At 45.2% G+C, this 57411-nt stretch carries 46 protein-coding genes, 1 tRNA gene and 3 pseudogenes; 31 read left to right on the top strand and 19 right to left on the bottom strand.

What is annotated here, in order from left to right; all coding sequences use genetic code 11:
• Positions 1-205: 205 nt before the first annotated feature.
• The 8 genes and pseudogenes from PSI22_RS13920 to PSI22_RS13885 all read right to left on the bottom strand — a co-directional run bounded on the left by PSI22_RS13920 (position 206) and on the right by PSI22_RS13885 (position 11244).
• Complete coding sequence (locus tag PSI22_RS13920) at positions 206-613, bottom strand: hypothetical protein (RefSeq protein ID WP_273580263.1); 408 nt, start codon at positions 611-613, stop codon at positions 206-208.
• Complete coding sequence (locus PSI22_RS13915; RefSeq protein WP_273580262.1) at positions 610-5274, bottom strand: RHS repeat-associated core domain-containing protein; 4665 nt, start codon at positions 5272-5274, stop codon at positions 610-612. The genes PSI22_RS13920 and PSI22_RS13915 overlap by 4 nt, the downstream gene beginning before the upstream one ends.
• A gap of 12 nt (positions 5275-5286) precedes the next feature.
• Positions 5287-5643, bottom strand: a complete 357-nt coding sequence (locus PSI22_RS13910; RefSeq protein ID WP_273580261.1) for a DUF4150 domain-containing protein — start codon at positions 5641-5643, stop codon at positions 5287-5289.
• Positions 5633-6859, bottom strand: a complete 1227-nt coding sequence (locus PSI22_RS13905) for a DUF2169 family type VI secretion system accessory protein (protein ID WP_273580260.1) — start codon at positions 6857-6859, stop codon at positions 5633-5635. Before PSI22_RS13905 ends, PSI22_RS13910 begins: the two co-directional genes overlap by 11 nt.
• A gap of 15 nt (positions 6860-6874) precedes the next feature.
• Positions 6875-9076 (bottom strand): type VI secretion system Vgr family protein, encoded by a 2202-nt coding sequence (locus PSI22_RS13900; protein WP_370689032.1) that lies wholly within the window; start codon positions 9074-9076, stop codon positions 6875-6877.
• Between the two features lie 736 nt (positions 9077-9812).
• A complete protein-coding gene (locus tag PSI22_RS13895) occupies positions 9813-10853 on the bottom strand; it encodes a tyrosine-type recombinase/integrase (RefSeq protein ID WP_273580259.1) in 1041 nt (346 codons plus the stop codon).
• Positions 10838-10978: pseudogene (locus tag PSI22_RS13890) on the bottom strand (tyrosine-type recombinase/integrase); the annotation flags it as partial. The gene PSI22_RS13895 and the pseudogene PSI22_RS13890, both read right to left, overlap by 16 nt.
• Positions 10979-11088: 110 nt before the next feature.
• Positions 11089-11244: a NinB/YbcN family protein gene (locus PSI22_RS13885; RefSeq protein ID WP_273580258.1), complete on the bottom strand. Its 156-nt coding sequence runs from the start codon at positions 11242-11244 to the stop codon at positions 11089-11091.
• A gap of 301 nt (positions 11245-11545) precedes the next feature.
• On the opposite strand from PSI22_RS13885, the gene PSI22_RS13880 reads away from it, so the two are divergent.
• The 4 genes and pseudogenes from PSI22_RS13880 to PSI22_RS13865 all read left to right on the top strand — a co-directional run bounded on the left by PSI22_RS13880 (position 11546) and on the right by PSI22_RS13865 (position 14106).
• Positions 11546-12103, top strand: coding sequence for a hypothetical protein (locus PSI22_RS13880; protein WP_273580257.1), 558 nt, complete (start codon positions 11546-11548; stop codon positions 12101-12103).
• A gap of 64 nt (positions 12104-12167) precedes the next feature.
• A pseudogene (locus PSI22_RS13875) lies at positions 12168-12317 on the top strand (primase-helicase zinc-binding domain-containing protein); the annotation flags it as partial.
• 949 nt (positions 12318-13266) lie between these two features.
• Positions 13267-13776 carry a DUF2867 domain-containing protein gene (locus PSI22_RS13870; RefSeq protein ID WP_273580256.1) on the top strand — a complete coding sequence of 170 codons (510 nt, stop codon included), beginning with the start codon at positions 13267-13269 and terminating at the stop codon, positions 13774-13776.
• Positions 13777-13809: 33 nt separating this feature from the next.
• Complete coding sequence (locus PSI22_RS13865) at positions 13810-14106, top strand: hypothetical protein (RefSeq protein WP_273580255.1); 297 nt, start codon at positions 13810-13812, stop codon at positions 14104-14106.
• 555 nt (positions 14107-14661) lie between these two features.
• Here the strand turns inward: PSI22_RS13865 and PSI22_RS13860 are convergent.
• Positions 14662-14997: a hypothetical protein gene (locus tag PSI22_RS13860; protein WP_273580254.1), complete on the bottom strand. Its 336-nt coding sequence runs from the start codon at positions 14995-14997 to the stop codon at positions 14662-14664.
• A 638-nt stretch (positions 14998-15635) separates the two neighbouring features.
• On the opposite strand from PSI22_RS13860, the gene PSI22_RS13855 reads away from it, so the two are divergent.
• The 13 genes from PSI22_RS13855 (at position 15636) to PSI22_RS13795 (ending at position 33258) form a co-directional block, all read left to right on the top strand.
• Positions 15636-15833 (top strand): helix-turn-helix transcriptional regulator, encoded by a 198-nt coding sequence (locus PSI22_RS13855; protein ID WP_273580253.1) that lies wholly within the window; start codon positions 15636-15638, stop codon positions 15831-15833.
• 348 nt (positions 15834-16181) lie between these two features.
• On the top strand, positions 16182-17582 hold the full coding sequence (locus tag PSI22_RS13850; protein WP_273580252.1) for a VWA domain-containing protein: 1401 nt from the start codon (positions 16182-16184) through the stop codon (positions 17580-17582).
• A gap of 173 nt (positions 17583-17755) precedes the next feature.
• The gene (locus PSI22_RS13845; protein WP_273580251.1) at positions 17756-19189 is read left to right on the top strand and encodes an SrfA family protein; all 1434 of its coding nucleotides are present in this window, start codon (positions 17756-17758) and stop codon (positions 19187-19189) included.
• Between the two features lie 4 nt (positions 19190-19193).
• On the top strand, positions 19194-22214 hold the full coding sequence (locus PSI22_RS13840; RefSeq protein ID WP_273580250.1) for a virulence factor SrfB: 3021 nt from the start codon (positions 19194-19196) through the stop codon (positions 22212-22214).
• Complete coding sequence (locus PSI22_RS13835; protein ID WP_273580249.1) at positions 22214-24895, top strand: putative virulence factor; 2682 nt, start codon at positions 22214-22216, stop codon at positions 24893-24895. Before PSI22_RS13840 ends, PSI22_RS13835 begins: the two co-directional genes overlap by 1 nt.
• 6 nt (positions 24896-24901) lie before the next feature.
• Complete coding sequence (locus tag PSI22_RS13830) at positions 24902-25912, top strand: hypothetical protein (protein ID WP_273580248.1); 1011 nt, start codon at positions 24902-24904, stop codon at positions 25910-25912.
• Positions 25913-25921: 9 nt separating this feature from the next.
• Positions 25922-27913 carry a vWA domain-containing protein gene (locus PSI22_RS13825; RefSeq protein ID WP_273580247.1) on the top strand — a complete coding sequence of 664 codons (1992 nt, stop codon included), beginning with the start codon at positions 25922-25924 and terminating at the stop codon, positions 27911-27913.
• Positions 27913-28608, top strand: coding sequence for an ABC transporter ATP-binding protein (locus PSI22_RS13820; RefSeq protein WP_273580246.1), 696 nt, complete (start codon positions 27913-27915; stop codon positions 28606-28608). Before PSI22_RS13825 ends, PSI22_RS13820 begins: the two co-directional genes overlap by 1 nt.
• Positions 28589-29827: an ABC transporter permease gene (locus PSI22_RS13815; protein WP_273580245.1), complete on the top strand. Its 1239-nt coding sequence runs from the start codon at positions 28589-28591 to the stop codon at positions 29825-29827. Before PSI22_RS13820 ends, PSI22_RS13815 begins: the two co-directional genes overlap by 20 nt.
• Before the next feature lie 40 nt (positions 29828-29867).
• Positions 29868-31367 carry an SUMF1/EgtB/PvdO family nonheme iron enzyme gene (locus PSI22_RS13810; protein WP_306310590.1) on the top strand — a complete coding sequence of 500 codons (1500 nt, stop codon included), beginning with the start codon at positions 29868-29870 and terminating at the stop codon, positions 31365-31367.
• 36 nt (positions 31368-31403) lie between these two features.
• Complete coding sequence (locus tag PSI22_RS13805) at positions 31404-32111, top strand: hypothetical protein (RefSeq protein ID WP_273580243.1); 708 nt, start codon at positions 31404-31406, stop codon at positions 32109-32111.
• Positions 32112-32123: 12 nt separating this feature from the next.
• On the top strand, positions 32124-32606 hold the full coding sequence (locus PSI22_RS13800; RefSeq protein ID WP_273580242.1) for a hypothetical protein: 483 nt from the start codon (positions 32124-32126) through the stop codon (positions 32604-32606).
• A gap of 370 nt (positions 32607-32976) precedes the next feature.
• Entirely contained in the window at positions 32977-33258 is a 282-nt protein-coding gene (locus tag PSI22_RS13795; protein ID WP_038202456.1) for a DUF6694 family lipoprotein, read from the top strand.
• A 344-nt stretch (positions 33259-33602) separates the two neighbouring features.
• Here the strand turns inward: PSI22_RS13795 and PSI22_RS13790 are convergent, their stop codons facing one another.
• The 4 genes from PSI22_RS13790 to gloB all read right to left on the bottom strand — a co-directional run bounded on the left by PSI22_RS13790 (position 33603) and on the right by gloB (position 37322).
• Entirely contained in the window at positions 33603-33980 is a 378-nt protein-coding gene (locus PSI22_RS13790) for a RidA family protein (RefSeq protein WP_273580241.1), read from the bottom strand.
• Positions 33981-34171: 191 nt separating this feature from the next.
• Positions 34172-34732, bottom strand: a complete 561-nt coding sequence (locus PSI22_RS13785) for a MepB family protein (RefSeq protein WP_273580240.1) — start codon at positions 34730-34732, stop codon at positions 34172-34174.
• 430 nt (positions 34733-35162) lie between these two features.
• Positions 35163-36494, bottom strand: coding sequence for a murein transglycosylase D (gene mltD / locus PSI22_RS13780; RefSeq protein WP_273580239.1), 1332 nt, complete (start codon positions 36492-36494; stop codon positions 35163-35165).
• A gap of 72 nt (positions 36495-36566) precedes the next feature.
• Positions 36567-37322, bottom strand: coding sequence for a hydroxyacylglutathione hydrolase (gloB, locus tag PSI22_RS13775; protein WP_273580264.1), 756 nt, complete (start codon positions 37320-37322; stop codon positions 36567-36569).
• A gap of 40 nt (positions 37323-37362) precedes the next feature.
• Between gloB and PSI22_RS13770 the strand changes: the two genes are divergently transcribed.
• Positions 37363-38079: a class I SAM-dependent methyltransferase gene (locus tag PSI22_RS13770; protein WP_273580238.1), complete on the top strand. Its 717-nt coding sequence runs from the start codon at positions 37363-37365 to the stop codon at positions 38077-38079.
• 10 nt (positions 38080-38089) lie between these two features.
• On the opposite strand, the gene rnhA is transcribed toward PSI22_RS13770, so the two are convergent.
• Positions 38090-38560, bottom strand: coding sequence for a ribonuclease HI (gene rnhA / locus PSI22_RS13765; RefSeq protein ID WP_273580237.1), 471 nt, complete (start codon positions 38558-38560; stop codon positions 38090-38092).
• Between the two features lie 63 nt (positions 38561-38623).
• Between rnhA and dnaQ the strand changes: the two genes are divergently transcribed.
• From dnaQ to fbaA, 8 genes are all read left to right on the top strand, one after another.
• Positions 38624-39373, top strand: coding sequence for a DNA polymerase III subunit epsilon (dnaQ, locus tag PSI22_RS13760; RefSeq protein ID WP_273580236.1), 750 nt, complete (start codon positions 38624-38626; stop codon positions 39371-39373).
• Between the two features lie 138 nt (positions 39374-39511).
• Positions 39512-39588: transfer RNA gene (locus PSI22_RS13755), tRNA-Asp, on the top strand.
• 228 nt (positions 39589-39816) lie between these two features.
• Positions 39817-40071: a YoeB-YefM toxin-antitoxin system antitoxin YefM gene (gene yefM / locus PSI22_RS13750; RefSeq protein ID WP_038194114.1), complete on the top strand. Its 255-nt coding sequence runs from the start codon at positions 39817-39819 to the stop codon at positions 40069-40071.
• Complete coding sequence (locus PSI22_RS13745; RefSeq protein WP_038186072.1) at positions 40071-40325, top strand: Txe/YoeB family addiction module toxin; 255 nt, start codon at positions 40071-40073, stop codon at positions 40323-40325. Before yefM ends, PSI22_RS13745 begins: the two co-directional genes overlap by 1 nt.
• 532 nt (positions 40326-40857) lie before the next feature.
• Positions 40858-42852, top strand: coding sequence for a transketolase (tkt, locus tag PSI22_RS13740; RefSeq protein WP_273580235.1), 1995 nt, complete (start codon positions 40858-40860; stop codon positions 42850-42852).
• 275 nt (positions 42853-43127) lie between these two features.
• The gene (epd, locus tag PSI22_RS13735; RefSeq protein ID WP_273580234.1) at positions 43128-44147 is read left to right on the top strand and encodes an erythrose-4-phosphate dehydrogenase; all 1020 of its coding nucleotides are present in this window, start codon (positions 43128-43130) and stop codon (positions 44145-44147) included.
• An 87-nt stretch (positions 44148-44234) separates the two neighbouring features.
• Positions 44235-45401 carry a phosphoglycerate kinase gene (pgk, locus tag PSI22_RS13730; protein WP_273580233.1) on the top strand — a complete coding sequence of 389 codons (1167 nt, stop codon included), beginning with the start codon at positions 44235-44237 and terminating at the stop codon, positions 45399-45401.
• 57 nt (positions 45402-45458) lie between these two features.
• Positions 45459-46535, top strand: coding sequence for a class II fructose-bisphosphate aldolase (fbaA, locus tag PSI22_RS13725; protein WP_038194125.1), 1077 nt, complete (start codon positions 45459-45461; stop codon positions 46533-46535).
• 273 nt (positions 46536-46808) lie between these two features.
• On the opposite strand, the gene PSI22_RS13720 is transcribed toward fbaA, so the two are convergent.
• Positions 46809-49574, bottom strand: coding sequence for an RHS repeat protein (locus tag PSI22_RS13720; protein ID WP_273580232.1), 2766 nt, complete (start codon positions 49572-49574; stop codon positions 46809-46811).
• A gap of 162 nt (positions 49575-49736) precedes the next feature.
• On the opposite strand from PSI22_RS13720, the gene PSI22_RS13715 reads away from it, so the two are divergent.
• From PSI22_RS13715 to uhpA, 3 genes are all read left to right on the top strand, one after another.
• Complete coding sequence (locus PSI22_RS13715; RefSeq protein ID WP_273580231.1) at positions 49737-50801, top strand: serine hydrolase domain-containing protein; 1065 nt, start codon at positions 49737-49739, stop codon at positions 50799-50801.
• Positions 50802-51134: 333 nt separating this feature from the next.
• The gene (gene uhpT / locus PSI22_RS13710; RefSeq protein ID WP_273580230.1) at positions 51135-52514 is read left to right on the top strand and encodes a hexose-6-phosphate:phosphate antiporter UhpT; all 1380 of its coding nucleotides are present in this window, start codon (positions 51135-51137) and stop codon (positions 52512-52514) included.
• 139 nt (positions 52515-52653) lie between these two features.
• Positions 52654-53262 carry a response regulator transcription factor UhpA gene (gene uhpA / locus PSI22_RS13705; protein WP_273580229.1) on the top strand — a complete coding sequence of 203 codons (609 nt, stop codon included), beginning with the start codon at positions 52654-52656 and terminating at the stop codon, positions 53260-53262.
• 118 nt (positions 53263-53380) lie between these two features.
• Here the strand turns inward: uhpA and PSI22_RS13700 are convergent, their stop codons facing one another.
• Positions 53381-53845, bottom strand: a complete 465-nt coding sequence (locus PSI22_RS13700) for a pyocin activator PrtN family protein (protein WP_273580228.1) — start codon at positions 53843-53845, stop codon at positions 53381-53383.
• A gap of 340 nt (positions 53846-54185) precedes the next feature.
• Here PSI22_RS13700 and PSI22_RS13695 point away from each other — a divergent pair, with 340 nt between their 5' ends.
• The gene (locus tag PSI22_RS13695; protein ID WP_273580227.1) at positions 54186-54725 is read left to right on the top strand and encodes a hypothetical protein; all 540 of its coding nucleotides are present in this window, start codon (positions 54186-54188) and stop codon (positions 54723-54725) included.
• Positions 54726-54823: 98 nt separating this feature from the next.
• On the top strand, positions 54824-55054 hold the full coding sequence (locus PSI22_RS13690; RefSeq protein ID WP_306310589.1) for a phage tail fiber protein: 231 nt from the start codon (positions 54824-54826) through the stop codon (positions 55052-55054).
• Positions 55055-55242: 188 nt separating this feature from the next.
• Here PSI22_RS13690 and PSI22_RS13685 read toward each other — a convergent pair whose 3' ends face one another.
• The 3 genes and pseudogenes from PSI22_RS13685 to PSI22_RS13675 form a co-directional block, all read right to left on the bottom strand.
• Positions 55243-55884 carry a hypothetical protein gene (locus PSI22_RS13685; RefSeq protein WP_273580226.1) on the bottom strand — a complete coding sequence of 214 codons (642 nt, stop codon included), beginning with the start codon at positions 55882-55884 and terminating at the stop codon, positions 55243-55245.
• A gap of 89 nt (positions 55885-55973) precedes the next feature.
• Positions 55974-56570, bottom strand: a complete 597-nt coding sequence (locus tag PSI22_RS13680; RefSeq protein WP_273580225.1) for a hypothetical protein — start codon at positions 56568-56570, stop codon at positions 55974-55976.
• Positions 56571-57164: 594 nt separating this feature from the next.
• A pseudogene (locus tag PSI22_RS13675) lies at positions 57165-57411 on the bottom strand (hypothetical protein); the annotation flags it as partial.

The following is a 57411-nucleotide window of genomic DNA, read 5'->3' as shown; positions in this document are numbered from 1 at the left end:
ATTCCTGACAGTGACGACACCCGGGCCATTAAGCAACAGTACCAGCGCCAGCAAGATCAGCTCAGCGAAATTAAGCTGCGAATGCGGGAACTGATTGGTGACTACAAAAGCCGCTAAGGGCAGGGAATGAGCGGCTCTTAAAAAAACAAGGCCGGAAGATCATGGGGATCTTTCCGGCTTAATCTACGCTAAAAAATCAGTTATTTTATTGTAGTGATTCAAACCATTGATAATGAAATCTTGCTTGCTCTTCTGGGGTAACACCAACATCTTTATCATCAAAATCAAATATATGAACAATATCTTCAGGTAAACCATGTTGACCCAACGTAGTCTCATAAGCCACTTTACCTAAACCCATATCTCTCTGCATTGCAGAAGGAAACACATTTTTTTTTGCCCCTTTGCAAAGAAAAACTATATCTTTTAATTGGTTTCTTAAATCTATAAAGCATGAAAAATAATCAGTGTCATTTGATTCTGCCAACTGATTGTTATTATGAAATATTCTTAAACAACAATGCCTATCAGGAGAAGTAATCAAATGTAATTCAGCTTCTTCTTTTTTCCCATTTATTATTATGTTGATTTTTCTTTTATCAGCGCCTGTCATTTTCCATACCTCTTTGGATTTAAAATAGTATAATCCCACATCTCACCATCTGCATTAACTGCTCTTGCACCTAATATATTTTCAGATTTAACCCCACCAGGCATTGCAATTTCTACTTCCCCAGGATACGGCGATTTTGAACCTAGCACCTTGTTTACATCTATACCATGATTAGTTTTCATGGTGTACATATAGCCGCTTTTGCTTCCATAATCTGTTGCAAAACCAATAGTTTTACTCGGATCAATAGTGGTACTTATAAAATTGCTTGGAGGATTTTTATTATCTAATGCGTGCAGATACAAATCATTGCTTGGACCTCGTGTTTCAAATCCTTTATCAAAAATTTCAGTGAAGCTTCGTGTATCTCCGCGATACGTTATAAGGTAATCACCTTTATTTCCAACCCCGCCTGCCAGCCCATACGGATCTACCCACTTCGATGGATTATGCACATACGAATACGGGTTAACCCCGCCCAGCAACCCGATGGGGTCGGGCGAGATGTACTGCCCGGTCTCCGGCGAGTAATACCGAAAGCGGTTGTAGGATAACCCGCTTTCCTCATCCGCATACTGGCCCAGGAACAGAAGGTTACAATTTACATGATAATCCGGGTTATTGGAGGCGATGACCTGAAAACGTTCTGCTTTGCCCCATGTCGTCAGCCGCTGTGCCCAGACCAGTACCCCTTCCTCGGACAACATCTCGCGCACTGTGCCCTGATGGTCACTGACAATATAGTGTAGCTTGCCTTTTTCAAAGCGTGCTGACGGCGTTAATGAACCGGGTTCATATAACCAACGCATACGTTGACCTTCTGCTGGCGTACCATCGGCGTAAATCAGTGTTTCTTCGATAAGCTGATCGCCACTCCACAGGTAATCCTGCCCCATGATGGCATCGGCTCTGGGTGCTAAATCCGGTTTGCCTGCCAGCCACAACTGTAAATTAACCGCGGCCAGTTTACCATCGTGAACTTTCAGTTTACGAATTCGGCGCCCAAAAGCATCGTAGCGATAATGCCAACGCGATCCATCCGGGGTTTCACTGTGGGTAAGCTGATTTTGGGTGTCCCAGCGGTAGCGCCAGATTTGGGGGCGGAAGCCGTCACGCTGTTCAGTTTTTTCGACCAAACGGCCATTGTCATCGTAAGCGTAGCGGATATCCCCTTGCTGCACCACCCGCCCGGCTTTCTGACGCTGCGTAATTTGTTCCACCGCTCCCCGTGCATCGGTCGGTAAATGTTGGCTCAGGTTACCGCTAGTATCATAGCTGAATTGCTCTTCATGCGGACGTGCACCTTCGAACAGAGTATGCAGTATTTGGTCGTTGGCATTGTAACGGTAACGGGTTTGCCCCCAGCGGCTGTCGTCAATCACTCGCACATTATGAGCTCGGTCATATTGCCAGCTCCGGTTGACCGCAGAGGCTTGCGGAGGAAAGTGTGGGTCATTCTGTGCCAGCGTTTCCCTGAAAAATTGGGTGGCCTGTCCCGCTGACTGATGCGTCAGCAATCCGGTCGCGGTGTAGCGGCTGGCGAGAATAAAGCCATTGGCACTTTCCCGCACCATTTCCCGTCCCAGTGCATCATGCTGGAATGTCAGTGGTGCATGTTGGTTGAGCTGAAAGTGATTTAAACTTCCCGACAGGTTATAACCGAAGTGCAGGGTATTGCCATCCACACTTTCACTGATTGGACGCCCGGTCAGATTATCCCATTTGCGAGTGATTTCCCGTCCATTGATACGTTCACAGATCGGCTGGCCGGTGGTTTTGTCATACTCGTACTCAACGATAGCATCGGCATTAGTGGCTTTCACCAATTGATACCGTTTGTTGTATTCGTAAGTCGTGATGTCTTTCAGCACCCGTTGGTTTTCTTCCGGCTGCCAGCTTTCCTGTTTGACCAGCAAGCCCGCAGTGGAATAGTACCAGCGAAGTTGCTGACCATCGGGATAGCTAGTCTGTATGCGGCGCCCCAGTTTATCGTACTGATAGTCGAGGGTACGTCCGGTAAAATCGGTTTCCCGGATGATCTGGCCAGCGGCATCACGCTCATAGCGATAAGTTTCACCCGTGGAGGTGGTGACCGAATTCAGACGGGTCAGACGGTCATAGCCAAAGCGCAAGATAGTGCCATCAGGTCGGGTAACCTGATTGAGCAGGTCAAACGCGCCGTAAGTGTAGCGAGTGGTACGGCCTTCGCCGTCGGTGACCGCCACCACGCGCCGCTCGCTGTCATAGTCCAGTTTTTGGGTGATGCCATCGGCAAGGGTGATTTCACTCAGGCTGCCATGAATGAGGCTGGCATGGTCGGGGCGGTACCGGTAGCGGGTTTCCTGTTTCAGTGCATCGGTGAAACGGCGCAGGCGGCCCAGTGAATCCAGCTCCAGTCCCGTGGTTTCGCCGTTCGGCATCATCACGGCGGCAAGGCGCTGGTGTTCGTCATAGGCATAGTGCCACGTCTGGCCGTCCGGCAGCAAGCGCTGGCGCAATTCACCGTGGAGACCATACTGGTATTCTTCCCGATGGCCGAGCGGGTTAGTCAGCGCGGTCAGGTTGCCCTGTTCGTCATAATGCCACTGCCAGCGTTCGCCAGTAGGGAGGTGGCTTTCGGTCAGTTGTCCGTGTTCGTCATAAGCATAGACAAAGGTCTCTCCCGTCGGCAATACCACCTCGGTCAATGCTCCGTCCGCATTGTAATCAAAGGTGGTCATCTGCCCTGATGGATCGCTTTCCCACATCAGCAGGCTGTGTCGCCACTGGCGGCGGGTGACGCGCCCCAGTGGGTCAACTTCCCGTATCACCAGCCCGTTCGAGTCGTAATGGTAACGGGTTTCGCCTCCTTCACCGTCCAGATAGGTGGTGATGCGGGAGTTGTCATCGTAGCGGAAGCGGTCATGCCAGTAGCCGCTGGGTGAGGTGGTACTGAGTACCCGGCCGCGGTCGTCGTAGCTAATCATCAGGTCGGTCTGGTCGGTGTCATGCCAGCGGATCATCCGCCCTTGAATGTCGTACTCATGCCACAGGTGGTTATGCTGGAAGGCGTCACACTCATTCAAATACCCCTGTGGGTCATAATGGCAGGTCAGCAGGAGTTGTTTGATGGACTGGTCATCGCGGGTTTCATGCATATTGAGCGTGTGGAGCTGCCTGTCCCGATAATGCAGGCTTAACCGCAGGCCGTCATTGCGGGTGACTTCAATCAGCCGGGCGTGTTTATCGTAGCTGAAATCAATCCGGTTCTGGCGGCGGTCCGTGATGGCGGACAATTTCTGCGCGCTGCCTGAACTCGGGCTGAAATGGTACGTCAACTGGGCGCGGCGGTCGGTCAGGCACAGCGCGCCCGTCAGGTCGCCCGTCAGCAGGCAGTGGGGAAGATGGCGGTTACGGGACAAGACCCGGTTGTCCGGGGTGGCAAAGTCGTAGACCACACCATCTGCATGGGTATAGTGCACTTCCCCGTGACCGATAACCAATTGTCGTGACCAGTCATCCGCCCATTTGGGACCGAACAGCCCGTGTAAATCCGCGGTGGAGCGGTAGGTCCGGTTGAGGCTTATCGGCAATAACCCTGGTATGGCCAGCACCGGCCAGACTTGCAGGAAGTCGCCGGTGGCCATGTCGACCGGGTCGCCCTCTTTGGTCGATAGCCCATTGTCATTGCCGTCTTTTTTGTTGGACGGTGTGGCGTCATCTTTGGGCGGCACTTTCTGGGGTTTCGCGTCCGGCGCGTCCTGGGGTTTTTCTTTGACTTTGGCACCGGGTGCAGGTTTAGTGGCTTTAGCCGTCGCTTTCGCGCCTTGTTTGGCCGCACCTTTGACCAGCCCGCCCACGCCCGTAGCCAGGCTGACGCCATCAAAAATCAGCGCCCCCCCTTGTTCCGCCTTATCCGTGATGTCGAACCGGATGGCATCCACATGGCTCAACTCAACGGCCTTATCGACAACCTGCTTATTCCATGCATCGGCGGAGGCAAGAGCCGTATCGCCTATAGCGTCAGCGCCCGCGTATTTTAATACCGTACCAGAAGTGGACATCATGGCAGCAGGCATACCTGCTGTCGTTCGAAAGAGGAATTCACCCACATCAGGCACCGTATTCCACACCCCTTTTGCGGCACCGATGGCGGCTTTTCCCGGATTATCCCAAGCGGCCCCCAGTTTTTCTCCGGCTTCTTTCCCCCATTTTGTTACGCCTTCTTTGGTCTCATCCCACCATTCTCCGGCCTTGTCCAAAAATCCTTTTTCTTGCTCGGTTTCCGGTGTGACGGCCGTATTCGCCTCCTGCGGCGGCTGCGCGGCCTGTGGGGCCTGACCGACAATTTTACCTATCGTGTTGCCCGTACCGCTCGGACTGTCATCGCGGGATTTGGCGGGCAGAGGCTCATTGGGTTCAGGGGGAGTATGCTTCCATTCTTCTAACGGAAATTCCCCGCTTTTGAATTTATCAATGACCTTGACGGCAAGCCGGCCCTCAGCTTCTGTAATATATTCAATATCCCCGGCGGTGAGCAAACTATTACCCATAGTTTCTTGTTGGATGAGGGCGGGTATGTGTTTTTGGATCGCTTCCGCCTCAGCCAAGGTCCGGATATTGTAAGCTTCACAAAATACTTTTTCATCACGGCCACCGGTAATGCTAATCGTTTCTCCCATTGCGATTCTTCCTTATGCTCCATTCATCCAGAATTCATCCCCATAGCGCAGCACCAGTTTGTTATCGGCCCGGACGGTTTGGGTATGCGCTTTCGGGTGGCATTTTGCGCCCACGGTGCCGCTTTTCACGCCGTTGGCCACCCCGGGCTGGTCGCCGAGGGTTTGCGGCACAAAACTCTGGGCGAAGACCACCACTGGCTGTCCATTGGCCCGCACCGATTTAACCGGTACATCGCTGCCCGCCAGTTTGGCGATGACCGGGTACGGAATGGGCGGGGTTGACGCGCCCATCGGGGTTTTGCAGACATCCGGCAAGATGCCGACTATCAGCCATTCGCCCGCAGTGCGGGCAATGTAGTTATCCGCCATGGGCGGTCTCCTTTTCAGGTTCAGGGGGGGCGAGTTTGAGTAACGGAGCATCCGGATCGATTTCAAACCGCGCCTCCGCCACCCGAACCGGCAGGCTGGTTTTAAAATTCAACCGACAGGTGATATGCAGGGTCAGGGCATCGCTGTCGAGGATCAGCGTATCGAGGCGCATCGGCACGGGGAGCAACCCTCCTTCGTGCATCCGCAACAGAATAAACGGCCGATGCCCCGGCAGGGTGACGTGCAGGTTGCCGCTGGGTGTCATACCCTGCAGGCTCAGCGAGGTATCAGTGTCAGGCCAGTCAATTTGCTGATCGGCGGGGGCACCGTTCCAGTATCTGAAGTCGAAGTCTTTGGGCAGATAAGGGTGACGGTGGGCAAGCCAGTCGGCATCGTAAGTACCAGCAAGCTGACGGCGGGGCAGCCACGGACGCCCGATAAATCCCATGCCCTGTGGTTGGCAGGCTGGGGTATCGGCAGACAGTGTTCCCCCTAGTTGAGCTGCAAAATGTTGGGCAGTGAACTCAGCATCTGGCCGGATAATACGCGGCGCAGGGTAACGGGTGAGCTGCTTCGCGTTGGCGTACCACGGAGTGATAAACCCCGTTCCCAGCGGATTGGTTTCACAGGTGGCGTGAGCAACCGGTGCGTTTTCTCCGTCCGGGTGCTGCTGGCGTTGTTCGGGAGTGAGCCGGTCACGTTCTTGGAGGTGCTGACTGGCTTCTTCGTCAGCATAGATTTTGCACTGACCGCCAAAGGCATAGCGGTAATCCAGCGGCAATGTTGCAAAAGGTTTCGGCTCGGTCAGTTGCCAGTTGCCACCCGCATCGCGAATAAACTCCCGTTCGCCGATCACGGTCAGGGTTTTATCGATCAAGGTCTGCCCCTGCTTACTCTGCACCTGCAATCGCACCGGGAATTCGGTACAGGGCTTACCTTCCGGCGCATACGCCGTGCCGTTGACAATCACGTCACAGCGCGGTTTAAACGGCGCCAGATCACTTTCCTGCAATATCGGCGAGGCATTCATTGCCCTGCGATATTCATCCTGCAAACACAAGGGCGGTGCAGGCAGCAGTTCGGCACTGTATTCTCCCGGCCCGGTGGGCAAGAGCTGGTAGCCGATTTTCATCACCGCCACGTGATGTTCGGTATCGTCGACATCAAGCATCGAGTAATTCATCACCGCAAAGGGGGTCAGGTTACGAAATTCCATCTCAGTCTGTCCTTCTTAGTTCAGGTCAATGTCTTTACCGGTGATTTGCACCGCCCCGCTGGCCTCAAACTTGAACTCACTGCCCTGAAGGGTGATACGTCCGGCACTGTCCATGCGCAACACACTCAGACCGCAGCGCAGCTCAATCACATCCCCGACGTTGATGGCAAGGGTATTGGTGATGGTCTCGGCCTTATGCGCACCGACCTCGATAATGTAGTCCTTGCCAGTGATCAGTTTGCGCACCTCCTTCACCGTTTCCGTGCTGTTGAGCGTGACAGTTTCCTCTTTGTTCTCATTGACCTTGATGGTCTGGTTTTTCTCCACGGTTTCGCTGTGGTTGGCGAGCACATGGGTATCGCGGTTGTTGAGCACCTTGGTGTACATATCCTTTTGCGCGTGCAGTGACAGCAGTTCGCTGCCCTTGGCATCCTCAAACAGCAGTTCGTTGTAGCCCTGTCCCTTGTGAGTTTTGGAGCGGAACGCCATCTGGGTTTTGCTGCCCGGCAAGGTACCCGGCGGGATGTTGCTGGCATGGTAAGTCCGCCCGGTCACTATCGGTTGGTCGGGGTCGCTGTGCAGGAAATCCACTACCACTTCTTGTCCAATACGCGGAATGGCGAGCATCCCCCAGCCCTGACCGGCCCACGGCTGGCTGACCCGTATCCAGCAGGAGCTTTGGTCGTCGCTGCGTCCGTACCTGTCCCACGGGAATTGCAGACGCACGCGCCCGTACTGGTCACAGAAAATTTCTTCGCCGGCCGGGCCGACCACCTTGGCGATTTGCGGGCCATCAATCACCGGTTTGGGCAACGGCGCCGGGCGCCAGTTCTGGTTCTGGCGGATGAAGGAGAAGTGGCTGTGCAGCGTCGTGCCGGAGCCTGAGCTGGCAGTTTCCAGTGCCTGTGGCTGGCTGCCGCTGTGGCTGGCAGAGATGGTCTGCCATGACTGATTCAGGTCTGCCCGTGGATGGTTATCGAGGATGAACAGTTTGCCCGGTTGCAGGGCGATGGCGTTGCCACTGCCCTGTCCGGTCACGGCATCGCTACGCAGCGCTTCCAGCCGGTAGCGGGTAAAATCCTTGCCATGTGCTTCGTCCTTGAAGCGGCCGGGGTAGTCGTAGTGCTCGTAGTACAGTTGTTGCAGATTTTCGTCCAGCATCTGCTGGTGAAATTCCGCCGGCCACGCCGGATTCTTGAAGGTGTAATCCTTAAGCTGTACCTGAGCCGGGCGCACCTGTGCGCTGCTGGTCAGGCTGCTGACCGCCGGCTCGCCCAGCGTGCTGCCTTCTCCCGGCTGATAGGGCAGGCGGATGCCCGGCGGCACTGAACCGCAATCGTCGGCAAACACCAGTGTATTACGCCCGTTACTGCATTCGAAGAAGTAGAAAATGCCTTCTTCGGCGGTCAGCCGTTGCAGAAAATCGAAGTCGCTTTCCTGATACTGCACGCAGAATTCGCGCGCCGGGTGAGGATGGCGTAGGCTGAAGATCACATCGCGGATGTTGTGTTCTTTCAGCAGGGTGGTGAGGATGGTGGCGATATCCTGCTGCTGGAAAATGCGCGAGTTCTGTCTCAGGGTCGTGCGCCACAGGTCAGGGCGGATAGTCATTTGGTAGGTAGTCTGGTGCAACCCGGTATTACCCTGCTCAAAGCGGGAAACGATCCCCGTGATGCTGCGTTGTTCGATACCGTTTTGCAGAATGGTCAGCGTGGCGGTGCGATCCAGTACTGCCGGAAAATCGATAGCTGGGTCAGCGCTCGCCAGTCCCACACTCAGGCTGAACGGCTGAGAAAAACTTTCGTTCAGCGTGAAATCGGTCACGACAAACGTCTGCGGCGGTAAGCCGCCTGCGGTCAGGGTAAATTGCAGGCCACTCGGGTCACGCCCTCCCATCAGCATCTGGGCGGCTTTTTCCAGCGCTTTGGTGGCCGCATTCTGCCCACCGGCTGCGCGTTCTGCCAGCCCCTTTCCACCGGTAAAACCGCCACCCGGGATTAAGCCCGCGGTGCTTGTAATGCCGCTGCCTGAACGGCCGCCTATTCCGCCGGCAAAACCGCCGCCCGGCATTAAGCCTGCCGTTCCTGCAATGCTGCCACCTGAAATGCCGCCGCCTAATTTGCCTGCAACCTGTTTCGCTTTCTGAACAGCCTCTTGCCCCTGCTGAACAAGGGCTTGTCCTTTCTTCAATTTATCGATGTTCTTCTTTATTGACATGGTGTGTCTCCCTGAGATGATGGAACGTTATGTAATAGGCATCCCACCTGATAACGACGCAGGCCATAACATTCGGGTACAAGATTTAAATCTAACTCACATTGTCTCCGACAAATTGGTTAATTCAGGACGCAATAGGTTGTTTTGCGATAATTTGAAGAGACTTTGTTGTCCGAATATATCGGCTGATCCGTGATAAATAAAATGAAGGCAATAATAAATAACGAAGGAGTAAAGGCCAAATTAAATAAAGTGAAATAAAAAATGACATCCGACAATAGCAGCGTAAAAAGTTAAAATAATTGCTGTTGAAAAATAATATTCTTAGATAGCGTATGTGATTAGTATATCGAACCACTTAATGTTTATCCATAAAAGGTGTTTTTTTCGTAACTTCATGAGATAAAAATAAAAAAATAGGTAACGGCTTTGGCAAAATCATGATCATGTTTATTTTATGCGTTCGATCACAAAAAAGACTATTTTTAGCAATGAGGTTTTTTATTTTCTGACTTTTTTATTTAATGAAAAATAATAATAACAAATGATATATTTGCATTGAATATATAAATGTAAGCTATTAATTCAAATGAAAGTAAATATTGCGATGAGATAAATCCTAAATGAAAACAGACAAATTACTATTTGGCATATTTAGCAATATGAGGATTAAGTCAATCCAAACAACTCAGCTTTGTTAGAAAACTGCCTGAATCTCAAAGGGCAGTTTTCTGCCCTATAGTGATAGTAACTTACTTTCCCATTGCGCTATAATTTCCCGTTTTTCTTTCAGATAGTCGTAGCGATCATAGTGTTTGGTTGAGACACCGGGTTTTTTATGATTCTGCAACCTATCTCTCATCTCAGAACTGATCCCCATCTCTCCTGCCAGCGTCTTAAAGGTTCGTCTAATATCCCTTGGTGTAAATTTTTCAAAATCATAGCGAGCACAAAATTTGCGGATCTGCTTGGCATATTCAGCAGTGAGTAAATGACCTTCTTTAGTCTCTCCGGGAAACAGGAATTCTGAGCCTGGATATTGTTTGGCTTGGCATTCTAATATTTCAGTTGCAGATTCACACAATGGAATTACGTGGTAATCACCGTTTTTTGAAATATGAGGTGGGACTGTCAGCGTGTTATTCTTTTTATCCCAGTTATCTCTTGTATTGGTCATTATTTCCCAGGGGCGTTGTCCACCTGTGAAGATGCAAAGCAATATTAACCGGCCATAATCAGGATGGATTGGGAATACTGTCGACGAAATACGAAATAGTTTTAGAATCTCTTTCATTTCATCCCAAGATAAAAATCTATCCAACGCCTTATCTGCTCCCTCTTGGCGTGGAACGATGGTCACGGGGTTTCGGTCAAGACCATAAATAACTTTCTCGTTCAGTTTGGCAGGATCATTGTCCGCGAATAGACCGAAGTTAAATACTGCATGAAGATTTGCACGAACCTTATTTGAGCCAGCAACAGCACCGCGTGAGATAAATTCAGCTAATACCCTTTTAATATGTTCTGGGGTAATATCTTTTGCTGGAGTATTTCTCTTAATGTGCTGGCTATCTAATACCTGATTTAGCCTGTATTGGGTTTTATCATAAGATCTCTTGCCACGGCGTTTCTGGTCGGCAATATATTCACTGAATAGCTGTTCAATTGTGGTGTGATTTATGATGGCCTGATTAGGAGAGGATAATTGCTCTTGGGCTTCTTGAGCTTTTGACGTTGCTTCAGCCAGAGTAAGTGCAGGGTATCCGGGTTTATCCATGCCACCTTTCTTTGCATATCGACCTGTTGCCATTCTAGGTCGATAATGTTGGAGCGTCTAAGTCCGGTTGCTAACGCAAAGATAACAATTGGCTTCATGCTTTCAGGCATACACTCTATCAGTCTTGCAACTACGTAAACCTTGCCTTTTTCTAGTTTCACTGTTCCTGTTTCCGCTTAAGCTTCATGTATTCACTGTCGTCTGGCGTTTTCAGTATCAGACCAAACTGAGCCGCTCACGCCTCGATTTGACTCATGTAGTAATGCATATCGCCCTTATCCAATTTGGATGTATGGCGCAGCTCCTGTTTTGTAATCAATTCACCGGTAACAAAATCTGTGTACTCAACTTCTTCAAACCCCAGATAAGTGGCTTTGAGGTTATCTTTCACCCATGATTCAGAGCAACAATCACGACCATTAGCGATCAGGTAATCACTGATTTGTTTGTACCAGACGTGGCTTAATACGTTCTGACTGAGGCTGCGCTTGGGTTTGTAAGGTTTTGTTGAGATGCTGAGATGCTGAGTTTTTGTTGAGTAGCGAGTAGTTGTTTGAGATTGTCGTAAAATATCTTTTTGGTTGATTCATGTAGGCAGAAGTTTTCCATGCGTTAGCCTTGTCATAATGATTGAAAGCATGATTAACTAGTTAGCTTATTCAATTAACTATTTACTGATTATTGGAGTATTTATGCAAAATGATATTGCCACATTTTACTTAAGTGAAACTACTGAAGATGGGCAGGCTTTGTGTCTAATAATATATAAAAATATTATTATCAATAAAATAATAGAGGGCAGCATTAATGAATATATTGAGAAAATTAATAACAAAACTATAACTGAAGGCTATCTTGAGTCCATGGATAGTTTTTCAATTATATTTCCTTCGGAAGTTGGTGAAGTGTCTTCTGAAACACCAAGTAAAAGTGTATCAATTGAGCTTCCTAGTTATCCAGGAGTATCGATTCCCGCATTTAAATCTTTAGAAGAAAAAAATAAATTCATCACGATCTATTCCTCAATTTTAGAAAAATACGGTTTTTATAAAAAACAAGGTAAAGCTCCCCGCATAAGCGGCTCTATCATTATATTCATCCTATCATTAATACTTGCTGTGATATTTTTATTACTAGGTAAGTATGCTTTTAGTACTGCATATTATGCAAATATAGTACCAGCAGTGTTAGCACTATGGGGATTGAAACGCTTGATCCTACCAAACGATTGTATTTATTTGAAAAAATAACATTATTCCTTAGTCAGATAATTTGATTAGCCTAATTTATAATTATTGAAATTAGGCTATCTTATTTCACTTTATTGATGATCATGATAATGGCGACTGGCATTGTCGCCAGTGCGACCAACCGAATCACGGTGATGGACTGGATTTAGTGGCAAGAGCTAAAGGGATCACTATTTTTGAAGCCGCTAAGGTAGTTTCTGGTGCGCTGGCGCTTACTGGATGCAGCCGAGAACTGGCGACACACATCACAGTCTGGAGCAAGGAAGATTGTCACACTGCGATAAAGCAAAGTTTTGATGGCTGGTTAGAAGATTTTGGTATTGGGAACCGTGAAAAATATCAGGTTGTCACCCGTGTCCGTGATTTTATCCAGAAATACGGCTTATCGCGTTTTCAGCCTTATTCCTATGGAAAACTGAATGGCAATATAGACACCGCTAACGCTATGAGAATTAATAATCTTGCGGGTTATCTGGTGCATAATCGCCGCAGTGATGGACAGGTGGAATATCACATTATCCCCAGTGTGTTTGAAGAGGAAATATTGCAGGGAATACAGAAGAAATCAGGCTTTGAGGCTCTGGAAGAAGCCGGGATGTTGATTAAAATGGAGAAAGACCGCTTTATCAGTAAAACCATTTCAGTGACTGGCACTCAGGGGCGGTTTGTGGTTCTGGTTTTAAATGATGAGGATTAGCCCTCACACAAGATAAAAACATTGGTATAACGGGGTAACGGGATAAAAAACATTTAATTATCTATAATCAGTAGGTTATGTTTTTTTGAATTATCCCGTATTATCTCATTGCATCCCGTGATGTGAAGATAGATAGTGTTGTACTCTGATAATTTAGTTATCCCGAAAAAGATTTTTTTGGTAGGCTGTAATTAATTGAATACTAAAGAGTTAAAAATAGTATTTCTGTGCTACGGGATAAGTGGGATAAAATTGGTTAGGATAATTATTTGAAATAAATAAAAAAATATCTATGTGTCCCGTTATCCCGTGAAAATCTATGTAGCTATATAAGTGATGATATAGAGATATGGAAGTACAATAAAGATACAAACTGGTGGCTGCTCAGATCATATGACATACCTAATTAGTAATATTGATTAGTGCTATGGAAATTATTTTTTAGTAAATAATATTATGGTGAAACATGTACTATAGTGATAAATTCGGTGTTTTTCTTTTAGATAAAAAAGATAATCTAGGTTATTATAGTCAGCAGAAAGTTTTTATTGAAAACAAAATGACTGCCCTTGATGTTTATAATCAAATGACACAAAAAACACCATTATGGTTACGTCTGTCTTTTTCAATAAGAGATAAAATATCAAGTCTTGCTGGTTTAGAAAAAATTCATGGATTCTCAGATGAAAATTTAAATAAAGAATTTCACGCTGGAAGCTATATCGATTTTTTTAAGATTGTACGTATCAGTGATGATGAAATATGTCTATTGTCTAAGGACATACATTTGACGGTGCTGATATCTCTGAATGTTTTCTCTGATGATAATCATAAAGGCGGTTGTATAGCTACTGTGACTGCATCTGTGATAACGCATAATTTTTTTGGAAAAGTGTATATGATACCCGTGTCTCTTACTCATGGCAGCATTGTGAGGGGGATGTTATCTAAAGTTGGTCAGGTATTAAAAGATTAAGAATAACTCATAAATTAATAATAAGGGTTGATTATGGATTTGGTTAAAACTGTAGAGCTAATAATTAATCATGGATGGATAGGTTTTTTATTATGTGTTTTCACGTTCTTACTTTTTGTTTTTACCATTGTAAATATACATACAACTTTACTGTATAAGGCATTTGTTTTTTTCAATCCAGAGAAAAAATTATTGAGAAAAAGAAAGTTTTTTAGAAGGATGTCAAATAACGAAAAAATCTCAGAAGATATAAGAGCATTGGCAAAAAATGAGGAAGTTAGGATTATAAACTCCTATTATTTAAAGTGTGATCTTAGCGTTGATGCTTAAAATTTTTGGGCAAAATTAATTAACTTTCATAAAAATAAAAATATCTCTATGGGGCTATATAAGAGGGCTTATTCTTTATATCCTGTGGAAAATTCAAGGTTAGTGGAAGAAATCAGCCTGTCTAATTCAGTCAGAATATGGGTAGTAACAGTATTCCAAATGATATTACTCTTATTTGAATGAAGCCAACAGTTCGACACACTGAATACGGAAATTACCCGTTATGAAGCACTGTCTGATGAAGAACGCAGTAAGGCAGGTAAAACCTAACCCACCGACAGAACGCGCATATGCCTGCCCGATTGCAGAATAGGCGCATCAAGTCAGACCTATTACACCGATGATGAGGTCTGTGATTTACCTGCTGGCACTTGGTTAGACGTTCGTGTCTAGACGCCGGAAGATTCGGTGTGGAATTTGAAGCAGGAGGAGATGAGTGAGGTTGATATGAACCCGCAGAGAATTATGGGTTAAAAATTAATTATGGTGAAATTTTTCATTATGGGCAGGTAATGCGATAAGGGCTAACGGCTTCCTTGCCATTATTTTCCTGCTTTAATCTGTGCCTGGGTCGTCAAGAGTAATACTATCAATTCTAGGATATTTGTCATCTCCTGATTTATCTTTTTTTGTAAAATTTATTTTTTTTCCTCCTGAATAATGGTGCAAAATGCCTGTATATTGCATTAATGCTATAATTGAGTCTGGATTAGCAGCTGTTCCTGTTCCAATTGTTGGTCCAGTTATTTTACTATACAAATTTACGGTAATGGTGTTTCTAACGTCGTTATCAAGAGGAAGGGTGACGCTAATTTCAACTTCGCCGTAGTTTGTTAGTATTATATTATTTATTATAGCTTCTTTATGAGATCCAGCTTCTGTTATATTCATGGTGTTATCCTTTTATTTAACAATTATAAGATTTTTTACGATCTAGATAATTTTTTTTCGTCAGTTCAGACAGAGAAATATTACAACCAATTACTCTCTACCTTCGTTGACTAATCTGAATACTACGTAAAAAAAGAAATTGAAAACATCTAATTATATTTGGCAGTCATCAATAAATAACAATAAGTAGCTTATTGTAAAAATATTTATTTTAAACTTTAAAAATAAAAAGCTTACGTTACCTTATATGTTTGTATTTATTAATTGTAACCATTATTTTATTTAAGAATAGTAACTAAGAATTAGTGTAATTCATTTTATTATTTATTTTTATAGAAAATTCTGAGAGTTGAGAGAGAATTGTTCCCCTAATTTATTGATATTTTGTATTCCCGTAGAAAATTGGAATTATACCTACAGCAATAATAACCTACCTTTCCATCTCTCCACAATCTCCCGTTTCTCTTTCAGGTAGTCGTAGCGGTCATAATGTTTGGTTGAGACATCGGGCCTTTGTTATTTATAGATGAACAATTTTCTCTTATTTATTTCCCCTGAAAAGCCGACCAAATTTTCAAAGAGGGAAAATATATGAGAAAAGATATCTATGTGGAATTTATCCCGATGATTCGTGGACTATGAATTTGACAACGTATTTAAAGATATATTACCTAAGACCGAAAATCCCAAAAGGTTATTATAAATATTATAGAGAGGCGTGGATCTACAAATTCATTGGGAATGGAATATTGCTGAAACAGGTCAAAATCGGCTCTCCCTCAGTCGCTTTTATTAAATCAGAAATTGATGGCTGGATAGCTCAATGTATCATTTAATCTCGTGGTAACGGGAGCCGGAGGCAGTGGTGAACTCATTGGATATGAAAGAGGGTCTCAACAGATTGGAATACAGAGCCAATAAATATACATCTAATCAATGAATTTATAAGATTATTAGAATAAACCCCCAATAATTTCACAATAAACAGCCATTTATTTAGTTTTCTTTACAAAAGTTGAACGCATCTATATCATGACCCGATTCAAAAACTTGTGGTTTAACGGCTTAAAATACGCATGAGAAATGGAGGAGACTGTTTTTCATGTATTAAATCACATTCCCATACGGATTAGCGCTTTTGGGTGCATTAAAAGGACTTACACATCCGCAAGCGGGTCGCAGGCATGATAAGAATAACGCGTACAGTAGCGCATGAACGTGCTCAAAGTGAGTATCTATTACGTCACTATGATGCCCTACACTCTGCGTTAGTTCAGCATCTACCGATAAATTTTTCTACATTATTTGCTAAACCTGTCAAAAGCAGTGATGGTGCCATTGAATGGTACAGTGATTTACAAGGTCAACCCGTCCCTTTTGCTCAGTTATCTGCGATAGAACGCGAGAAGCTCCAGGCGCAAATTGCCCGTCAATTGACGGTATTAGCTCGCCTGCGTGAACAGCTAAGTGAAAAAGAGGGAGTTGATAGTGAATTACTGACGTTACTGGGAAAAATCAGCCAGTTTCCTGCTGAAGAACACATTTGGAGTGTGGATAACCAACCCGTTATCCTTTGGGAGCCGATGAGCGCATCTGCATCTCAAAATATTGCCGGAAGTGGGACTGCTTCTCCCGATCTTGTCACATCTCAGCCAGAACAGAAACGAAAGCCGCGCTGGTTATGGTGGTTGCTGTTGTTATTGTTCATTCTATTATTGCTGTGGTTGCTGCGCGGCTGCCTGCCACGCAGTCACACTCATATTGCGATAAAACAACCTGATCCCTCTGTGGTAGTAAAACCTCTGCTGGTAAAACCAGTAGAACAGCCAGTAGAGCAACGAATAGAGCAACCAATAGAGAAACCAATAGAACAACCCGCGCCAACCGTGCCAGAGGTAAAACCTGAAGCTGTGGTGATATCCCCGCCTGCGGATGTCAGAAAGCGATGTCCGTCTCAGCGAAAACGGAATCAGGCTCCAGAGGTTGTGGTGGTTTTTGATGCTTCTGGCTCAATGTCTATCAGTGTGGATGTCACTCCACAAGAACTACAGTATTTGTTGCAAAGAAAAGCCTTCGAATACATCGAGCGAGAACCCAGCCGTATTACTCTGGCCAAGAAGTCGGCGAAGAAGATTATCGATAAATTGCCTTCAGATATGAATGTCAGCTTGGTGGCAGCGTTCGATTGCAGGCATGTTTCCGCATCATTACCTTTTTCGCCTACGCAGCGGCCAGCACTGAAACGAGCGATTGATCGTATTACACCGGATGGAAAAACGCCTCTGGCACTGGCTTTGGAAAAGGCTGGGGCTTTAGTGGATGGTGTGAATCGCGATGCGATAATCTTATTAATTTCAGATGGTGATGAAACTTGTGGCGGTGATCCCTGTGCTGTCGCTCGTGCGTTGAAAGAGAACAAACCCCGGCTACAGGTTAATGTTGTCGATATCATGAGTAGTGGTGCGGGAAATTGCATTGCCAGTCAGACTGGTGGCAAAGTATTCACAGCGAATGATGCCAATCAGTTTAATCAGGTAATAAATCAAGCAATGCAGGATTATATTCCGGAAAATTGCAATGAGTAAAAAAATTATGTTAAGCAAGGTATTTTCCAGATAAATACATGTGCGTTGGTGAGCATTATCGCGCAATAAAAACACAGGGGTTTTACTGAGCTTTCCGTTGTCGTTACAATGGCATTTTTAGGCAAAATGAATACATCAACGTCGTATTTTCTGATAGCAAGGAACGGCTTCTCGTGAAAAAAACTTTTTTACGTGGTGATAAACTCGAAAGTTATCTGCCGCTGGGAGAAAATGGTCAGGCTGTGCATCTTTCCGCATTACAGTTGCGAGAAACCTTGCGCCTGCGGCAGCTCTCTGATGTTGCTAATTCACTGGCAATCCCACAGGGCAATGAGCAGGGTGATCGGATAGATTGGTATGCCGGCTTTTCAGGTAACGTCGTTCCCTGGTCGGCCGCAACGTATGATGAACGTCAGTCAGCATTGCGGCAACTGGAAGCTCACCAAGCCGCTATCGAACGGCTCAGTGCACAAATGATCCAGCAAAAGGCACCTGAAATGCGTCTTTTTGGCGCTTTGCTGAGTAAAACTATCCAGTTTCCCGATCAGGATCATATCTATTTGGTCGATGGTAAACCCGTGGTGACTTTTTGGGGATTTGTCAGTGCGAAGCAGCAGGCTCGTCCCAATCCTCTTGAGTGCTTAGAGGCAGTACGTTCTGTGACGCCATCAGTTGCTTCGGTTGCACCAACCGAACACACGGCTGAAACTGTGGTTGCAACGCCGCCGCCTGTATCCGAACGTTCTCGACGTTGGCTATTGCCTCATTGGTTGTGGTGGCTTCTGCCTCTGTTATTGATTTTGTTCGCTCTGTTGTTACTGCGTGGTTGCGTACCGGATGTCTATATTTGGGGGATGACACCTTCCACTCATTCTACAGCGCCACTTCAAGGTGAAATAATCTCGAAAGAGGGGAAACCCGTACCAGAACGATCAGTTCCAGCTCTATCAGTGAGTGAATCTCATTCTTTACCTCTTGTGAAAGGAATGAGTTCCGTCAATGGCACGGCTTCTGTTAATAGTACTGTGCCTGCTAACGGTGCGATGCCTATAGATGGCACATCTTCCTCCGTCGATGGAACTTCCCCTGTTTCACCAGAAGTGAATCCGATTGAACCGATAATCCCAACTCAGCCGATACCGCCAGTTGCGGATGGGGTATCCAATGGCACGCCAAAATCTTCCCTGCCTGAGGTTAATGTCCCTCCAGTACAGGTTTCACCGCCTGCTGAGGCGCTCACAATCCCAGATATCGCAGTGCGGCAGGGTACCACTGATTTTCTCAATGGTAGCTGGCACGCAGGTGCCGGAATTCAGGATAGTCGTACTGGCAAACCACTCAGTCTGACGTATCAGATGGCAGAGGGTAAAGGGCAGGTTGAAATGACGCGCGGTGACGGTGTTCGTTGCCAGGCTCCCGTTAAGGCAGCGATGAATTCAGGGGCGCTGCAATTGGATAATATTGGTGAAGCGAAGTGTAGCGATGGTTCGGTTTACACGATGCCTGAAGTGGTTTGTCAATCAGGCAGCCAAGGTACAGCGGAGTGTAAAGGACGTTATGACGAAAAAACGTTATTTCCCATGTCGATGAAGCGAGAGGCAAATTAACAGCATGCTGGCAACGATTACCGATTTCAAAGAAAAAGTGACATTGATTCGTGACAGTGGCATTCAGTTTCTGGATTTTGCTTTCGCGTTACCCAAAAAGAAAGAATACGGTGAATTTCTACTGGCCGGGGAAGATAACCCGGTCATTCGTCTGGTATATAACGAAAGAGATGAGAATTTTCTTGTACCTTCAGCGTCAGGTTCATCTGCATTCGCGGCGGACTCCGATTACTCGCTGGTACTGGAGAAATCCCTTGAAATATACAATGACATTTGGTTACCGCTGCCTTTCTTCCGCTTTAACTCGTCACGGAGTTTTGCGCAGGGGCCGACTAACTGGTCGCGAGTGAAATTTCATGCACTGGATACACCGGATGAACAGGGGAATACCTGGCGCGTGACTTTGGCCTTTGATACCAAAGTGTCTCCAGATAGGCGAAATACCCAGTATCTGGAGCCTGTCGATGATGATGTGCGTTCCGGTGTGGGCTTTGCGCTGGCAGAGACTCATCATGAGATGGGCGATTTTCTGTTGCTGAAATGGGTGGATGACTGGCTGCGGGAAACCTATACCGAACGTGCCACCGCATTGTGGCGTCAATATCATGTAGATACTGAAAACTGTTTGAACCGGAAGGAACATCAAGCGCATTATCTCAATTTGATTAATGCACTCAATGCGTTGTTGCAGGTTCCTGAAGTTCAGCTCAACGATGTTAAACTTCAGGATAATCCTATTAATGTCGATTTAGTGCTCGATATTGGTAACTCACGCAGTTGTGGGATCTTAATTGAAGAACACCGAGATGGCGATCAAGGTCTGTCGAATCTCTATCAGCTTCAATTACGTGACCTGAGTGAACCGCAGTATATTTATACTGATCCTTTTGACAGCCGTCTGGAGTTCGCTCAAGCCGAATTCGGGAAGCAGGATTTTTCTGTCAAAAGCGGGCGCAGCGATGCGTTTACTTGGCCGACCATTGGTCGTGTGGGCGAAGAAGCGTTTCGTATGGCCTCACAGCGTTTGGGTACAGAAGGCTCAACGGGGCTTTCCAGTCCAAAACGCTATTTGTGGGATGACGCACCTTACTCCCCTGGCTGGCGTTTCAGCCGTGCTTTTGTGAAATCGGATCGTGAACCTCAGGCGACGGCAGCGCCGATGACCTACATGATCAATGACAAAGGCGAGGCGCTTTATGCACTTAAGCCTTCTGAGCGTATGCCGGTGTTTACGCCGGAATATAGCCGCAGTACTTTGATGACCATGATGTTGTCTGAAGTATTGGCACAGGCATTGATGCAGATTAACAGTCCGGCTCAACGTTTGAAAATGCGTCATGCCAGTACCCCTCGTCAGTTAAAAAATATCATTCTCACCGTGCCGCCGGCGATGCCAAAACCTGAGCGCGCGATTTTCCAGAAAGCAATGACACAGGCCATCAGGCTGGTGTGGAAGGCGCTGGATTGGGAAGAGATGGATCAGGGTGTTGATGAAAACGGTCGGGAAGATAAAAACGTCTCCCGCAAACGTACCTTGCCTGACGTGCATGTGAAATGGGATGAAGCGACCTGTGGTCAGTTAGTTTATCTCTACAACGAGACGCAAAACTATTTTGGTGGCCGGAGTGAAGAGTTTTTTGCAGCCACAGTGCGGCCTGATAATAAACGGGAAGCGGGTAATGATCGCACGTTGAAAATTGCCTCTATCGATATTGGTGGTGGTACAACCGATTTGGTGATTACCCGTTATACCTTGGATGAAGGGAACGGCAGTAATGTGCGTATCGTTCCGACACAGCTATTCCGTGAGGGGTTTAAAGTTGCGGGTGATGATATTCTGTTGGATGTGATCCAACTCTATTTGCAGCCTGCATTCGAAGCCGCGTTGCTCAATATTGGCTATCAAGATTTAGATGCTGAAGCATTAATGTCGCGCTTATTCGGCAGTGAAGCGTTGGAGGCAGGCAAACAGGTGCTACGCCAGCAACTGACACTGCAAATATTTGCGCCTGTGGCACTTGCTATTTTGCATCGTTATGAAAAATTTACGCCAGAGGCGGGTGAGCAAGTTATTAGTGCAACGTTCAATGATCTACTTTCTCATCAACCGACGGATAAAGTTTGTGAATATGTTGATGAAGAAGTTAAACGCAGTTTACCCGCGGGAATAGAAAACCCATTTTCCATTCTCAATGTGCCGTTAAACATCAATTTGATGAAACTGCATAACGAATTTATCGATGCCCGTCATAACCGCATCAATATTTGCGGTAGCTTACGCGGGTTGTGCGAAGTTCTCTGGCACTACAACTGCGACATTTTGTTGTTAACCGGGCGGCCTTCCCGTCTGCCGGGGATTCAGGCATTGATCCGCCACTTACAGCCCGTACCGCCTGCACGCATTCTCCCCTTGCATGGTTACGAAACGGGCGGTTGGTATCCGTTCAATAAAAAAGGATTAATTGACGATCCTAAATCCACGGCGGCGGTGGGCGCGATGCTTTGCCTGCTGGCCGAGAAATCACGGTTGAGTAACTTCTATTTCCGTACGGCCAATTTCAAGCCTTATTCGACTATCCGTTATTTCGGCATGCTCGACAGTAATAATTTGCTGAAAGACAGCAACGTGTTTTATCGGGATATTGATCTGGACACCCCGGGATTCCAGTTGGATAACCAGCAATATTTTGAGTCTCGTGGCGAAATGCGGCTTGGCTTCCGTCAGCTTGATAATGAACGCTGGCCTGCGACGCCACTATACACCTTGAAAATTCCGGGAACGCGCTTAGCGACAGCTTTATCTGGTGATGCGGTATTGCGACTGAAACTGGAGGTGGAAGAAGGGCGTGGGCAAGAAGCTGAAACTAACGGAAGCCCTGAGAAGTTCCGTATCAGCGAGATGGAGATCGTCGAATCTACGCAGAACCCGCGTCCACAGGACGTGAGTTTCAAATTGAATACTCTGGTCGGAAACGGCTTGGGTGAAACTCATTATTGGCTCGACAGTGGGAGCATTAAAATCTGATGAAACATTTTACTCCCGAACAATTAAAACAAGCGTGGCTTGACGTGGCGCAAGGGGCAGGTCAGGCGATTGAATGGGTTGAAGAGGTGCGTGGAAATGCCCCGCGTCTCAACACAGAAGCGGATCGGTTGAAACTGAAGCTGCGCCGTAGCCGAAATACCGCGCAGAGATTGGCCAAAGCGGCTACTCACCCCATGACCATTGGTTTTTTTGGTTTATCTCAAGCGGGGAAATCTTATCTGATCTCCTCATTGGCGGCCGGGGAGAACGGGCGTCTGGAAACCCAGATGGGGCCGTATCAGCTTGATTTTATCGAACATATCAATCCCCCGGGTGGCGGAAAAGAAGCCACCGGCCTGGTTACACGTTTTAGCCGCCACGCGCGGCCATCTAACCCTGATTGGCCGATTGAGCTACAACTGTTCAACGAAGCGGAGATTGCCAAAATCTTCGCTAATGCATTTATTCATGATTTCAATCAGGAGAAAATCGACTGGAATTATGATGAAAAACGCATCAATACGCTGCTTACCTCACTGAACGAGCGACGTCAGGCGCATAAAGTCCCGGGGGTGGCGGAAGATGATGTGGTCGCGCTATGGGACTATCTGATCCGCCATGCAGAAAAGAGCCAGAGCAAAATGGCTCTGCAATACTGGCCAACGGCGGTAGAGCTGGCACCTTGGTTGTCGATTGATGATCGTGCTCAGTTATTTGGTGAATTATGGGGCAATATCCATGAATTCACAGAGGCTTACCGCCGATTTGCGCATACGCTACAACGTCTGGGGGGCACCAGCGTTGTCAGAGCACCACTTAATGTGTTGGTCACTGAGCAGAATGGCAGGTTGGTACAAACTAACAGCATTATGAACGTCGATATGCTGGAGCGCCTGAATAAGAGCAACGATTTGCAGGTTACGGTGTGCCCGGAACGAGAAAATGGGCTGGCTGCACCGGTATCAGTTTCTCTGGCAGAACTCACGGCACTGACTGTGGAGTTGCATGTTCCGTTACTTTCCTCCACGCGAGAACGGTTATTTGAGGAAGTCGATTTGCTGGACTTCCCCGGTTATCGTGGCCGTCTGGGTGTGGAATCTCTGAATTATCTCCAGAACGCGGCTGAAAGCGACGACAGCAATCCACTGGCACAGTTAATCCTGCGTGGCAAAGTGGCCTATTTGTTTGAGCGTTACACCCTCAATCAGGAGATGAATGTTCTGGTGGTTTGTACGCCTTCGAATGAACAATCCAACGTGAAAGATGTGGGAGGTGTACTGGATGAATGGATACGTTATAGCCAGGGCGCTGATGCTGACAGCCGCGCACGTCGCCCAGCAGGATTGGTCTGGGCGATCACCAAACTCGATTTACGTATTACCCAGGAGCTGACCAAATCAGAAGATATGCTGCGTGAGGTCTGGGGGCAGGGCGGGATGATCAAAATCGCCATGACCGAACGTTTCGGCCATTTTCCTTGGATGCAGGAATGGCAGCCCGGTCGTGCCTTTAACAATGCATTTCTGGTGCGTAAACCGTGTCAGGCCACGCCATTCATCACAATGAAAGAGGGCTGCGAGGCGGAGTTCAGTCAGGAGACGGCTTCCAAGCTGACCTTGATGAAAAAAACTTTCCTCGAAGATGCTGCAATCCAACGCCATATTGCCTCACCTGAGCAAGCTTGGGATGCCATGCTGCAATTAAATGATGGTGGTATGCGCCGGTTAGCGGATTATTTAGGCATCGTCGCCCAGCGTGAAATGAAGTTAGAGCGCATTACTGAACAGTTAAATGAAACGCGCCATGAACTGGTGGAAGGAAATTTACACGCTTGGTATCAGCCTGATGGCGCAGAAGAAGTGGAGAAAAAAAGGCTTATCTCCGAAGAGATCCTGAAGGCATTACAAAACCGTGCCGGAAGGCATGGCGAACTGCTGGCGGGCTTAGTTCCTCAACGAAAAGCACTGCAAGAGCTTTATATGCAGGAAGCTGAACTTGATTTATCCACAGAGGGTAAAGATGCAAAGGAATCCGTCGCTGCCTTCGGGATTGGCAGTGATTTTGATCTTTTCAGTGATACTCCGGATGAAACCGTCTCGGCTCACAGCCATGAACAGGAGTTTGCTCATCGAGTGATCAAACTGTGGATCAATTACTTGCGCACTGTACCTGAACAAACCAGTATGACGGATTCTATCGGGCTTTCCCGTTCTATTGTCGAAGTGTTGGTGGATGAATTAATCACCGCGATCCAGCGGATGAACGTCGAAGGTGAGCTGATGAAGGTGTTGGCGAATACTGAGCAGGCGGGTGTACGGCGGGAAAAAATGATGGAGCGTCAGGTATCCCGTGTGATGCACATTATGAATGATTTCATTACTTGGTTGGGCTATCAGAATGTACCGAGTGAGAAACGCCCGGCGAGTCGCATTAACAAAGGGCAGCCTATTTTTGCCCGTCCGGACAAAAAAGATCCTGCCTTGTGGAAAGGTGACGAACGCCTTTATCGGCTGACAAACGAACAACTGAACTACAGCGCTATGTTTATCTTTGACTGGTTGTTCGGCTTCGGCGAAATAATCAAAGAAAACGCGGGTCATTCTGCGGGACGCGAAATTACCGCCGTTCAGAATGAACGGTTGGGCACCATTATTCATCGTATTCAACTGTCGTCGGAGTAACGAGTTGTGATTAAACCAGAGCTGAGGCCTTATGAACCGGTTGAACCCGGATATGCTGTGTTACGCATTGAGGATTGGCAGGGTGCCACTGAAGGCGTCAAGATATCCATCCAGCGTAATCAGGATCGCTGTTTTCTGAATGGTCAGGGGCAGTGGGTCAACAATGAAGAGTGGCTGCTCTTGCCTGAGTTGCAGGAAGTCGATGGCGCGGTAGAAGCCCGTGTTGGCCCTGAGTTGGTTGATGCGCTGCTGGCGGAACGTCAGGTGGCGTATCGCGTTACGGTAATAGACGATACACAGCGTGAGGTTGGCGGGCTGAAAATTGCCAATGGGGTTTTAAGTTCTTTAGCCAAAGGGGAGCATACCCCTTCTGACAATGTGAGTGAACATGTGCCTCCGGCTCAGGAACCGCCAGTCTCAATTCCGACGGAAACCCCCTCTGTTGAATCATTCGTTGAACTCACTGTGTCAGAATCCCATGAGCTGCCGGAGCCTCAGCCAATACCCGTCAATGAACGGATTGGCGCAGCATCACCTGCATCAGCCAAAAAACCGAACAAAGGAATGCTGATTGTCCTGACCTTACTGGTCATTGCTGTTGTTGCCGTTGTGCTTTGGTGGTTGCTGAAACCGCAGGAAAAGCAGGAGCCTGTCATAGCCAGTGCATCAGTAACTGCTCCTTGTGCGATGGAAAATATGACCAAAGGCAACGGGCTGGAGTTTGTTAAAAGTTGTCTGCGCAGCCAGCCTTCCAGCCTGCAAGTACAGGAAATTATCAGTCAGGCAAAAAATGCTGGACAGTGTGACATCGCACAGCGGCTTTATGCTTATAAATCGCAGTCGGGTGATAAGCAAATCGCGCTGCGTTATGCCCAAGAATACGATCCGAAAACAGCGACAAAGAAGGGTTGTTTTGTTGCGGATGCTCAAACGGCCATTTATTGGTACGAAATCCTGATTAATCAGGACCCGCAGAACAGTGAAGCCAAAGCGCGTTTAGCGGCACTGAAAAAATAGGAAAGTATAATGAAACACCTTAACTGGCTGAAGGCGGGTTTTCCCGCCTTGGCGTTGATGGCATCGGCAGGGGCATTGGCAGCACAAAAACCGCTTTTACAGGAAGGAAAGCAAACACTCTATCAGCGTGTACTGACCTATCCAGGCTGTGAACTGTCGGCGAAGGTCGGTGAAAAAGGGAAGGTACAACCTGCTTTCAGCCGTTTTTACGTCTACCAGCGCCAAAAACAGGGTAACGAAGAATGGCTATGGGTTGGTCCTGATAGCTATGGAAATTCCCGTGGCTGGATGAAAGCCAATTGTAGCGTAGATTGGAAAATGCAGCTCACTTTAGCTTTTACCAACCCTTCAGGTCGTAACCCGATGCTGTTCTTCCGCGATAAAACGGATGTGGAAAAGATCCTGAACAATGCGAAACCGGCAACACAATTACAACCGCTACTGAATGATCTGAAAGCGGGTAAGTCCGTCCCTTCTGTGCTGGCGCGTGAACCGGATTATATGATCGATCAGCAGAAAAATTTTTATCTGCTGCCGGTGCTGGGTTCCGATGATATTTTTACTGACACGGGCTATCAGGTTCGGGTACTTAATGTCGCTTCGGTGAGCGAAGCTGGCAAAACGGCCAGTGCATTATCGGGTAAGAACGCCAGTCCCTCTCCCGATAAAGAAAAAAACATGATGAAAGGCTTCTCGGCATCGGTCGTTTTTGTGATTGATTCCACTATCTCAATGGGGCCTTACATTGATCGCACTAAGCAGGCGATTGAAAAAATCTATCAGCGCATTGAAAAAGAAAACTTACTCGGTCAGGTGAAGTTTGGTCTAGTCGCTTATCGTTCAAACGTTGCTGCTGTCCCGGGTCTGGAATATGACAGCAAAATGTATGTTGATCCCAATACGGTCAAAGATGGTAAAGATTTTCTGGCTAAAGTGCGCGATCTTAAACAGGCCACTGTTTCCAGCAGTAAAGTGAATGAAGATGCTTATGCCGGAGTCATGACCGCGCTGGATAAAGTGGACTGGACAAAATTCGGTGCCCGTTACGTGATTCTGGTGACGGATGCGGGAGCGCTGGAAGGGAATGATAAATTATCTTCGACTCAGTTGGACGCCACTCAGGTGCGTTTGGAAGCAACCTATCGCGGCGTGGCATTGTATGCACTCCATTTGAAAACGCCTTCAGGACATAAAAACCACGCTTCTGCGGAGAATCAGTATCGTGATTTGACGCTCAATGCTTTCTTGCACAAGCCGCTTTATTATCCGATTAACTCTGGTGACGTGAACAGTTTTGGCACGATAGTTGATAACCTTGCCAATGCCATTACCAGCCAGATTAAAACAGCATGGCGTGGTGAAGAAACCGTAGGCAGCGCGCTGGGTGCCAACGAATCCTATATGGGTAAAAAATCGGAGTTGTCCAAAGAGCCTCTATTACATGATGCTGCGTTGTTGGGACACGCTATGCGATTAGCGTATCTGGGTGACAAACAGGGGACTCAAGCGCCGCCTGTGTTTAAATCTTGGATCAGTGATCGCGATCTTGTGCATCAAAACATTCCGGCGACAGAGGTTAAAGTGCTGCTCACCAAGAGTGAGTTAAGCGATCTGAGCGAAGTCATGAAGAAGGTTGTTAATGCAGCGAATGAAGGTTTGATTTCGCCAGATGATATGTTTGCCAGCCTGCGTTCATTAGCTGCCACGATGGGAAATGATCCTAAACAGGCAAAAAATAAACAGGCAACCAAACTGAGTGAAATGGGATTACTGGGTGAATACATCGAAGGTTTACCTTATCTCAGTGAAGTGCTGAGTCTGGATGAAGAGACGTGGAAAAGCTGGGATGGTCTGGAGCAAGAGCGTTTTATCCGCCGTTTGAATACTAAGCTGAATTATTACCAGCGCTATAACGAAGATGTAGATCGTTGGATTTCCTTGGCACCAGACAGTGATCCGCGGGATAACGTCTATCCCGTTCCGTTGGAAAATCTTCCATAATGTTGTACATCCAATCGATGCAGATACAGCGCGGGCAGGCAGATCAAGGTTTTACCGTCAGCCTGCCCCGGTTGTCGCTGAACGCAGGAGAAGTCGCTGCGTTAACGGGGCCGAGTGGCTGTGGCAAAAGTACTTTGCTGGAGATGATCGGCGGGATACTCCAGCCTGACAGTCTGGAATGTTACCAGTTGGGAATACCGCCGCGTGATATTACCGCTTCTCTGCTGGGAGGTGAGGAAAATCAGCTTGCTCAAGTGCGTGCCAAGGATCTTGGTTTTATGTTGCAGCATGGCGGGCTGCTTCCTTGGCTCTCAGTCGAACAAAATATCCAGTTGCCCCGCCAAATAGCCGGGCTGGTGGCGCGTTCTGAGTGGCTGGATACGGCGATTACCCGTTTAAGTATCGCTGGACTGATGAAAAAAATGCCTTCTCAACTTTCGATTGGGGAGCGTCAGCGCGTGGCCTTTGCCCGTGCAATTGCCCATCAGCCGAAACTGTTACTGGCGGATGAACCGACAGCGGCACTCGACCCTTACAACGCCGAAACGCTTTTTAGCCTGATAGTGGAAATGGTGAAAGCACTCAATTTAGTTGCCATTATTGTGAGTCACGACTGGCAGCGGGTTACGGATTTTGGCCTTAAACGCTACGCCGCTACAGTGGATGGAAAACAAAGTGTCTTTACAACCTGTTAATGCTGATGCACGACCCTCTCGCTTGCTTTTGCCCCGTATGGCGCTGGCTGATTTAATTCACGATCGCAAGGTTGCGCTTTGTATCATTTTTTCGCTGATTGCCGTGATCACGCCTTTGTTACTGCTGTTCGGGCTGAAAAATGGCATCGTGAGCCAGCTTCGTCACACATTGCTGGATGATCCACGCACGCGGGAAGTTCGTATGCTGGGTAATGGTAACTATGACCACACATGGTTGATGCAGCTTGCGGCTCGTCCTGATGTGGGTTTTGTCATTCCGTTGACCCGCTCCCTGAATACGCAGGCCGATCTGGTCAGAGATAACCAGCGTTTTGTCAGCAATGCTGAAATTATTCCGACTGCTTTGCATGATCCGCTGTTGGTGAATGCCAAAGAGCCACAAAATGAACAGCAGGTTGTGCTCAGTGCCAGTGCCGCAGAGCGTTTACAGATAAAAACAGGGGATAGCCTGCGGTTAGTGATTGCCCGTAAACGGGATGGTATAAACGAACACGTACAACATACGCTGACGGTCATTGATGTGGTTGACGGAGCAAAATTCGCCCGGCCTGCTGCCTTCGTCACGCTGCCCCTTCTGGTGGCTATGGAAGATTACCGTGATGGTTATCAAGTTACCTTATTCAAGGTACATGATGGGACACCAACTCGTGAACGCACCACTTTTGCCAAAGCGCGGCTATACGCAAATAGCATTGATAGCGTGGCGGAATTGGCAGAGTGGTTACAACAGCAGCACATCGAAACGGTAACACAACAGGCGGAGATTGAATCTGTACGCGCTATTGATCATGTTCTCGGTTTGATTTTTACTGTTATCGCTTGGATATCGGCCACTGGCTGTATTGCTTCATTAGTAGGGGCTTTTATGGCAAATATCGATCGCAAAAGAAAAGATATGGCGGTGCTCAGGTTATTGGGTTTCCGTCGTCAGGCTGTGGTGGTGTTTGTCTTAATTCAGGCGTTGCTTCTTACTGGCAGTGCCTGGGGAGTGGGTTTATTGCTCTACTTTGTCGCCAGTCAGTTATTTAATAACGTATTGGGCGCTTCATTACCTGAAACAGCGTTTGTGTGTCATTTGGAACCTTGGCACCTGCTGATGGCCTTATTGAGTGTTCTAGTGGTCGCACTGGGTGTTGCTGCGGTGGGAGCCTTACGCGCGTTGAAAATTGAACCTGCGGAGAGTTTACGTGAGATTTAATTATGGTTTGAATACGGCATTGGCAGGGCTTTTTCTGGCAATGCTGCCGTTTTCTGCCAGTGCCGTCTGGGAAGAAAAATACTACAATCCCAAGCCACTGCCAGATGATGTGATATTACCGATGCCTTGTGAGGGTGCGATGGCGTTTCGTAAAGTTTCGATTCCCCTTAGTCAGCCGTTGCAGGATTACAGCATTACCCTTGGCGGTGGTGCAAATGACGAATGGGGTTATTTAGAACAGGCACGTGCGGAACATATTGCGGGTAGTTTTGCCGAAGGTAAATCCGGCAAGGGGCGTTATTTCCTGATGGCGAAGTACGAGCTGACAGATTTGCAATATCAGGCACTGACAGGCCAGTGTCCTACACCGAATATGAAACTGCGTTTGCCCAAAGTGAACATAGGTTGGGTTGATGCGATGAATTTTGCTAATCAATACAACCTTTGGTTGCTGAAAAACCAGCCTAAGGCGCTGCCGGTTGAAGATGGAAAGCCGGGTTTCCTGCGCTTACCAACCGAAACAGAATGGGAATTTGCTGCCCGTGGCGGTTTGGCTGTTTCCACGGCTGAATTTCGCGATCAACGTTTCCCGATGCCGGAAGGGATAACTAGCTATGCGTGGTTTTCTGGCACTCAATCCTCCAATGGTAAACTTCAGCTTGCGGGATTGCTTAAACCTAATCCGCTGGGTTTGCATGATATGTTGGGTAATGCTTCTGAAATGATGTTTGAGCCTTTTCACTTAAATAAATTGGATCGCCAGCATGGTAAAGCGGGGGGGTATATCGTCAGAGGCGGAAATTTCCTGACGCCGCAAAGTGATATACGTAGCTCACTGCGTGGAGAAGAACCCTATTACACCGGGCAGAGTGATAATAAGAACAAAACTCTCGGATTTCGTCTGGTGCTGGTTTCGCCGACGTTAACTTCGCGCGATCGTATCAAAGAAATCGCCGAAGAGTGGAAAGCATTAGGCACAGACAATCCACAAGCGAAAGAGAAAAAATCGCCTGATTCCATTGATAACCTGAGCAACATTTCGGCTCAAGTGCAAGATACGGCACTGAAGAAACAATTAGAACAGTTGCGTGCCGATCTCCGTGCAAATGCACAATTGCGTGACGAACAACGCGATCAGGCGATACGTACTTCCCTGCAACTTGGGGCATTTTTGTGTACAAAATTAAAGGATGATGGTGAATTTTACGATCGGTTGAACGGGTTGTATGAAAAAACCTGTAAGGCGGGCAGTGAGCTGGATGCGAATTGTTCCCGTCGCCAATCACAGTTAGATCAGCATAAAAAGGTGCTCAATTTTATTGTCAATTATTATGCTGACACCTTGGTGGATATGGGCGTCACCTATAACGCGGAGCTTATTGCTCCACAAATTCGTGTTGTTCAGCAACAGATGTCCGCTCGTGGAAAAACGAATCTGAATGGTTATCTCAATACTTACTGGAAGAATCTTCAGGAGTACTGGAAGAACGGAAGAGTTGCACGGGATAGTTGGCTGGAGTCATGTAAGAAGAATAATTAACAGTCATCACTTTATTTAAGAAAGGATATATAAGAAATGGTACTGCAATCCATGCGTTCTATGATTTCTCTCTGCATGATTTTTCTACTGGTCGCCTGCCAAACGCCGCAAGGCCCTTCCGCGCAGACGGGAGAAGTCGATTCTCGTCTGACTCAGAGTCAGGACGTTGAGTTTTTTAATAAATCAGGCTGGCAGGCTTGTGCGGCAGGCGCGGCAGCAGGGGCACTTGCCTGTCTGCTCGTCAATGGCGACCATCAAGCGATATGTATTGCGGCCGCCGCTATTGTGGGCTGTGGCGTGGGGGTGGGTGCCAACGCCTATCTGGATAACCAGCGCAAAAAATATGCCAGCGAAGAACAACTACTGGCCGCCTCAATTAATGATGTTAAAGCAGAAAATCAACGTATTAAAAACGTGACTGCTACAGCCAAAGAGGTGATTAAGACAGATAAACTCACCCTGGCACAGATTAATAAGGACATAGCGGCGAAGGTCGTGAAAAAAGATCAGGTGCAAAAACAACTGAAGGGTCTTGATGCCAATATTGTTTATTTGCGCAATACCATTAAAGAAATGAAGGAACATGAAAATCAGTGGCAGAGTGTTTCTACTCAGATCGCGGAAGACGGAACTAAAACCAAGGATCTGAATAACCAAATTGTCCAAATGCGCAAAAATATCGGCTCGCTGCAACAAGAGCTGGATAGTCTGTATGAACAACGTACCGCGATTAAAGTGAGCTGATAAGGAGTTCTCATGCGTATATTGATGATGTTAGTAATCAGCATGGCACTGACCGGGTGTGTCACTAATGCACAAGAGTGTGATCCCACGACAGGGGATATGAGTATTATTGCGAAATTTAATTGTAATTACTCCGGGACTTGGGATCAGAGAGTCGTTGATAAAGAAAAAGTGCTACAGCATGAACAGACACTGAATAAAGAGTTCAAAGCGGTTTATGACGCTATTGAGCGCGAGAAAAAAGCGGGTCAGGCAAATTTGGAAAGCAGAAAACGTTCTCAGGCCACATTGCAAAAGTCGTTGAATCGCCTGTTTAGCCAGTTGAAAACTAAAGCCACAGGCAAAGTGAAAATGGAAAAACAGATCGCTGAACTGGAAAAACGTATGCGTGAAGCGCAGCAGAAACCATCGCAATCTGAAATGCAAAAACAACTGGAATTACAGCAGTTGCAGAACCAGCTTAATGAACTTCAGGACAGCCTGATGATACCATAATCGAATGTCGAGCCTATGCCAGTAGGCCTCTTGGTTGAAATATCACGGTATATACCCTATAACTCAGCCCGTCTTGATGATGACTATAACCATCAGACGGGCTGAGTTATTTTTCATTAAAATACTTGCTGCGGCGTTACATCACCCTTTTATCCACATTAATAACCTGCCTATTATCAATCAGAAGCACAACAAAGAACGTCAGAGGATATGACTAATAATTTCATTATTCTAAAGATAAATTTACATTTTTTAATAAAATAAAAGTGTTTACTTCTTTTTATATATTTAAATCGATATGTATGTATAATTTATGTTCACATTATGAGTTCTAAGGGATTGGATAAAACCAACTAATAAGGGTTAATTTATGAAGAAAATTATATTACCACTACTATTATCTATGTTTTTGGTTGGCTGTGGTGGCGAGCCAACATTTGATGCTTCGAATGATGAAGCGATGAAAGCCTCGGCTGAAAAAATGGCGAAAAATATGTCACCTGAAGAAATGGCAAAATTTGAAAAAGCGTTTTTGAAACTCTCCATGCAGTCTGTTTTGGTTGCCAAAGATGGAGATGATGCGTTAACGCTTATGAAGGAAAAACTTAACGGCAAAACGGCAAAGCAAATTATTGAAATGGCAGAGAAGTAATTTTTACATTACAGGTAATATAGTTGAAAAACAGGTTGTTAGTGCTGAATAAAGCAGGTAGGGATTAATTTTAAGATCTGGCAGATAAGTCACCTTGTTTGTGCTGCCGACGGTTTATACGTTATTGGCGATAAACTATTCGGCTGCTGCCGTGACGCTTAGAAAACAGCAGTTGATTGAGGTTGATGAGGTGGTGAATAATACCATTCAACGTCATTTGAGTGAAAATAAATAAAGATTGTTTTTTATTAAAGCCAGATGGCTGGTAACAGCGCCCATGTGATCAGAAATTGTTTGTTGGGTAGTGTGGGCGCTGTTTTTGTTGCTTTGGGAGATACTGTTTGTCAGTTACTCAGCGCAATAATAGACTCAATTTCTATTTGTAAATCTGGATGGATAAGATTTGACACTTCTATCAGTGAACAGGCAGGTAAGTTTTCCTCATAAAAGTCAAATAGTAAGGGGCGGATAAGAGGAAGTTGGCTGATATCTTTAACGAAAATAGTCAGTTTGACCAAATCAGACTTATGAAGTTTTTCTTGTTCAAGTATTGATGTGATTTGTTGCAGGACAGTAAGGGTTTGTGCTTTTACATCGTGACCTTGGGCTTCTGTACCTAATGCAGTTAAACCTGAAACATACAATAAATCATGATGTTTGGTTGCATGGACGTAAGGGCCTTTAACTTGAGGCAGATTGTTATAATTTATTCGCGTAACCAAAATACACTCCTTAATGATTGCCAAAATATGCAGGGATAAGAGATGTAATGAAAGATTTGAATACAATCAAATGGAAAATAAATATACACTTAAAATACTGTGTAGGCAAAATGAGAATTTATTGTTTTATTAGTTAATATTATTTAAATAAATTTCTGATGAAAAACAGTGAAATTTTCTGATTTATTGACTTAATAATCACGATAAGAAAATAGTTTATGGAATTGTTCGAAAGCTGCTATCTGGTTATCCAGATTGATAAAATACGAAGATTGCCATTTTTGCGTTTGAATCGCTTGTTTTGAAATAGGGGATACCCAAGATGGATAAATTCGTATGGCTCTTTTTCCTGCTTTAGCCTGAGTGGAAAAAATGCCTTTTTTAATCAGAATATGAGTGTTGAACAAAAAAATACCTTTTTGGTTACCGGAGTGTGTTGCAATCATGCAGAAATCGATATTATCCCTTTGCTCAAAGGGCATGATTTCTGAGTCAGGAGTAGGTCTTTTCCATAGTGTGACAAATTGCCCCATTTTATTCGGTGTTGTCTTTGCTTGGCGGAAAACTATCGCTTTACCATTAATCCCAAAGCGCATGGCATTGTATTCATGGCTTTCTTTTTCTTGGTAGGGTATGGTACTGAATTGAAATCCAGCGGGGCGTAAGAAGGATTTTTCTATTTCAGTAAAGGAATTAGGAATATGATCTGTATCTGATGGTAATGATCTACTAAAATTTTCTAATGGTAACAAGTTATACTCCTTTATTGACTTTAATTAATAAATTTTGTGGTTTGATATTCTAACTTAAATTATATATTTCTTTATTTTATTGTGATTATTATAACTTAAAAATGAAATGAATTTCAATGAAAATAAACATTCCATTTGTGGGTTAATTAACAATTAAACCTGAATGTGATTTAATAGATAACTATAAGAACTCCTGAATGATGGGAATTAAATGTAAAAATATATATTCAATAAAAACATTAAATCTAAAAACTATAACTTTATATATCATATTATGTATGAATATTTTGATGATGTGGATTTATTTTTCAAATAGGGTTTATGATGTTCTATATAAATATAAATGATATTGAAGATTAATATTCAGCGAAAAAACGCCCTGTCCAGAAGGACAGGGCGTTTCACATAATATAGAACAAACTAAACTGACTTAATTAGGATAAAGCGTCAGATTGATACCCGGCTTAATATCCTTGATTCTGATGCTTTTATTCCAGCTCATCAGGTCGTTAAGATTGACGCCGTGGCGTTTGGCGATGCTGAAAAAGGAGTCTCCCTTGCGAACCTGATACGTGACAGGGCCACTGCTATTGATTTTCAGCACTTGCCCGATCTTGAGCCGATCAGCCGTTTTCAAACTGTTTAATCTCTGTAACTCTCGGTGAGATGTTTTAAAACGTTTTGCAATGGCGGACAGCGTATCACCAGAATGAACCGTATACTGGTTCTGTTGCAGCAGCTGGCGAGTATTTTGAGCAACAGCCAGACGGATATCCTTCAAGACTTTTTCATCTGTCAGTAAGTTTTTAAACTGTTTGACGTTCCTTTTGGGCAGCATGATGTAATGCGGTCCATCAGGGGATGTTATGCCTTGCTTATAACCAGAGTTATATGCCCTGATTGATGTCAGGGACAGCCCAGATAACTCCGCCGCTTGTGACAGCGTGATCTGCTGACCAACCTCAACTTTGGCAAGTGCCTGCTGATTGTTGGGTTGTGGCAGCTTCAAGCTAAACTTGTCGTTATGGCGAATGATATTGCTGAGAGCTACTATTTTTGGAACATACTGCATCGTTTCGCGTGGCAGCGACAAAGACCAGAAATCCGTTGGTTTGCCCTTCGCCTGATTGTCTCTGATTGCACGTATGACCCGACCTTCGCCGCTGTTGTAAGCCGCGATAGTCAGCAACCAGTCTCCATTAAACCGTGCATTCAGATACTCAAGCATCTCCAGCGCTGCTGTCGTGGATGCAGCCAAATCACGGCGGGCATCGTACCATTTATCCTGTGTCAAGCCATAATGGTGGCCTGTACTCGGAATAATCTGCCATAAGCCAGCCGCTTTGGCATAAGAAGTGGCATGAGGATTAAAAGCACTCTCCACTATGGGAAGAAATACTACTTCCATTGGCATATGTCGTTGATCAAGCTGATCAACTATCCAATACATATACGGTTCTGCCCGTAACATCACATTTTGGAGATGACTCTTGTGTTTCAGATAATAATTTTGTTGCTCGCGCACCCTGTTGTTGTCAGGAATTTCCATCTTCAACTCATCACGGATATGTCCCCACAAATCTTGTTGGGTTGTCGGACTCTCCTTCCAGCTTGCAGTATCCTTTGGTTCTGCAATACCGTCTGTTTGCTGATTCGTCGAAGACATCTTCTGTGTATTTTGCTGGGAAGGGGTTTTTAATTGCAGACCCGATTGACACCCGGCAAGTAGAACAGAGGCGAACAAGATCGCTTTTGTCTTCATGTTCTCTTTTTATGTTTGCCTAAAAGGTGAGCGATCATACTGACCTATTACGCAGAAGACAACCCAACAAAGTCAAAATCGATCTTTATAAATTCTTAATTGCTGAAAAACAGAAGAAAGTGGTTTTGAATTAGGTTTAATGCCGATATTTTTTTGTAAATCAATGTCGTGACAATTCAGGAAAACGTTAACTTTTTTCTCTATTTGTAAAGTTGTTGGCACTGTTGGCTTATTATTTTCGCGAATACTTATAATTTTATTATAATAATCATGAATAGTTTCATTCTCAGGCAAAACTGCCCGTGCAAATTTCATATTAGCGGCAGTATATTCGTGAGCACAGCAGATTAAAGTCTCATCCGGCAATGACATGATTTTCTCAAGGGAAGAAAACATTTGTTCGGCTGTACCTTCAAATAATCGACCACAGCCACCAGAAAACAGAGTGTCGCCACAAAACAAATAGGGAGCCTGATAGAATGCAATGTGACCCAGGGTATGGCCGGGTAATTCCATGATGTGGAAATAATAATGACCGATCTCAATGGTGTCATGTTCATGGACAATATGAGTGGCGCCTTTGCTCCGGGTCTCTTCCGGGCCATATACGGGTAATTCGGTGTATTGTTTAAGTAGGCCAGCTACGCCGCCAACATGGTCGTGGTGATGGTGAGTCAGCAGGATTGCCGCAGGAATAAGTTGGTTGGCTGCTAAGATATCCATGACAGGCTGTGATTCAGACGGATCAACAATGACACAATGTTTGTCTTCATCACAAAGTAACCAAATGTAGTTATCTGAAAGGGCGGGGATCCTGATAATCTCCATTATATGCCTCATGTTTATAGTAGGTTGAAAGGAAGATGACATGCAATCAGCGCGTTCAATCAAGCAAATAACATCCCCTGCTTCTTGGGCTGAGTTGCCGTGGGGAGAGTATTACCGCGTCGCTCTGGAACGTCAATTGGAACCGTGGTGGCCGAAGATTTTTGGGCTTCATTTGGCGAAGCTGGGTAATCTGAGTGCAGAAATTGACAGCCGTGCCTGTCCGATCAGTCATCAGTTCAATATCGGCTTACTGGAGGGAAGTATGGATGTTATTGCTGATCCTTACTGCCTGCCTTTTGAAGCTAAATCTGTTGATGCCTGCCTGCTGGCGCATATGCTGACTTACAGCGCTGATCCACACTGGCTGCTACGGGAAGTCGACCGTATCATAACTGATGATGGCTGGTTGATTATCAGTGGTTTTAACCCGATCAGCCTGTTGGGATTAAGAAAAGTACTCCTGCCGATACACCGTCGTCAGGCTTATGAGGCTCAAATGTTTTCCATGCTTCGCCAAGTGGATTGGTTAAGTCTGCTCAACTATGAAATTGTTCATCATGCCAGCTTTTATGTTTTACCGTGGCAAAGCGGGAAAAGTTTTTGTAACCGTTCCACGTCGATATTTGGCTGTATGAATGTGATAATTGCCCGCAAGCGGACAATTCCCCTGACATTAAATCCCATGTGGGCGACATCGCTGAAACCAAAGTTCAGAAATGTATTGGGAGCGGCAAAAGATCTTCACCGACGCCAATAATTTTTACTGTTTAATTTCCACTTTCAGCATAACCATTATCAGGCAACGTGGGTGAATTGGCGGCGGTACGAGCCAATTCATCACACTGTTCGTTTTCTCGATGTCCTGCATGCCCCTTGACCCAGCGCCAATCGATATCATGGTCTGCTATGGCTTGATCCAGTCGCTGCCAGAGATCAACATTGATGACGGGGGACTTGTCGGCTTTTTTCCAGCCGCGTTTTTTCCAGTTGTGTATCCATTGGGTAATTCCTTGACGGACATACTGGCTATCGGTAGTCAGGATCACATTGCATGGACATGTGAGCGATTCCAGCCCTGCAATGGCTGCCATCAATTCCATTCGGTTGTTGGTCGTACGAAAATAGCCTTTGCTCAAGGTTTTTTCATGCTGCTGGTAACGGAGTACAACACCGTATCCACCGGGTCCGGGATTACCGAGGCAAGATCCATCGGTGAAAATTTCTACCTTTTTGCTCATATTTGGTAGACTCTTCCTATATCAACTTCAATCGAAACTCTAAGTCTGACACAAAAAAACACTATGAGCACTGCAATTACCCGCCAAATTGTCCTCGATACAGAAACAACCGGTATGAACAAGCTGGGGGTTCACTATGAAGGACACAATATTATCGAAATTGGAGCGGTGGAAGTGATCAACCGTCGTCTGACGGGGCGCCATTTTCATCTCTATATTAAACCTGAGCGTCTGGTTGATCCTGAAGCGTTTGAAGTTCACGGTATCAGTGACGAATTTTTGCAGGATAAACCAACGTTTGCCGATATTGCCGATGAGTTTATCGAGTTTATCCGGGGCGCCGAGCTGATTATCCATAACGCGACGTTCGATATCGGTTTTATGGACTATGAATTCCGCAAGCTTAATCGTGATATCCCGCCAACCGCAGATTTTTGTACGATCACGGATAGCTTGGTGCTGGCAAGGCAACTGTTCCCCGGCAAGCGAAATAACCTCAATGCATTGTGCGACCGTTATCAGATCGATAACTCGAAGCGTACTCTCCACGGGGCCTTGCTTGATGCCGAGATTCTGTCTGATGTCTATCTGACAATGACAGGTGGCCAGACATCGCTGACCTTTTCGATGGAAGGGGAGGTTTCAGGTGGCGCTCAGATGGCAGAAATCCAGAAAATTACGCGTCCCCAGACGGGATTGAAAGTGATCTATGCTTCTGATGAGGAATTGCTTCAACATGAATCCCGCTTGGATCTGGTTGAAAAGAAAGGGGGAAGCTGTCTATGGCGTCCGAAACCTGAACAGTTACAGTGACGGGAGCCGCAATAAGATAAAATAACTTCGTCATTAAGGTGAAAAACTGTGCAAGCGCACAATTTTGTTATAAAAAGCGATTGACGGATTATGCTGAGGCTCGTATTATCCACCCCGTTCTCAACCAGAACAGCATGCGGTGCGGTAGTTCAGTTGGTTAGAATACCGGCCTGTCACGCCGGGGGTCGCGGGTTCGAGCCCCGTCCGCACCGCCAGAATCTATAAGCCCTGAGTTTTTAACTCGGGGCTTTTTCTTTTTCCGGTTACTCTCAGCCACAGCCGGCAAAATAGCCCTTCCTTGATGACTGATCACGACCATGCAGGCAATGGTTGAAATATCGTTATGCTCAAGTGTTGACTGAATTTTGAACGTACAATATATTGTACAAATGATCCATGTGAATGAGTTTACTCCATCAAAAAGCTGAAATTGGATGGTTATAATGAAAGTCTTAACATATAGCGAAGCTAGACAGAATCTCTCTGAAACCATGATTAGTGTGGTTAACGATTGCAGCCCCGCCATTATTACCCGAAAAAACGGTGAAAGTTGTGTGTTGATGTCTTTGTCTGATTATGAATCCTTACAGGAAACTGCATACTTGATGCGTTCTCCAAACAATGCGAATCGTCTAATGGATTCAATTGCAGAATTGAGAGCAGGAAAGGGTAAGGCTAAAGAGTTGGATTTAGATTAATGAAAATTACTTTTTCTGACAGTGCCTGGGAAGATTATCTTTACTGGCAACAAACAGATAAGGCAATACTGAAACGCATTAATCAACTTATTAAAGATATACGTCGGCAGCCTTTTGAAGGAATTGGTAAACCAGAACCTTTAAAACATAACTTGTCAGGGTTCTGGTCAAGGCGTATCACTGAAGAGCACCGCTTGATATACGCTATTGAAGAAGATCAAATAATGATAGCAGCCTGTCGTTATCATTATTGAAAGATGTCCGAGTTCTTAACTCAGATTTCTTCTTTTTCCGGTAGAGAGAAAGCTGCACCGAGCCAGCGATTTTTTCTCCTTCCAGCATTATCAAAAACAGGCGATTACCAGACATCAGATCCGCTTCGACACCCTGCCAGTATTGTTTTGCATCGTTCGCATCAAGTGGAGCAATAAAACCGACAGAGGCACCACTTGGCTAGAAGAAATTGCTACTCATATATCATTACCCTGAAGGGGAGAAGGACTCGCTCTTTTTGCCTTGATCAACCTATAAAGTATCATGTCTAATACGTGACTTCCCTTTGCGCAAGTCACGGTATGAAATTATCTCCCATTTGCGCAAATGCACCTTCAGTTGTACGAATTGATCTGAAAATTTGTCATAACAACGGGATAAATCAAAGAATTGATGCCAGAGGAAAATTAAGATTGTTCCCGTTATCTGGCATTAATGATTGCGGTTTGTATGCCGCGCTGCGAAAATTAGTTCTTATGTACATTAACGCTTTCATCCGACTTGGAGTAAAGAATGACCACTCGTAAAACCCTTGCTAATGCTGTCCGCTTCTTGAGCATGGATGCTGTGCAGAAAGCAAAATCAGGGCATCCTGGCGCACCAATGGGAATGGCTGACATTGCCGAAGTGCTGTGGCGCGACTATCTGAATCATAACCCTGTGAACCCTAATTGGGCTGATCGTGACCGTTTCGTGTTATCCAACGGCCACGGCTCTATGCTGATTTACAGCTTGCTGCACCTGACTGGCTATGATGTTTCTATCGATGATCTGAAAAACTTCCGTCAACTGCATTCCAAAACCCCGGGTCATCCAGAATATGGCTATACTGCGGGCGTAGAAACAACGACTGGGCCACTGGGTCAGGGCGTCGCCAATGCAGTGGGTTTTGCAATTGCGGAACGTACACTGGCAGCACAGTTCAACCGCCCGGGTCATGATATCGTCGATCACCACACTTATGTATTCATGGGTGACGGCTGTATGATGGAAGGGATCTCCCATGAAGTCTGCTCTTTGGCGGGTACACTGAAACTGGGCAAACTGATTGCGTTCTATGATGACAATGGTATCTCCATCGATGGTGAAGTCGAAGGTTGGTTCACTGATGATACCGCTGCACGTTTTGATGCGTATGGCTGGCACGTTATCCGTGGCGTAGATGGCCATGACTCAGACGCGATCAAAGCCGCAATCGAAGAAGCACAGAAAGAAACAGGCAAACCTTCTCTGCTGATGTGTAAAACCATCATCGGTTTTGGTTCACCAAACAAAGCAGGCAAAGAAGAGTGTCACGGTTCTCCGCTGGGTGATGCGGAAATCGAAGCGACCCGCAACGCGCTGGGCTGGGAACATCCTGCGTTTGAAGTTCCTCAGGATATTTATGCTGGATGGGATGCTAAAGCAGCAGGCAAAGCTAAAGAAGCGACATGGGAAGAAAAATTTGCCGCTTACGCAAAAGCACATCCAGAACTGGCAGCAGAATTTAACCGCCGTACCCGTGGCGAGCTGCCTGCAAACTGGGAAGCCGAATCCAAAGCATTCATTGAGAATCTGCAACAAAATCCAGCTTCTATTGCCAGCCGCAAAGCATCACAAAATGCGCTGGAAGCATTTGGTAAAGTGCTGCCTGAATTTATGGGCGGCTCCGCTGACTTGGCTCCAAGTAACCTGACCATGTGGTCTGGCTCCAGACCCCTGAATGAAGTTCAGGACGGCAACTATATTCACTACGGTGTCCGTGAATTCGGTATGTCTGCCATCATGAACGGTATCGCTCTGCATGGCGGTTTTGTGCCTTATGGCGCGACATTCCTGATGTTTGTTGAATATGCCCGTAACGCGGTGCGTATGGCTGCGCTGATGAAAATCCGCAGCATTTTCGTATATACCCATGACTCCATCGGTCTGGGTGAAGATGGCCCGACCCATCAGCCTGTTGAGCAAATTGCCAGCCTGCGCGTGACGCCAAATATGAGCACATGGCGCCCCTGCGACCAGGTGGAATCAGCGGTCGCGTGGAAATATGCGATTGAACGTCAAAATGGCCCGACTGCCCTGATCTTCTCCCGTCAGAATCTGGCACAGCAGGCACGTACGGCTGAACAACTGGCGAATATCGAGAAAGGGGCTTATATCCTGAAAGATTGCGCAGGCCAGCCTGAACTAATTCTGATCGCGACCGGCTCTGAAGTTGAACTGGCGGTGAAAGCGGCTGACCAACTGAGCGCAGCAGGTCGCCAGGTTCGTGTTGTCTCTATGCCATCTACTGATGCATTTGACAAACAGGATGCCGCATACCGTGAAGCTGTACTGCCCGCCGCGGTTTCTGCTCGTGTTGCCATCGAAGCCGGTATCGCTGATTACTGGTTCAAATACGTTGGCATCAACGGTGCTATCGTGGGTATGGAAACATTCGGTGAATCCGCACCGGCTGATCTTCTGTTCAAAGAGTTTGGTTTCACCGTCGAAAACGTGGTTGCCAAAGCGACATCTCTGTTGAAATAATCAGTAAACGAAATGATAAGCGCATTCGCATCAATATCTGAGCGAATGCGCTCTTTTTTTATACAATTTTGCTTCGTTATCTCATTAATGACTCTTGCCATCGCGCTTTTTTTCTCGTAATCTGCGTCTATATTAGCTGAACCGTTTCAGTTTTAGCGCATAAAATGTCTTGTCTGTCACAATCTGATTAATTTTGTGATGAATCATCCGTACAATCAGCAGTTGCTCAGTTATTCTAAGCGGTTGCATGACCACAGAGAAATTCAGGGAGTAACATGACAATCAGGATAGCGATTAACGGTTTTGGGAGAATCGGGCGCAGTATCTTACGTGCTCTCTACGAATCCGGGCGTCAAGCTGAAATTTCGGTGATCGCTATTAATGAGCTGGCTGATGCGGAAGGTATCGCTCACTTATTGAAATACGATTCCAGTCATGGGCGTTTTGCATGGGATGTACGCCTGAACAACAGCTTATTGCAAGTGGGAGATGACAGCATCCGGCTGTTTCATCAACCGGATATTTCAGCGTTGCCGTGGAAAGAGTTGGGCATTGATATCGTACTTGACTGTACGGGCAAATACGGCGAGCGGGCGGATGGTGAAGCGCATATTGCCAGCGGTGCCAAAAAAGTTCTGTTTTCCCATCCGGGAGGGAATGATCTGGATGCGACCGTGGTCTATGGTGTGAATCACCATGAGCTGGTGGCGCAGGATTGTATCGTTTCCAATGCATCCTGTACGACAAACTGCATTATTCCAATCATCAAATTATTGGATGATGCGTTCAATATTGAATCTGGCACGGTGACAACCATCCATGCTTCCATGAATGATCAACCCGTGATTGATGCTTATCATAGTGATTTACGTCGAACCCGGGCGGCCAGTCAATCCATCATTCCTGTCGATACAAAACTGTCTGCGGGGATCACACGTATCTTCCCCAAATTCAGTGATCGTTTTGAAGCCATTTCGGTGCGGGTACCGACTATCAATGTGACAGCGATTGACTTGAGCGTCACGGTCAGCGCCGCAGTGGATGTCAGGGATGTGAACCAGCTACTGCAAGAATCAGCGGTAAGCTCGTTTCGTGGTATAGTGGATTACACTGATTTACCGTTGGTTTCAACGGATTTTAACCACGATCCCCACAGTGCCATCGTGGATGGCACACAAACGAGGGTCAGCGGGAAGCACCTGATCAAAACCCTTGTGTGGTGTGATAATGAGTGGGGCTTTGCCAATCGTATGCTTGATACGACGCTGGTAATGGCTGCGACGGGTTTCAAATAATCTTCTGTTGTGCCGGATGTTACTTGGACAAACGGTACTCAGCGGAGGATTGAGTAATTTTATAAAGAATCAATGAGAGGATTCACCATGTCTGTAATTAAGATGACTGATTTAGATCTGGCGGGTAAACGCGTACTGATCCGTGCTGATCTGAATGTGCCGGTAAAAGATGGCAAAGTTACCTCTGATGCACGTATTCGTGCGTCTTTGCCGACGATTGAGTCTGCGTTGAATCAGGGAGCCAAGGTCATGGTTACTTCTCACCTGGGGCGCCCGACTGAGGGAGAATACAACGAAGAGTTTTCACTGCAACCTGTCGTTGATTACCTGAAAGAAAAACTTTCATCTCCTGTTCGTCTGGAAAAAAATTATCTGGATGGCGTTGAAGTGGCGGAAGGCGAATTGGTGGTACTGGAAAACGTTCGCTTCAATAAAGGTGAGAAAAAAGACGATGAAACGTTATCAAAACAATATGCAGCCTTGTGTGATGTGTATGTGATGGATGCCTTTGGCACCGCGCACCGCGCTCAGGCGTCGACTCACGGCGTTGCTAAATTTGCGGCGATTGCTTGTGCAGGCCCACTGCTGTCTGGTGAACTGGAAGCCTTGGGTAAAGCGCTGCGCAACCCTGCTCGCCCAATGGTGGCGATTGTGGGTGGGTCTAAAGTCTCAACTAAACTGACTGTGCTTGATTCACTGTCTAAAATTGCTGACCAGCTGATTGTGGGCGGTGGAATTGCCAATACTTTTGTTGCTGCAGAAGGGCATAATGTTGGCCGTTCTCTGTATGAAGATGATTTGATCCCTGAAGCGAAAAAACTGCTGGAAAGCTGTGATATTCCGGTTCCTACCGATGTTCGTGTTGCCACTGAATTCTCTGAGACAGCGGAAGCAACGCTGAAATCCACCAGCGAAATTAAAGACGAAGAGCAGATCCTGGATTTGGGTGATGCTTCTGCGGAGCGTCTGGCTGAAATCCTGAAAGATGCCAAAACCATTCTGTGGAATGGCCCGGTGGGTGTTTTTGAATTTCCTAACTTCCGTAAAGGAACCGAAATTATTGCCCGTGCGATTGCTGAAAGTGACGCTTTCTCGATTGCAGGTGGCGGTGATACCTTGGCTGCCATCGATCTGTTCGGCATTGCTGATAAGATCTCTTACATTTCTACCGGTGGTGGTGCTTTCCTTGAGTTTGTCGAAGGTAAAAAACTGCCAGCCGTTGTCATGCTGGAAGAACGTGCTAACAGTAATTAAGTTGTGATAACGGGCAGCATTTGCTGCCTGTTCAATGTCAATACAGGACCACGTAACATGTCTAAAATTTTTGATTTCGTAAAACCGGGTGTCATCACTGGTGATGATGTTCAAAAAGTCTTTGCTGTCGCAAAAGAAAACAACTTCGCTTTACCAGCTGTTAACTGCGTCGGTACTGATTCCATCAACGCAGTGTTGGAAACAGCGGCAAAAGTACGTGCTCCGGTAATCATCCAGTTTTCCAATGGCGGTGCGGCATTCGTTGCAGGTAAAGGTTTGAAGGCAGAAGGCCAGCAGGCGGCGATTCTGGGTTCAATTTCTGGTGCTCATCATGTTCATCAGATGGCAGAATACTACGGCGTTCCTGTTATCCTGCATACCGACCACTGTGCACGCAAACTGCTGCCGTGGATTGACGGCCTGCTGGATGCCGGTGAAAAACATTATGCGCAGACCGGCAAGCCGCTGTTCTCTTCTCATATGATTGACCTGTCAGAAGAATCTCTGGAAGAAAACATTGAGATTTGCAGTCAGTATCTGGCGCGTATGGCGAAAATCGACATGACGCTGGAAATCGAACTGGGCTGTACTGGTGGGGAAGAAGATGGTGTTGATAACAGCCATCTGGACAGCTCTTCTCTGTATACTCAGCCAGAAGACGTGGCTTACGCTTATGAAAAACTGAACGCTATCAGCCCACGTTTCACTATCGCGGCTTCTTTCGGTAACGTTCACGGCGTCTATAAGCCAGGTAACGTCAAACTGACGCCAAAAATCCTGCGCAACTCACAAGACTACGTGTCTGAGAAGTTCAACCTGCCACACAACAGCCTGGATTTCGTTTTCCACGGTGGTTCTGGTTCCACCGCAGAAGAGATTCAGGAAGCGGTCAGCTATGGCGTAGTTAAAATGAATATTGATACCGACACCCAGTGGGCAACTTGGGAAGGTATTCTGAACTACTACAAAAAGAACGAAGGCTATCTGCAAGGCCAATTGGGTAACCCAGAAGGCGCAGACAAACCTAACAAAAAATTCTACGATCCACGCGTTTGGCTGCGTGCGGCTCAGGTTTCCATGATCGTTCGTCTGGAACAGGCTTTTAAAGAACTGAATGCGGTTGATGTGCTGTAATTGGTATCCTAATTAAATGTTTTGAACTGCACCCGTAAGCGATAATTATTTAGCTTTGAAAGGTGCAGTTTTATTAATTATATTTGGCAGTTTCACATAGTAAATGCAACATCGTTATTCTGGAAGTAGATAACTCTGTATTTCTTCAAATAAAAAATGAGAGTTACCTCATATTTTACTATATTTATATAGAAAAATGGATAACTCTTATTTTTAGATGCTGTTTTAATTTAATACTTATGTACTTTATATATTATAATTAAACAAGATTTTTTATAACTTTCCCCCGGAAAACATCTCTTTTATATCCACATTCATGGCGTTATTAGCGGTTATATCACTCAACAAGACATGAACATTTCTGCCATCCTGTTTAATTGAATGAATTTTAAAACGTGTTTCTCTGGGGAAGAGAATCTCAGCCTGTCCTGCTGGTGGGCCTTTAAGCCGTTCGGTCAAAGTCTTGCTTGAAGCCTGATCAAAAGCCATTTTTTCAATCGCATTATTGTATTGTGAAATATCAGCGATATTGACTCCTTGATTTGATAACAAAGCCATTTTGACATATCGAGTTTCACCTTTATCCTCTTTATGCTTAAAATCTAAAAAACCACGATGTGCTGATGTAGATAAATAAGTACGGTCTGAAACAATATCTCCGACATTCATACGGTTTTCTCCTTGAGAATGCCAGGGAGAGAAAGCCGCGTTATCTGCATAGGTCATAATGCGGTAAACGACCTTTTTTTCGTTATTTTCACTTTGCAGGGTTGATAATGCCCTATCTATGCCTTGTTGAACGATTGTACCCGTTTTCCCCTGCCGGATATCCTTATTAATAGCTTTACTACTGGTCGTGTAGTCTTTAAGAAACTGGCTATCTTTACCAATAGGATTCTGGGTTAATAGCTCATGAGATTCTTTTTCGGTCTGAGCAGCTATGGCCCGTTGCCTTTTGAATGGTTGAGATTTCATCATTTTTTGGAAGAAACGCTCTTCCAGACCAGTAAAAGAACCTTTTGCTATTGCAGCATCTTCTGTTCTATGTACTGGTGCTAGTCCCTTAACATCTAACAATTTGATAGGATTATTCCTCACCATCCGATATAAATTCAGCCCATCTATAGTTCCTGCTGGATCAGCACTTAACCATCTTCCCACCCACGGCTGATAATAACGGAAGCCATAATAATACAATCCCGTCGCATCCCGCTCTTTACCGGAATAACGAATCGTTTTGTAATGGGCTTCGGTCTGGTTTCTTGTTGCCCATACTGAAGTGCCACCATAAGGATAATATTCTTCCTCAGTGATAATCTGCCCTGTGCCATCCAATTCAAGTTGACTGCTGCCAAGCAGATTGTCATAGCTGTAACGCAGTTGATTATTATCGATATCCGTCGGTTTACCGCTCTCCCAATGCAGAACACGTACTTGTGCTCGACCCGCTTCACCAACACTAACCACCTGCAAATCTTCAGTAATACTATTCCCGTTTTTGGTGGTACGTAGTTCCAAACTCGTCAGATAGGCAACTCGCTGTTGTTCACCGATTTTCAGCATCCGGATACCGCCGCTGTCATAGCTATACTCTTCAAGGTTGTCGCTGCTGCCTGTTTTGTTCACCTGATGTAACTCTCCCCGTGAATTCCATTTCAGGCTTTGTCCCGGTATCAGATTCATTTGATGACCGCTGGCATCAAACTGCGCATCGACCTGTTCCGGTTTTTCGGCCAGATCTTGGGAGACGGCGTGGTTGCTGCGATTGGAAACGGTGATATTTAAGGTGTAATTATTATTGGTCGCTGGTGAACTGTGGCGGATTTGCAGCAGGTTGCCGGCATTGTCATAAGAATAGCTGCGGGTGTAGTTGGTATAGGTGCTGCTATCAATGGGGGAAACGGGAGAAGGAAGTTTATTGCTTTGCTGGCCGATATTCGCCATTTCGCGCCCTGTGGCATTGATAAGCTGATACAGGGAATCATAACTGTAACTGTTCTCCGGCACGACTTTCTGATTACGCCAGAAGCGGGTGGCTTCGGTATCATTGCGGATATTGAGCACGTTACCGACCGGATCATAATCGTAACGTAAATCTTGCAGCACTTTGGCATCAGACGGGCGGTGGGTGGTGATGCTGATTAACCGCTGAGTCTCTGGTTCGTAGGTGTAATCGGTGATCACGCCATTGCCATGCACTTCTTGCAGTTTTTGTCCGGCAGCGGAGTAAGTGAGTGATTTGAGAATGATTTGTTCATTCTGGTCTTTCAACGTCAGCCAGCTTCCTTTCAATTGACCGGCAATATCGTAAGCCAGACGCTGTAGATTACCTTTGGTATCAGTTTGAGTGAGAAGGGCGCTTGTGGCATCTACTGTGCTTTGGGTTGTGTGAAGAGTATTGTCCAGTGCACCAAGATTGTTGTCTGTCCAGTTGGCTCGCTGGTCATCAAGGATAAATTGTCGGGATTGCTTGAGTGTGGCACCTGTCAGCGAACAGCTTTGCAGTTGGTTCAATCCGGCGGGATCATAATGTTTGATACATTGGCCGACAAGGTTATTGTCTTTGGCTTGCTGACTATTGTCAGACCAGAAAAGGCGTTCCGTGATACGAGGTGAAGCATTGACTTCCTGCTCGCTGACGCTCAATAGGCGTCCCGGCAGGGAAGGCGCTTCATACTGCCATCGTTGCGTGACACCCGTGGCGGTGACAGCCATTATTGGGCGCCCCTCAATATCATTCAGTGTGACGGTTCGCCCTGCATCAACACTGTCTGTAAGTAAAATTTGGCCGTTTAAATCATGCTGCCAGATAAAATTGGGCTTGATGGTACTGTCATTCTGCTGGCTGGCATACAGCCGGGGATCAAGACTCTGGATAAGAGAACCTTGGATATTATATTGGTGGCGGGTAATACGGGTATCGGTTGCATTGTTCACTTCGGCACGGTGATAACCTATATCTCGAACGTGTAAACCCCGGTTATCAAGCACACTCACCATCGGGGTTTTGTCATAAAGCGCGGGGTTGAAACTACTCATCTATGGCTTCCTCTAAATTTAGTTTGAGAGAACGATCCTAGTATGATACAGCGAATAGATAGACTGATATTTATTAAAGTTTAATCAATTTATTCAGGTATATTTGGTGGGAAGAAGAGGTTCTTTACATGTGTACGGAAAGCATAAATTGGAGGTTGTTTAATGGCGGTGATGAATACAGTTGCTTTACAGCGGGCACTTGATAATTGGCTGCTTTTCTCTCCCTGTCTGGGGGTTAATGTCACTCTATCTGATTCCCTTGGTAATCATTGGCATAGCGCTAGCGGGTTTGAACAATTTGAAAATAAAACAGAAATGAAAGCATTACAGCAGTGTTATATCTATAGCATTACCAAAACATTTACGGCGATCCGGATACTGCAATTAGTTGAACAAGAAAAACTGGCATTGGATTCACGATTGACGGAAATACTTGGTCATTGTGGGCTCGATCCGACTATTACGATCAGACAGCTTTTGAATCATACTGCGGGTGTCCCTAACTACACCGAGTTTGATGGGTATGATGCGGCAACGAAGGCGAGTCCGGGGACTCCTTGGAGCTATGATTATACGCTGGCGTTGAGTGGTGAAAAAGGCATGAAATTTTCTCCGGGGGAGGGGTGGGATTACAGTAATACCGGATACATGCTATTAGCTAAAGTTATTGAGGTGGTGACGGGAGAATCATTTCAAAAAAATATTAATGACGGCATCATCTTGCCGTTAGAGCTCACTAAGACATATGTTGCCAGTGATATCGATCGCGGCACCGTTATTCCGGGTTTTAGCCGTTGGCTTAATCATAATGATGTGATGGAAAACATAACGGGAATATATCATCCTCATTGGTGCAAGACAGAGTTGATGGTTTCAACGACCAAAGAGATATGTCAGGTGTATCAAGCACTATTTCAAGGTAAAATCCTCAGCCCCGCTTTATTAGCGGAAATGTGTAAACCCATTTCGATTGGCAGAAGTGCTGGCCCTTTTTATCGTAAGCCAAGTTATGGGATGGGATTAATGATCGATTCTGAATGGGGGCACGGAGGGTTGTTCGGTCACGGTGGTGAAGGGCCGGGATTTAATACATGGGCGCTTTATCTGCCTGAGTATCAGGAACGCGCCTTGGCGATATGCATTTTTTGCAATACCAGTATGGCAGGACAGCCTATTTATTTAGTAAAAGATCTTTTGCGCGTGCTCGGCGCATCATTCACTGAATAACAAAACATTCCGATTTCTTTTGAAGGGGTAGCATGGAAAAATGGGATTTGTTTTTCCTACGGCGGGTTTAAGCTGTTTTAAAATAACCGAAGTTCAGGTTCAGCATACAAATATTGTGACCCCTCTCACGCTTTATGACCGATAAGAGTAAAACTAGGAAAAATTCCTAATTCAACTAAGACTGTAGCTCAAGCCAATCTTTCTCCACTTTTTTAAACTTCTGGGTAATGACAATACCGACGAAAACTCTCGCTTTTCTGCGATCTCCCTTTTTTGCTTCCTCCTGCATCAACAAAAAAGGTTTTCCTTATCGTGATTATCTGAGGATTTCACATGTTTAAAATTCTAGATCAAATTCGCAAGCCGACGCTGGATCTTCCGGTCGAAGAGCGCCGCAAAATGTGGTTTAAGCCCTTCATACAGTCGTACTTGGTGGTTTTTATTGGCTATATGGCCATGTATCTGGTGCGTAAAAACTTTAACATAGCCCAAAACGACATGATCTCCACTTATGGTCTGTCGATGACGGAGCTGGGTTTGATCGGGCTGGGGTTCTCTATCACTTACGGGATTGGCAAAACCGTAGTGTCTTATTATGCCGATAGCAAAAATACCAAACAATTCCTTCCCTTTATGCTGATCCTGTCTGGCCTTGCCATGATCGGTTTCAGTATGAGTATGGGCAGTTCCAACATCAGCGTTTTCCTGATGGTGGCGTGTTATGCACTCAGTGGCTTTTTCCAAAGTATTGGCGGGCCTGCCAGTTATTCCACCATTACTAAATGGACTCCCCGTAATAAACGCGGAACCTATCTTGGCCTTTGGAATATGTCACACAACGTGGGTGGCGCAGGAGCTGCCGGGGTTGCGCTATTTGGTGCTAATTACCTGTTTGATGGCCATGTGGTAGGGATGTTTGTTTTTCCTTCTATTATTGCCCTAATCATTGGTTTTATTGGCTTACGCTACGGCAGTGATTCGCCAGAAAGCTATGGTTTGGGTAAAGTCGAAGAATTATTTGATGAAGCCGTCAGTGAAGAAGATATCGCGGCAGAAGAAAATCAAATGACCAAACGCGAGATCTTTGTTGAATACGTATTGAAAAACAAAGTGATTTGGTTACTCTGCTTCGCCAATATTTTTCTTTATGTCGTGCGCATTGGTATCGACCAATGGTCAACCGTGTATGCATACCAGGAATTAGGTCATTCAAAAGAAACCGCGATTTCCGGTTTTACCTTGTTTGAAGTTGGGGCGCTGGTGGGTACGTTGATGTGGGGATACCTGTCAGACTTAGCCAATGGCCGTCGTGCGCTGGTTGCCTGTGTTTCTCTGGGCTTGATTATTGTCTGCCTTGAGTTCTACCAACATGCCACCAGTGAGTTCATGTATTTGTCCTCTCTGTTCGTACTCGGCTTCTTGGTATTTGGCCCACAATTGTTGATCGGCGTGGCTGCTGTTGGTTTTGTACCGAAAAAAGCGATCAGTGTGGCCGATGGGGTTAAGGGGACGTTTGCTTACTTAATCGGTGATAGCTTTGCCAAACTCGGCTTGGGCATGATTGCCGATGGCGTCCCTATTTTTGGTTTAACCGGCTGGAAAGGCACCTTTGTTGCACTGGATGCTTCGGCATTTATCTGTATCGGCTTGCTTGCTTTTGTTGTTATTGCGGAAGAGAAAAAAATCCGAAAAGCCAGAAAGCACTGCCAATAACTTTGAAGAAATACACTGACGCCATTGCCTGAACGCAGTGGCGTTTTCTGCTTATCTTTTATCTCAATGTTCAGTCTATTGCGAAGCGACATCGATAACGGTAGTTTATGTTGATTCCCACATCCGGTAATAAATAACAATGATTAAAGTAGCATTAGTCGATGATCATGTTGTGGTACGCTCTGGTTTCGCCCAATTAATGAGTTTAGAACCCGATATCGAAATCGTCGGCCAATTCAGTTCATGTGCTGAGGCCAGAAATGGGCTGCCAGGCTCAGGAGCAACGGTTTGTATTCTTGATATTTCGATGCCAGATGAGAGCGGGCTTTCATTGCTGCAAGATCTCCCTTCCGGTATTCACTGTATTATGCTCAGTGTTCATGATTCTATCACTATGGTAGAAAATGCATTGAAGGCGGGAGCCCGTGGTTATCTCAGCAAACGCTGTAGCCCGGATGAGCTGCTTCAGGCAGTGCGTACGACGGCAAATAATGGCTGTTATCTCACGCCGGATATTGCGCTGAAACTGGCGTCATCAAAAAATAGCCAGACTTCATTAGATCGCTTGACTAACCGAGAGCGGCAAGTGGGTGAAATGCTTGCCAGAGGTATGGATGTCAAGGTTGTCGCGGCCGAGTTGGGATTGAGTCATAAAACAGTGCATGTTCATCGCGCCAATATGATGAGTAAATTGGGGGTGACAAATAACGTGGGTTTAGTGAATTATTTTACGACTAGTGATCTCTAATGCGTCGATATTTGATCGGGTTAATTATGTTATTAATTAAAGTGGTATTTTATTAAGGAGTGCTATTGGGGTGCTGTAATGGCAGCGCCCGGATAGTTTTTGACGGGTTTTCATTAGTTCATTTTCTTTTAAATTGTATCCTCTCCAGTTCTTTTGAGGCCTGTTCTATTTGCTTATCAATGTGTGCCGCAAGATCATTTACATGAACGATTCTCGGTGACTTCTGGCTGTCGTTTAACTTATATGTAGGGATACCCAGCTTACCTCGCTTATTACGCGCTTTCTCCACGGGTGTTAACTTCACTTCTGCCACTTTCGGCGTGGGTGGCAGAGGAGGGCAGATACCCTCATGAATGTAAAAGTTCTGTCTGAGGCGGTGGATAATCTGATTCGTGTAATCCCTGCCGTCGTCGATGTGGAATGTTGCCCTAACAAGCACATCGTCAATGTCTGCCTCCAACTCTCTTACCTTCTGCTCGGTAGCTTCGAAAGCGTCTTTATAAAGCAGCAGAACGATAAAAACAGGGTTGCCGTAAAGCTTGTTTGTGAAAGCGCCAAATCGTAATCGACAAGCTGCTTCCATGCCTGAGGGTTCTATGAGTACCGCATCCCTGCCAAACATCAAATATGGGTAGGCCAGATACATTAATAATGAATGAATTAATACCTATTGTCATTTTATTGTTAATTAAATAAACTAACCACCATTATTAAATCATTTATTGCAAATATAGTTGTTGTTTGGGTTTTTATTAATGTAACCAATAGTGTCTTTTTTTGTAATAAATTTATATTTTCATGAGTGTTTTTTTTGATGTTTTATTTTAATTTTATTTCAGTATGGTGAGATGTGTAATCGACTTGTGAATTTAATATGGGTCCATTATTGTATTTTATTATGACTAATTAATGAGGATATTAAAATGAGTAATAATTTCAACTTATTTGTTGCACTTGATTTTGACAAAATCATGGCAAAGAATGCATTCTCTGTTAGTAAAGAAGTACCGAAGAAAATCGAAAGTAGTATGATTCATATGCTATTTTTTGATGAAAAAGAAAACAAGCTTCTTGATAAAGGTGGAGAGGTATTAACGCTTGACAATGTAGTACGTGGTGATTCGATTTATTGGAGTTTAATTAAATTACCAAGCTATAAAAGTTATTATACGGCTGTGATAACTAAATATTCTAAGACTGGGAATAATGATCAATTTATATCTTCACCACGCTTAAATGTTGGAACCATAACAATACCATATATAATCAATGACGATACAAAAGTAATAGACACTGCAAAAATCAAAAATAATTATTGGTCAAGTGACGTAAGGTTTGATAAAGATGTTAAAGTTCAAACTTATAAAGGAAATATTACACTATATGATAGTGATGGAAATGATTTTGGTTATTCTTATTTTGAACATAAATTAATATTAAGTACAAACAATGAAAATTCGTAATAATTTTTCCTCTTAAGTTCAAGGCTGCGCTCCGGCGTGGCCTTTTTCATATGTGCAGTTTGCAGGATTCTGCCACCTCGTGATAACGAATCAAATTGATGACCTACCACCGGGAGCACCCCAACGTGCCAGCATTCGCCAGAAATACACGAGAGGGTTACTCTGATGGTGATTTGATTGATATCCCCAGCGGCAGGTTTGTCTCTGTTCGAGTGCAAATGTCAGCCACTAAGGATGATACAAAAATTACTCCGGTTTGGTGTGGGATTTGGAGCAGAAAGGGGTGGAAGAGTGAGGTTGATATGAACCCGCAGAAAGTCGCGGGGTAGAAAATAATTATAGTGAAAATTTTTATTACGGGAAGACAAGAAAATAAGAAGTAATGGCATCCCTGCCATTTAATAATTACTGTATATGGGTTTTTATATATATTAATATTCCATCCATAGGATATTTGTTCTGTGGCCGTAGATACTGAACCTGATTTTTCAGTAACAAATACAAAATGCTCAGGCATTCAATAACGGGGGCCATAAATACAAATTGGCGGTACCAGAAAAAGGCCATGCCATTTTGTATACCCTAGTTTCTTAGCATGGTTTTTGAGGTCTTCGAGGTCTTCGGGGTCTTCGGGGTTAATGATAAAATCCAATATTTCCGCTTTTCCAGAGCCATTTTTATGCGACCAACAAGTTTTATTTCCATACAAGACTTCTCTATAAAAATGATAACTCCATTCCTCTCCGTTCTTACCCGCATAACCAGAAGCTAAGCCAACCCGCCATACTGGATAATCCTCGTCAGGGGGAATCATGTCATTTTTAATCTTGATTATTTTATCATTATTAATGCCTTCTAAAAGTTGAACATCATCTGTTGGTGGTTGGCAATCTAATCCATTATATCCAGGATGATATCCAGGGTGTGGCCACTTGCGCGATGCAGGTATTTTTATGTTACAAGCATAGGCATAACAATTATTAGATTCACGAAAAGGTGTTTCATTCCAAAATTTATCATTAAACTTTTCTACTTGGTAACTGTAGTGAGGTTCATCATCTTTAAGAACAGTTACAGATAATAATTGAGTGCTTCCATTTTCATCCAGATCTTCTGTAGATGAAGAATACTTTATGTAACATGTTTTATCTTCTGTCATAGTATATCTCCTGTTATTTTAAATAGTGGTGCATTTTTATCAAAAAAACTAAGCATGAATTAGTACAAGATATTAAATATTATGAATAATTATTTATTATCTGGACTTTGTGTAGCACGAAATGAGAAAACTCCTGTGCTTGACTCACCTGAATTTGACACAAATTTAACTTCATTCCTTGTGAGAATAATTTTGTTATTAGATGCATCTTCTTCCCTCAAAATGTGTTGTTTATAACCCGCAGTACTTTCGCTATTAATAAATGAGTTTGCTATTAGTGTGGTTGTAGCAATAGCTGCGGCTATCGCTTTTGTCGTAGGTTCAGGGGATGTAATAGCCGTTTGTAGTGCTAGACCGGATACAATAGGTAATAGTTGCCCTCCTATCTTTTCATATGTGTCAATGGTACCCCTGTAATTATGAGGACTGGTTAAATGTGTTAAACCATCTTCTGTTGTCCATGTTACCATCCACCAATCTCTGCCAGTTGTAAAATCTCCGGTATGATATTCTGCTTTCATGATTTTCATAGTACAAGCTCTGTTATCTATACCTTCTCCATCGTTGTCGAATCTGTTATTATATACATCACTATATTTATGGAGCACTTCAATACTTAATATTTTTTGTTCAGTTTCGTTACAGATAGCAACATTTGCAATTCTTTTTTGTAAATCATAAATCATAAATCATAAATCATAAATCATAAATCATAAATCATAAATCATAAATCATATTGTTTATCCTTCTTATCGATTTATATGTAATGCATCCAGAATCTGAAAGGAGAGAATATTTCTATTGGGGTAGTGATTGAGTAATGTTGTTTTCTTATGCCATATATTGTTTTTTTTAAACTTAATGTAAATTATATTTTTTGTTATTTATTTTCTTTAAATGTTATTCTTTTGTGAATTATCATGTATCACAAATATAAACTATATTGGGGTTTATGTGGTTGATTATATATATTCTATAGTTACTTATAATTAAGTGTTAAAATACTCAATTTAAAATTCGTTAAAATAAACAATAACTGTTTTTAATGAAAATAAATGAATTTGTGTAAATTTTTTTATCTTGAATAATTAAGACTATTGTTAGAAGGAAAAATTATTTTTTAACTAATTGATAATGCTTGGATTTTCTAATGGAGAAAGCTGGAGATAACTGTATATAGATACAGGATTATTCGGTATGCAAGGAGGGTACGAAACTACAGGAAATCCTATAGTTTCTTTCTCGGGATTATCCCACATGTCAAAGGGCAGATTTCTGTCCTATAGCGACAGTAGCTTCCTTTCCCACCTCTCCACAATCTCCGGCTTCTCTTTAGGTGGTCGGGGTGGAATCTTTTTCTGCTGCATCAGTCTATTAAACTTATCATGTAGTGATTGTGGGTACAGTTCTGTGTATACCTGCCACAATACATTGAGAGATCGGTGACCAGTAACTTGAACAACTTCTTTAATAGAGAAGCCAGCTTCAAATAATCGACTTGCTCCCTCTCTGCGGAGGTCTTCAATG

The sequence above is a fragment of the Xenorhabdus aichiensis genome (assembly GCF_028598775.1).
GTDB lineage: Bacteria > Pseudomonadota > Gammaproteobacteria > Enterobacterales > Enterobacteriaceae > Xenorhabdus > Xenorhabdus bovienii.
Note: the sequence above shows the minus strand (reverse complement) of the source record. Positions and strands in the feature narration are given on the sequence as shown.

Bases quoted from the DNA above. Each gene is read 5' to 3' on its own strand.
- PSI22_RS13920 (WP_273580263.1), bottom strand. From the start codon at position 613: ATGACAGGCGCTGATAAAAGAAAAATCAACATAATAATAAATGGGAAA.
- PSI22_RS13915 (WP_273580262.1), bottom strand. From the start codon at position 5,274: ATGGGAGAAACGATTAGCATTACCGGTGGCCGTGATGAAAAAGTATTT.
- PSI22_RS13910 (WP_273580261.1), bottom strand. From the start codon at position 5,643: ATGGCGGATAACTACATTGCCCGCACTGCGGGCGAATGGCTGATAGTC.
- PSI22_RS13905 (WP_273580260.1), bottom strand. From the start codon at position 6,859: ATGGAATTTCGTAACCTGACCCCCTTTGCGGTGATGAATTACTCGATG.
- PSI22_RS13900 (WP_370689032.1), bottom strand. From the start codon at position 9,076: ATGTCAATAAAGAAGAACATCGATAAATTGAAGAAAGGACAAGCCCTT.
- PSI22_RS13895 (WP_273580259.1), bottom strand. From the start codon at position 10,853: ATGGATAAACCCGGATACCCTGCACTTACTCTGGCTGAAGCAACGTCA.
- PSI22_RS13880 (WP_273580257.1), top strand. From the start codon at position 11,546: ATGCAAAATGATATTGCCACATTTTACTTAAGTGAAACTACTGAAGAT.
- PSI22_RS13870 (WP_273580256.1), top strand. From the start codon at position 13,267: ATGTACTATAGTGATAAATTCGGTGTTTTTCTTTTAGATAAAAAAGAT.
- PSI22_RS13865 (WP_273580255.1), top strand. From the start codon at position 13,810: ATGGATTTGGTTAAAACTGTAGAGCTAATAATTAATCATGGATGGATA.
- PSI22_RS13860 (WP_273580254.1), bottom strand. From the start codon at position 14,997: ATGAATATAACAGAAGCTGGATCTCATAAAGAAGCTATAATAAATAAT.
- PSI22_RS13855 (WP_273580253.1), top strand. From the start codon at position 15,636: ATGAATTTGACAACGTATTTAAAGATATATTACCTAAGACCGAAAATC.
- PSI22_RS13850 (WP_273580252.1), top strand. From the start codon at position 16,182: ATGATAAGAATAACGCGTACAGTAGCGCATGAACGTGCTCAAAGTGAG.
- PSI22_RS13840 (WP_273580250.1), top strand. From the start codon at position 19,194: ATGCTGGCAACGATTACCGATTTCAAAGAAAAAGTGACATTGATTCGT.
- PSI22_RS13835 (WP_273580249.1), top strand. From the start codon at position 22,214: ATGAAACATTTTACTCCCGAACAATTAAAACAAGCGTGGCTTGACGTG.
- PSI22_RS13825 (WP_273580247.1), top strand. From the start codon at position 25,922: ATGAAACACCTTAACTGGCTGAAGGCGGGTTTTCCCGCCTTGGCGTTG.
- PSI22_RS13820 (WP_273580246.1), top strand. From the start codon at position 27,913: ATGTTGTACATCCAATCGATGCAGATACAGCGCGGGCAGGCAGATCAA.
- PSI22_RS13810 (WP_306310590.1), top strand. From the start codon at position 29,868: ATGCTGCCGTTTTCTGCCAGTGCCGTCTGGGAAGAAAAATACTACAAT.
- PSI22_RS13805 (WP_273580243.1), top strand. From the start codon at position 31,404: ATGGTACTGCAATCCATGCGTTCTATGATTTCTCTCTGCATGATTTTT.
- PSI22_RS13800 (WP_273580242.1), top strand. From the start codon at position 32,124: ATGCGTATATTGATGATGTTAGTAATCAGCATGGCACTGACCGGGTGT.
- PSI22_RS13795 (WP_038202456.1), top strand. From the start codon at position 32,977: ATGAAGAAAATTATATTACCACTACTATTATCTATGTTTTTGGTTGGC.
- mltD (WP_273580239.1), bottom strand. From the start codon at position 36,494: ATGAAGACAAAAGCGATCTTGTTCGCCTCTGTTCTACTTGCCGGGTGT.
- gloB (WP_273580264.1), bottom strand. From the start codon at position 37,322: ATGGAGATTATCAGGATCCCCGCCCTTTCAGATAACTACATTTGGTTA.
- PSI22_RS13770 (WP_273580238.1), top strand. From the start codon at position 37,363: ATGCAATCAGCGCGTTCAATCAAGCAAATAACATCCCCTGCTTCTTGG.
- rnhA (WP_273580237.1), bottom strand. From the start codon at position 38,560: ATGAGCAAAAAGGTAGAAATTTTCACCGATGGATCTTGCCTCGGTAAT.
- dnaQ (WP_273580236.1), top strand. From the start codon at position 38,624: ATGAGCACTGCAATTACCCGCCAAATTGTCCTCGATACAGAAACAACC.
- yefM (WP_038194114.1), top strand. From the start codon at position 39,817: ATGAAAGTCTTAACATATAGCGAAGCTAGACAGAATCTCTCTGAAACC.
- PSI22_RS13745 (WP_038186072.1), top strand. From the start codon at position 40,071: ATGAAAATTACTTTTTCTGACAGTGCCTGGGAAGATTATCTTTACTGG.
- tkt (WP_273580235.1), top strand. From the start codon at position 40,858: ATGACCACTCGTAAAACCCTTGCTAATGCTGTCCGCTTCTTGAGCATG.
- epd (WP_273580234.1), top strand. From the start codon at position 43,128: ATGACAATCAGGATAGCGATTAACGGTTTTGGGAGAATCGGGCGCAGT.
- pgk (WP_273580233.1), top strand. From the start codon at position 44,235: ATGTCTGTAATTAAGATGACTGATTTAGATCTGGCGGGTAAACGCGTA.
- fbaA (WP_038194125.1), top strand. From the start codon at position 45,459: ATGTCTAAAATTTTTGATTTCGTAAAACCGGGTGTCATCACTGGTGAT.
- PSI22_RS13720 (WP_273580232.1), bottom strand. From the start codon at position 49,574: ATGAGTAGTTTCAACCCCGCGCTTTATGACAAAACCCCGATGGTGAGT.
- PSI22_RS13715 (WP_273580231.1), top strand. From the start codon at position 49,737: ATGGCGGTGATGAATACAGTTGCTTTACAGCGGGCACTTGATAATTGG.
- uhpT (WP_273580230.1), top strand. From the start codon at position 51,135: ATGTTTAAAATTCTAGATCAAATTCGCAAGCCGACGCTGGATCTTCCG.
- uhpA (WP_273580229.1), top strand. From the start codon at position 52,654: ATGATTAAAGTAGCATTAGTCGATGATCATGTTGTGGTACGCTCTGGT.
- PSI22_RS13700 (WP_273580228.1), bottom strand. From the start codon at position 53,845: ATGGAAGCAGCTTGTCGATTACGATTTGGCGCTTTCACAAACAAGCTT.
- PSI22_RS13695 (WP_273580227.1), top strand. From the start codon at position 54,186: ATGAGTAATAATTTCAACTTATTTGTTGCACTTGATTTTGACAAAATC.
- PSI22_RS13690 (WP_306310589.1), top strand. From the start codon at position 54,824: ATGACCTACCACCGGGAGCACCCCAACGTGCCAGCATTCGCCAGAAAT.
- PSI22_RS13685 (WP_273580226.1), bottom strand. From the start codon at position 55,884: ATGACAGAAGATAAAACATGTTACATAAAGTATTCTTCATCTACAGAA.
- PSI22_RS13680 (WP_273580225.1), bottom strand. From the start codon at position 56,570: ATGATTTATGATTTACAAAAAAGAATTGCAAATGTTGCTATCTGTAAC.